General features: G+C 70.1%; 54 protein-coding genes and 3 tRNA genes (1 of these 57 only partly in view). 20 read left to right on the top strand and 37 right to left on the bottom strand.

Going from position 1 to position 55,902, the window contains the following annotated elements; genetic code table 11:
• The 3 genes from E4K62_RS00280 to E4K62_RS00270 all read right to left on the bottom strand — a co-directional run.
• On the bottom strand, positions 1-414 hold the 5' portion of the coding sequence (locus tag E4K62_RS00280) for an ABC transporter permease (protein WP_135062462.1). Its footprint begins 636 nt before the window's first position; the window shows 414 of its 1,050 coding nt (coding positions 1-414); its start codon is at positions 412-414; its stop codon lies off the left edge, out of view.
• Positions 411-2,003: a sugar ABC transporter ATP-binding protein gene (locus tag E4K62_RS00275; RefSeq protein WP_135062460.1), complete on the bottom strand. Its 1,593-nt coding sequence runs from the start codon at positions 2,001-2,003 to the stop codon at positions 411-413. Before E4K62_RS00275 ends, E4K62_RS00280 begins: the two co-directional genes overlap by 4 nt.
• Positions 2,004-2,079: 76 nt before the next feature.
• Positions 2,080-3,051, bottom strand: a complete 972-nt coding sequence (locus E4K62_RS00270) for an ABC transporter substrate-binding protein (RefSeq protein ID WP_135062458.1) — start codon at positions 3,049-3,051, stop codon at positions 2,080-2,082.
• Positions 3,052-3,327: 276 nt separating this feature from the next.
• On the opposite strand from E4K62_RS00270, the gene argG reads away from it, so the two are divergent.
• The 3 genes from argG (at position 3,328) to E4K62_RS00255 (ending at position 7,525) form a co-directional block, all read left to right on the top strand.
• Positions 3,328-4,770, top strand: coding sequence for an argininosuccinate synthase (gene argG / locus E4K62_RS00265; RefSeq protein ID WP_135062457.1), 1,443 nt, complete (start codon positions 3,328-3,330; stop codon positions 4,768-4,770).
• 116 nt (positions 4,771-4,886) lie between these two features.
• Positions 4,887-5,675: a P-loop NTPase family protein gene (locus E4K62_RS00260; RefSeq protein ID WP_135062455.1), complete on the top strand. Its 789-nt coding sequence runs from the start codon at positions 4,887-4,889 to the stop codon at positions 5,673-5,675.
• The gene (locus E4K62_RS00255) at positions 5,672-7,525 is read left to right on the top strand and encodes a YhgE/Pip family protein (protein ID WP_135062453.1); all 1,854 of its coding nucleotides are present in this window, start codon (positions 5,672-5,674) and stop codon (positions 7,523-7,525) included. The genes E4K62_RS00260 and E4K62_RS00255 overlap by 4 nt, the downstream gene beginning before the upstream one ends.
• Positions 7,526-7,535: 10 nt before the next feature.
• Here E4K62_RS00255 and mnhG read toward each other — a convergent pair whose 3' ends face one another.
• From mnhG to E4K62_RS00220, 7 genes are all read right to left on the bottom strand, one after another.
• Positions 7,536-7,937, bottom strand: coding sequence for a monovalent cation/H(+) antiporter subunit G (gene mnhG / locus E4K62_RS00250; RefSeq protein ID WP_135062451.1), 402 nt, complete (start codon positions 7,935-7,937; stop codon positions 7,536-7,538).
• Positions 7,934-8,203, bottom strand: coding sequence for an MrpF/PhaF family protein (locus E4K62_RS00245; RefSeq protein WP_135062449.1), 270 nt, complete (start codon positions 8,201-8,203; stop codon positions 7,934-7,936). Before E4K62_RS00245 ends, mnhG begins: the two co-directional genes overlap by 4 nt.
• A complete protein-coding gene (locus E4K62_RS00240) occupies positions 8,200-8,796 on the bottom strand; it encodes a Na+/H+ antiporter subunit E (RefSeq protein ID WP_135062447.1) in 597 nt (198 codons plus the stop codon). The genes E4K62_RS00245 and E4K62_RS00240 overlap by 4 nt, the downstream gene beginning before the upstream one ends.
• Positions 8,793-10,349: a Na+/H+ antiporter subunit D gene (locus tag E4K62_RS00235; RefSeq protein ID WP_135062444.1), complete on the bottom strand. Its 1,557-nt coding sequence runs from the start codon at positions 10,347-10,349 to the stop codon at positions 8,793-8,795. The genes E4K62_RS00240 and E4K62_RS00235 overlap by 4 nt, the downstream gene beginning before the upstream one ends.
• Complete coding sequence (locus E4K62_RS00230) at positions 10,346-10,891, bottom strand: Na(+)/H(+) antiporter subunit C (protein ID WP_135062442.1); 546 nt, start codon at positions 10,889-10,891, stop codon at positions 10,346-10,348. Before E4K62_RS00230 ends, E4K62_RS00235 begins: the two co-directional genes overlap by 4 nt.
• Entirely contained in the window at positions 10,888-13,827 is a 2,940-nt protein-coding gene (locus tag E4K62_RS00225) for a Na+/H+ antiporter subunit A (protein WP_135062440.1), read from the bottom strand. The genes E4K62_RS00230 and E4K62_RS00225 overlap by 4 nt, the downstream gene beginning before the upstream one ends.
• Positions 13,828-13,965: 138 nt before the next feature.
• The gene (locus tag E4K62_RS00220) at positions 13,966-15,021 is read right to left on the bottom strand and encodes a LacI family DNA-binding transcriptional regulator (protein WP_135062438.1); all 1,056 of its coding nucleotides are present in this window, start codon (positions 15,019-15,021) and stop codon (positions 13,966-13,968) included.
• A 49-nt stretch (positions 15,022-15,070) separates the two neighbouring features.
• On the opposite strand from E4K62_RS00220, the gene E4K62_RS00215 reads away from it, so the two are divergent.
• Entirely contained in the window at positions 15,071-16,345 is a 1,275-nt protein-coding gene (locus E4K62_RS00215; RefSeq protein WP_135062436.1) for an MFS transporter, read from the top strand.
• Between the two features lie 66 nt (positions 16,346-16,411).
• Here the strand turns inward: E4K62_RS00215 and E4K62_RS00210 are convergent, their stop codons facing one another.
• The 6 genes from E4K62_RS00210 to E4K62_RS00185 are packed head-to-tail and all read right to left on the bottom strand — an operon-like array spanning position 16,412 to position 23,031.
• Entirely contained in the window at positions 16,412-17,341 is a 930-nt protein-coding gene (locus E4K62_RS00210) for a sugar ABC transporter substrate-binding protein (RefSeq protein WP_167747676.1), read from the bottom strand.
• A gap of 40 nt (positions 17,342-17,381) precedes the next feature.
• Positions 17,382-18,875 carry a xylulokinase gene (locus E4K62_RS00205; RefSeq protein ID WP_135062432.1) on the bottom strand — a complete coding sequence of 498 codons (1,494 nt, stop codon included), beginning with the start codon at positions 18,873-18,875 and terminating at the stop codon, positions 17,382-17,384.
• A gap of 1 nt (position 18,876) precedes the next feature.
• Positions 18,877-19,860, bottom strand: coding sequence for an ABC transporter permease (locus tag E4K62_RS00200; protein WP_135062430.1), 984 nt, complete (start codon positions 19,858-19,860; stop codon positions 18,877-18,879).
• A complete protein-coding gene (locus E4K62_RS00195; protein ID WP_135062428.1) occupies positions 19,857-21,362 on the bottom strand; it encodes a sugar ABC transporter ATP-binding protein in 1,506 nt (501 codons plus the stop codon). Before E4K62_RS00195 ends, E4K62_RS00200 begins: the two co-directional genes overlap by 4 nt.
• Positions 21,363-21,385: 23 nt before the next feature.
• Positions 21,386-22,228 carry a GntR family transcriptional regulator gene (locus E4K62_RS00190; RefSeq protein WP_135062426.1) on the bottom strand — a complete coding sequence of 281 codons (843 nt, stop codon included), beginning with the start codon at positions 22,226-22,228 and terminating at the stop codon, positions 21,386-21,388.
• The gene (locus tag E4K62_RS00185) at positions 22,225-23,031 is read right to left on the bottom strand and encodes a tryptophan synthase subunit alpha (protein ID WP_135062424.1); all 807 of its coding nucleotides are present in this window, start codon (positions 23,029-23,031) and stop codon (positions 22,225-22,227) included. Before E4K62_RS00185 ends, E4K62_RS00190 begins: the two co-directional genes overlap by 4 nt.
• A gap of 212 nt (positions 23,032-23,243) precedes the next feature.
• On the opposite strand from E4K62_RS00185, the gene nucS reads away from it, so the two are divergent.
• From nucS to E4K62_RS00170, 3 genes are read left to right on the top strand one after another with little or no spacing between them, the layout of a single operon-like run.
• Positions 23,244-23,939, top strand: a complete 696-nt coding sequence (gene nucS, locus E4K62_RS00180; protein ID WP_135062422.1) for an endonuclease NucS — start codon at positions 23,244-23,246, stop codon at positions 23,937-23,939.
• Positions 23,940-23,995: 56 nt separating this feature from the next.
• Positions 23,996-24,679, top strand: coding sequence for an HAD hydrolase-like protein (locus E4K62_RS00175; protein WP_135062420.1), 684 nt, complete (start codon positions 23,996-23,998; stop codon positions 24,677-24,679).
• A 38-nt stretch (positions 24,680-24,717) separates the two neighbouring features.
• Positions 24,718-26,778: a bifunctional lysylphosphatidylglycerol flippase/synthetase MprF gene (locus E4K62_RS00170; protein WP_135062418.1), complete on the top strand. Its 2,061-nt coding sequence runs from the start codon at positions 24,718-24,720 to the stop codon at positions 26,776-26,778.
• 34 nt (positions 26,779-26,812) lie between these two features.
• On the opposite strand, the gene E4K62_RS00165 is transcribed toward E4K62_RS00170, so the two are convergent.
• Positions 26,813-27,019 carry a cold-shock protein gene (locus tag E4K62_RS00165; RefSeq protein ID WP_135062416.1) on the bottom strand — a complete coding sequence of 69 codons (207 nt, stop codon included), beginning with the start codon at positions 27,017-27,019 and terminating at the stop codon, positions 26,813-26,815.
• Positions 27,020-27,315: 296 nt separating this feature from the next.
• Here E4K62_RS00165 and E4K62_RS00160 point away from each other — a divergent pair, with 296 nt between their 5' ends.
• The gene (locus E4K62_RS00160; RefSeq protein ID WP_135062414.1) at positions 27,316-27,765 is read left to right on the top strand and encodes a GNAT family N-acetyltransferase; all 450 of its coding nucleotides are present in this window, start codon (positions 27,316-27,318) and stop codon (positions 27,763-27,765) included.
• Positions 27,766-27,781: 16 nt separating this feature from the next.
• Here the strand turns inward: E4K62_RS00160 and E4K62_RS00155 are convergent, their stop codons facing one another.
• From E4K62_RS00155 to E4K62_RS00140, 4 genes are all read right to left on the bottom strand, one after another.
• Positions 27,782-28,126, bottom strand: coding sequence for a hypothetical protein (locus tag E4K62_RS00155; protein ID WP_135062412.1), 345 nt, complete (start codon positions 28,124-28,126; stop codon positions 27,782-27,784).
• 3 nt (positions 28,127-28,129) lie between these two features.
• Positions 28,130-28,729, bottom strand: coding sequence for a hypothetical protein (locus tag E4K62_RS00150; protein ID WP_135062410.1), 600 nt, complete (start codon positions 28,727-28,729; stop codon positions 28,130-28,132).
• Between the two features lie 123 nt (positions 28,730-28,852).
• Positions 28,853-29,479 (bottom strand): hypothetical protein, encoded by a 627-nt coding sequence (locus tag E4K62_RS00145; RefSeq protein ID WP_135062408.1) that lies wholly within the window; start codon positions 29,477-29,479, stop codon positions 28,853-28,855.
• 229 nt (positions 29,480-29,708) lie between these two features.
• Positions 29,709-29,792 (bottom strand) — tRNA-Leu (locus E4K62_RS00140).
• Positions 29,793-30,198: 406 nt separating this feature from the next.
• Between E4K62_RS00140 and E4K62_RS00135 the strand changes: the two genes are divergently transcribed.
• The 7 genes from E4K62_RS00135 to pknB are packed head-to-tail and all read left to right on the top strand — an operon-like array spanning position 30,199 to position 39,069.
• On the top strand, positions 30,199-30,939 hold the full coding sequence (locus E4K62_RS00135) for an FhaA domain-containing protein (protein WP_135062406.1): 741 nt from the start codon (positions 30,199-30,201) through the stop codon (positions 30,937-30,939).
• Positions 30,936-31,475, top strand: a complete 540-nt coding sequence (locus E4K62_RS00130; RefSeq protein ID WP_135062404.1) for an FHA domain-containing protein FhaB/FipA — start codon at positions 30,936-30,938, stop codon at positions 31,473-31,475. The genes E4K62_RS00135 and E4K62_RS00130 overlap by 4 nt, the downstream gene beginning before the upstream one ends.
• Before the next feature lie 14 nt (positions 31,476-31,489).
• The gene (locus tag E4K62_RS00125) at positions 31,490-32,728 is read left to right on the top strand and encodes a PP2C family protein-serine/threonine phosphatase (RefSeq protein ID WP_135062402.1); all 1,239 of its coding nucleotides are present in this window, start codon (positions 31,490-31,492) and stop codon (positions 32,726-32,728) included.
• Positions 32,728-34,140: an FtsW/RodA/SpoVE family cell cycle protein gene (locus E4K62_RS00120; protein ID WP_135062400.1), complete on the top strand. Its 1,413-nt coding sequence runs from the start codon at positions 32,728-32,730 to the stop codon at positions 34,138-34,140. Before E4K62_RS00125 ends, E4K62_RS00120 begins: the two co-directional genes overlap by 1 nt.
• Entirely contained in the window at positions 34,137-35,591 is a 1,455-nt protein-coding gene (locus tag E4K62_RS00115) for a peptidoglycan D,D-transpeptidase FtsI family protein (protein WP_135062398.1), read from the top strand. Before E4K62_RS00120 ends, E4K62_RS00115 begins: the two co-directional genes overlap by 4 nt.
• Complete coding sequence (locus tag E4K62_RS00110) at positions 35,588-37,333, top strand: serine/threonine-protein kinase (RefSeq protein WP_135062396.1); 1,746 nt, start codon at positions 35,588-35,590, stop codon at positions 37,331-37,333. The genes E4K62_RS00115 and E4K62_RS00110 overlap by 4 nt, the downstream gene beginning before the upstream one ends.
• 35 nt (positions 37,334-37,368) lie before the next feature.
• Complete coding sequence (gene pknB / locus E4K62_RS00105; protein WP_135062394.1) at positions 37,369-39,069, top strand: Stk1 family PASTA domain-containing Ser/Thr kinase; 1,701 nt, start codon at positions 37,369-37,371, stop codon at positions 39,067-39,069.
• Here pknB and E4K62_RS00100 read toward each other — a convergent pair.
• From E4K62_RS00100 to E4K62_RS00095, 3 genes are read right to left on the bottom strand one after another with little or no spacing between them, the layout of a single operon-like run.
• On the bottom strand, positions 39,047-39,706 hold the full coding sequence (locus E4K62_RS00100; RefSeq protein ID WP_135062392.1) for an anthranilate synthase component II: 660 nt from the start codon (positions 39,704-39,706) through the stop codon (positions 39,047-39,049). The genes pknB and E4K62_RS00100 overlap by 23 nt on opposite strands.
• Entirely contained in the window at positions 39,703-39,858 is a 156-nt protein-coding gene (locus tag E4K62_RS18580; RefSeq protein WP_167747675.1) for a hypothetical protein, read from the bottom strand. Before E4K62_RS18580 ends, E4K62_RS00100 begins: the two co-directional genes overlap by 4 nt.
• The gene (locus E4K62_RS00095; RefSeq protein ID WP_374108126.1) at positions 39,858-40,652 is read right to left on the bottom strand and encodes a class E sortase; all 795 of its coding nucleotides are present in this window, start codon (positions 40,650-40,652) and stop codon (positions 39,858-39,860) included. The genes E4K62_RS18580 and E4K62_RS00095 overlap by 1 nt, the downstream gene beginning before the upstream one ends.
• Before the next feature lie 54 nt (positions 40,653-40,706).
• Here E4K62_RS00095 and E4K62_RS00090 point away from each other — a divergent pair, with 54 nt between their 5' ends.
• Positions 40,707-40,946 (top strand): cell division protein CrgA, encoded by a 240-nt coding sequence (locus E4K62_RS00090; protein WP_135062390.1) that lies wholly within the window; start codon positions 40,707-40,709, stop codon positions 40,944-40,946.
• Between the two features lie 60 nt (positions 40,947-41,006).
• On the opposite strand, the gene E4K62_RS00085 is transcribed toward E4K62_RS00090, so the two are convergent.
• On the bottom strand, positions 41,007-41,933 hold the full coding sequence (locus tag E4K62_RS00085; RefSeq protein ID WP_135062388.1) for a rhomboid family intramembrane serine protease: 927 nt from the start codon (positions 41,931-41,933) through the stop codon (positions 41,007-41,009).
• A 16-nt stretch (positions 41,934-41,949) separates the two neighbouring features.
• Positions 41,950-42,507, bottom strand: a complete 558-nt coding sequence (locus E4K62_RS00080; protein WP_135062386.1) for a peptidylprolyl isomerase — start codon at positions 42,505-42,507, stop codon at positions 41,950-41,952.
• 100 nt (positions 42,508-42,607) lie between these two features.
• Here E4K62_RS00080 and E4K62_RS00075 point away from each other — a divergent pair, with 100 nt between their 5' ends.
• Positions 42,608-43,186, top strand: a complete 579-nt coding sequence (locus E4K62_RS00075; protein ID WP_135062384.1) for a DNA helicase — start codon at positions 42,608-42,610, stop codon at positions 43,184-43,186.
• Entirely contained in the window at positions 43,183-43,665 is a 483-nt protein-coding gene (locus tag E4K62_RS00070; protein WP_135062382.1) for an aminoacyl-tRNA deacylase, read from the top strand. Before E4K62_RS00075 ends, E4K62_RS00070 begins: the two co-directional genes overlap by 4 nt.
• Here E4K62_RS00070 and E4K62_RS00065 read toward each other — a convergent pair.
• The gene (locus E4K62_RS00065; RefSeq protein WP_135062380.1) at positions 43,640-44,230 is read right to left on the bottom strand and encodes a TetR/AcrR family transcriptional regulator; all 591 of its coding nucleotides are present in this window, start codon (positions 44,228-44,230) and stop codon (positions 43,640-43,642) included. The two genes, E4K62_RS00070 and E4K62_RS00065, sit on opposite strands and share 26 nt — an antisense overlap.
• A 67-nt stretch (positions 44,231-44,297) precedes the next feature.
• Here E4K62_RS00065 and E4K62_RS00060 point away from each other — a divergent pair, with 67 nt between their 5' ends.
• Positions 44,298-44,702: a VOC family protein gene (locus E4K62_RS00060; protein WP_135062378.1), complete on the top strand. Its 405-nt coding sequence runs from the start codon at positions 44,298-44,300 to the stop codon at positions 44,700-44,702.
• Between the two features lie 27 nt (positions 44,703-44,729).
• Here E4K62_RS00060 and E4K62_RS00055 read toward each other — a convergent pair whose 3' ends face one another.
• Entirely contained in the window at positions 44,730-45,164 is a 435-nt protein-coding gene (locus tag E4K62_RS00055; protein ID WP_135062376.1) for an NUDIX hydrolase, read from the bottom strand.
• Between the two features lie 52 nt (positions 45,165-45,216).
• Here E4K62_RS00055 and E4K62_RS00050 point away from each other — a divergent pair, with 52 nt between their 5' ends.
• A complete protein-coding gene (locus E4K62_RS00050) occupies positions 45,217-45,786 on the top strand; it encodes a TetR/AcrR family transcriptional regulator (RefSeq protein ID WP_167747674.1) in 570 nt (189 codons plus the stop codon).
• A gap of 29 nt (positions 45,787-45,815) precedes the next feature.
• Here E4K62_RS00050 and E4K62_RS00045 read toward each other — a convergent pair.
• The 9 genes from E4K62_RS00045 to dnaA form a co-directional block, all read right to left on the bottom strand.
• Positions 45,816-45,891: transfer RNA gene (locus E4K62_RS00045), tRNA-Ala, on the bottom strand.
• A gap of 13 nt (positions 45,892-45,904) precedes the next feature.
• A tRNA-Ile gene (locus E4K62_RS00040) sits at positions 45,905-45,978 on the bottom strand.
• Between the two features lie 70 nt (positions 45,979-46,048).
• Complete coding sequence (locus tag E4K62_RS00035; RefSeq protein ID WP_135062372.1) at positions 46,049-46,453, bottom strand: DUF3566 domain-containing protein; 405 nt, start codon at positions 46,451-46,453, stop codon at positions 46,049-46,051.
• Positions 46,450-49,047 (bottom strand): DNA gyrase subunit A, encoded by a 2,598-nt coding sequence (gyrA, locus tag E4K62_RS00030; RefSeq protein WP_135062370.1) that lies wholly within the window; start codon positions 49,045-49,047, stop codon positions 46,450-46,452. Before gyrA ends, E4K62_RS00035 begins: the two co-directional genes overlap by 4 nt.
• Positions 49,048-49,074: 27 nt before the next feature.
• Entirely contained in the window at positions 49,075-51,111 is a 2,037-nt protein-coding gene (gene gyrB, locus E4K62_RS00025) for a DNA topoisomerase (ATP-hydrolyzing) subunit B (RefSeq protein WP_135062368.1), read from the bottom strand.
• A gap of 122 nt (positions 51,112-51,233) precedes the next feature.
• A complete protein-coding gene (locus E4K62_RS00020; protein WP_135062366.1) occupies positions 51,234-51,725 on the bottom strand; it encodes a DciA family protein in 492 nt (163 codons plus the stop codon).
• A complete protein-coding gene (recF, locus tag E4K62_RS00015) occupies positions 51,718-52,875 on the bottom strand; it encodes a DNA replication/repair protein RecF (RefSeq protein WP_135062364.1) in 1,158 nt (385 codons plus the stop codon). The genes E4K62_RS00020 and recF overlap by 8 nt, the downstream gene beginning before the upstream one ends.
• Before the next feature lie 51 nt (positions 52,876-52,926).
• Complete coding sequence (gene dnaN / locus E4K62_RS00010) at positions 52,927-54,078, bottom strand: DNA polymerase III subunit beta (RefSeq protein WP_135062362.1); 1,152 nt, start codon at positions 54,076-54,078, stop codon at positions 52,927-52,929.
• Positions 54,079-54,483: 405 nt separating this feature from the next.
• Positions 54,484-55,902, bottom strand: a complete 1,419-nt coding sequence (gene dnaA / locus E4K62_RS00005) for a chromosomal replication initiator protein DnaA (protein WP_135062360.1) — start codon at positions 55,900-55,902, stop codon at positions 54,484-54,486.

Here is a 55,902-nt window from a genome sequence, read left to right as displayed (position 1 = left end):
CGTGGCGATGATCGGCTGGACGCCGACCACCGACACGAGGAAGCCGTTCCACAGCCCGAGCACGAGGGAGACGAGCACGCCCAGGGCGATCGCGGTGAGCACCGTCGCCGGGGATCCCGGGTTGGGCGCGGAGGAGATGAAGGTCAAGGCGACCGCCCCCGACACCGCCATGATCGCGCCGACCGAGAGGTCGATCCCGCGCGTGGCGATGACGAGCGTCATCCCCAGCGCCACCAGCATGAGCGGCGCGCTGTTGCGCAGGATGTCGATGAGCGGACCGTAGAGCTGCCCGTTCTGCACCGTGATGCCGATGAAGGACGGCCGCGCGATAGTGTTCACCACGATCAGGACGGCCAGGGCCGCCACCGGCCATACCAGGCGGTGTCGGAACACACCCGTCAGAGTCGATGTCATGCCGCTGTCTCCGGGCTCTGGCGAGACGGCTCCGTCTCGCGGGATTCGTCGGCGATGACGGCGACGAGATCGTCGACGTCGACCTCCGTGGCGTCCAGTTCGCCGATCTTACGACGGTCGCGCATCACGACGATGCGCTGCGCGATCCGGATGACCTCCTCCAGCTCGGAGGAGATGAACACGACGGCCAGTCCCTCGGCCGACAGCTCGGCGACCTTCTTCTGGATGTCGGCCTTGGCGCCCACGTCGATACCGCGCGTGGGCTCGTCCAGGATGATCAGCTGGGGGGCGGTGGCCAGCCACCGCGCGAGCAGCACCTTCTGCTGGTTCCCGCCGGAGAGGTTGCGCACGAGCGCGTGCGGATCGGCCGGGCGCACTCCCAGCGCCGCGATGTACTCGGAGACGATCGCGTCCTGCTCGGCCCTGCCCATCCTGCGCAGTGCGCCGCGCTTGGCCTGGATGCCCAGGATGACGTTCTCGGCGACGGTGAGATCGGAGATGATGCCCTCGGCCCGCCGATCCTCCGACGAGAACGCGATGCGCCGGTCGATCGCATGCCGCGGCGTCGTGATGCGTGCGGGCAGGCCGCGGACGATGTGCCGGCCGGTGTCCGCGCGGTCGGCACCGTACAGCAGCCGCGCCAGCTCGGTGCGTCCCGAGCCCAGCAGACCCGCGATCCCGACCACTTCGCCGTCGAAGACCTCGACGTCGACGGGCTCGAGGACGCTCTTGCGGCCCACCCCCACCGCGGAGAGCACCGGCACCGCCGAGCGGTCGATCTCCCGCTCCGCCGTGCGGGAGAGCGCCTCGAGCTCATCGAGCTCGCGGCCGATCATCTTCGCGATGAGCTCACCGCGGGGGAGCTCATCGATCAGGTACTCCCCCACGAAGCGCCCATTGCGCAGCACAGTGAGCCGATCGGAGATCTCGTAGACCTGGTCGAGGAAGTGCGTGACGAACAGGATCGCGACCCCGCGGTCGCGAAGGTCGCGCACGACGGCGAAGAGCTGCTCGACTTCGCTGCGGTCCAGGCTCGAGGTGGGTTCGTCGAGCACGAGCACCGACGCATCCGACACCATCGCCCGGCTGATCGCGACCAGCTGCTGGACGGCGATCGAGTGCGTCCCCAGCGTCGAGCGGGTGTCGATGCCCAGGCCGAGGTTGGCGAGGTGGCGCGCTGCCTCCCGGTGGGTCGCCCGCCAATCGATCGCCCCCGCGCGGCGCACCTCGTGGCCGAGCATGACGTTCTCGCCCACGGAGAGGTTGGTGCAGAGGTTGACCTCCTGGTAGACGGTGGAGATCCCCGCCGCCTCGGCGTCTGCCGTGGTGCGGAACACGCGTGCCGCACCACCGATCGTGATCGTGCCGGCGGCGACCGGATACACCCCCGTGAGTGCCTTGATGAGGGTGGACTTGCCGGCGCCGTTCTCGCCCATGAGGGTGTGCACCTCACCGGCGCGAAGCGTGAGGTCCACCCCGTCCAGTGCCTTCACCCCGGGGAACTCGACGGTGATGCCGCGCAGCTCGGCGACGGGTGCGGCGGAGATGTCCCGGTGCTTCCGGGGGCGGACGACGGTGTCGTCGGTCATGCGGGCCTCCTTCCGAGGCGGACCGCCGGGCACCGGGATTCCCGGTCCCGGCGGCCGGGTGTCGGATGCGACGGACTCAGTAGGGACGCGAGTCCAGGACCTCTTTCGCCTGCTCCTGCGTGAAGGACTGGTCCTCGACGATGGTCGCCTTCTCGACCTCCTCGCCGGCGAGCACCTTCTTGACCAGCTCGGCGGCCTGCTCGCCGAGGAGCGGGTTGCACTCCACGATGAAGTTGAACTCGCCGTTGGCCAGTGCGGTCATCCCGTCCTTGACGGCGTCGATCGTGACGATCTGGATGTCCGTGCCGGGGACGAGGCCCGCGGCCTTGATCGCGTCGAGCGCACCCAGGCCCATGTCGTCGTTGTGCGCGAACAGCACGTCGATGTCCGAACCGTACTTCTGCAGGTAGCCCTCCATGACCTTCTTGCCGCCGTCGCGGGTGAAGTCACCGGTCTGCGAGTCCATCACGGTGATGTCGGTGCCCTCGATCGCCGCGTTGAAGCCGGTGGCCCGATCCAGCGCCGCCGACGATCCGGTGGTGCCCTCCAGGACGACCAGGTTCGCGCCCTTGCCGTCGAAGTTCTCCTTCACCCATTCGCCGGCGGTCTTCCCCTCCTGCTCGAAGTCCAGGCCGACCCACGACGCGTACAGATCCTCGCTCGCGCTGACCGTACGGTCCTCCAGGATGACCGGGATCCCGGCGTCCTTGGCCTCGGTGAGCACGTCGTCCCAGCCATCGACCGTGATGGGGGCGATCACGATCGCGTCCACGCCCTGGTTGATGAAGTTGCGGACGGCTGCGATCTGCGCCTCCTGCTTGTTGTCGGCCGCGTTGAACTTCAGATCGAAGCCGTTCTCGGACGAGAAGGCCTCCTTCATCGATTCGGTGTTCGCGGCCCGCCAGCCCGACTCCGAGCCGGTCTGTGCGAAGCCGACCGTGATGACGTCGCCCCCGCCGTCGCCTCCGCCCGCGTTGCCCGCGCATCCGGTCGCGGTCAAGAGGACCGCACTGAGCAGGGCTGCTGCCGCCAGGATCTTCTTCTTCATTCCCAAAACCTCCTCGTTCGGGTCCGGCTCGCAGCCGGGGCGCGGACGCCGCCATGGTGTCTGCTGGCTCGAATGTTAGCCTTCACATTTCGCTCTGCGCCAGCATGTGAGCGGTAACAATCGAGTAACGACCCCTGGCTGAGGGCCTTGCGGGTTGACCCCGCTCGTCCACATCCGCCCGGGATGTGAACCATCACAGCGGTGCTCGTCCCCCGGCAGGCGGAGGACATCGGGCGCGGTTCGTGGCGGAACAGGGCGGAAACTAGAATTGGGCTCATGTCCAAGGTTCTCCAGTCCCTCCCCGTCGGCGAGCGCGTCGGCATCGCCTTCTCGGGAGGGCTCGACACCTCCGTCGCGGTGGCCTGGATGCGCGACAAGGGCGCCGTGCCCTGCACCTACACCGGCGACCTCGGTCAGCCCGACGAGGACGACATCGCCGCCATCCCCGGCCGTGCGCTGCAGTACGGCGCCGAGGTCTCGCGCCTGGTGGACTGCAAGTCGGCGCTCGTCGAGGAGGGCTTCGTCGCCCTCGCCTGTGGCGCGTTCCACATCCGCTCCGGCGGGCGCACCTACTTCAACACCACGCCGCTGGGCCGCGCGGTGACCGGAACCCTGCTCGTGCGCGCCATGAAGGAGGACGGCGTCGACATCTGGGGCGACGGATCCACCTACAAGGGCAACGACATCGAGCGGTTCTACCGCTACGGCCTGCTGGCCAACCCGGCTCTGCGCATCTACAAGCCGTGGCTGGACGCCGACTTCGTCACCGAGCTCGGCGGACGCACCGAGATGAGCCAGTGGCTCGTCGAGCACGGCTTCCCCTACCGCGACAGCGTGGAGAAGGCGTACTCCACCGACGCCAACATCTGGGGCGCCACCCACGAGGCCAAGACCCTGGAGCACCTGGACGTGTCGCTCGAGACCGTCGAGCCGATCATGGGGGTGCGCTTCTGGGATCCCGCCGTCGAGATCGCCACCGAGGACGTGACGGTCACCTTCGACCGCGGGCGCCCCGTCGCGCTGAACGGCGTGGAGTACGCCGACCCGGTCGACCTGGTGTTCGAGGCGAACCGCATCGGCGGGCGTCACGGCCTGGGCATGAGCGACCAGATCGAGAACCGCATCATCGAGGCGAAGTCGCGCGGCATCTACGAGGCGCCCGGCATGGCGCTGCTGTTCATCGCCTACGAGCGCCTCGTCAACGCGATCCTCAACGAGGACTCCCTCGCCACCTATCACGAGCAGGGGCGGCGCCTGGGGCGCCTGATGTACGAGGGACGCTGGCTCGACCCGCAGTCGCTCATGCTGCGCGAATCCATCCAGAAGTGGGTCGGATCCACGATCACGGGCGAGGTCGCCCTGCGCCTGCGCCGCGGGGAGGACTACACGGTGCTGGACACCACGGCCCCCGTCATGTCGTACGGCCCCGACAAGCTGTCGATGGAGCGCGTCGGCGACGCCGCGTTCGGACCCACCGACCGCATCGGCCAGCTCACGATGCGCAACCTCGACATCGCCGACTCGCGCACGCGCCTGGAGCAGTACGCGGGGATGGGGCTCATCGGCGGTCCGACCGCCGAGCTGGTCGGCAGCGTCACGGCCGGCGAGGCCGACGAGATCATCGAGCCGGCCACCCCCCTGGACGCGGCCCGCGAGGCCCTCGCCGAGGCCACCGACGCGGCCGGCGAGGCCGCCGCGTTCGACTCCGGGACCGACTGACGCCTCCGCCGGCGCGTCCGCGCCGGCCACGATCGCTGCACCACCGCACCGGGCCGAAGGGCCCGAGACACGGCCGCGACGCGCAGGTACTCTGCCCCTGACCGGGCGGAGGCCTCATGAGGATCGAACTGCGCGGGGTCAGCCAGGGGCGCAACGGGCGCGCCCTGCCCGAGACGTCCCTGACGTACGAGTCCGCGCGGGCCACGCGTGTGATCGCCGAGACCGAACAGCGGCCGACGGTGCTGGGCCTCCTGGCGTCCGGACGGATGCGGCCGGGCGCCGGCACGGTCCTGATCGACGGCGCGCCGGATGCACGGATGCTGCGCCGGCGGGTGGCCCTCGTGGACGCGCCCGAGATCTCCGAGCCCGAGCCCAACGTGTCGGTGGCGGGCATGGTCGCCGAGGAGCTCATGTTCGCCGGGCGCCCGCCGACGCCGTTCCGGGCCCGGCACTGGCTGGACGAGCAGGGGTTCGGCGACCTCGCCTCCACCCCCGTGGGCGACATCGAGCCGGCGGCACGGATCCGCATCGTGCTCGAGTGCGCCGCCCTGCGACCCGACGTGGAGGGGCTCGTGCTGGTCTCGCCGGATCGGCACGGCGGCGATCCGCGCGCGTGGTGGCGCATCGTCGAGGACTTCGCCGCGCGCGACTACGCGGTGCTGGCCATCGCCGGGGTGCCCGCGCATCTGGTCCTCGGCGACGCCGGCGACCCCCCTCACGAGGCCATTCATGCGGCCGATTCCGAAGCGGGTGAGGCGGGCGGTCACGCGGCCGACCGAGCGGCCGATCCCGTCGCTCCTCCCGCCGAGGCCGACACCCGCCCGCTGCGCCACCGTCGCCGCCCGCGGGGCGGGCGCGCCGCCGATCCTGGTGCCGAACCCGACACGACGGACGGATCATCATGAAGATCCCTCAGATCATCCATGCCGAGCTGCGTCGCCTCGTGTCCACGCCGATGCTGTTCCTCGCGCTCATCGCGCTGCTGTTCGTGCCCATCCTGTACGGCGGGCTGTACCTGTGGGCCAATCAGGACCCGTACGGGAAGCTCGCCGAGATCCCCGCCGCGATCGTCGTCGACGACACCGGCGCGAGCGTCAACGGCGCGGAGCGCAGCTACGGCGACGAGGTCGCTCAGGAGCTGCTGGCGAGCAACACCTTCGACTGGCGCCGCGTCGGGTCGGCGGAGGCGGAACGCGGTCTCGCGTCCGGGCGCTTCGACTTCGTCATCGTGATCCCCGCCGACTTCTCCGCAGCGATCGCCTCCATCTCCTCCTCCGAGCCGAAGAAGGCCGAGATCCAGCTGCGCACCGACGACGCCAACAACTACCTCGCCTCCACGATCGGGTCGCAGGCGGTGGAGCGCATTCAGGCGGACATCGTGACCAAAGTCATCGATGAGGCGGGCCTGACGCTCCTGGCCGACCTGCAGACCATCCGCGTCAAGATCTCGGATGCGGCCACCGGAGCCCAGGAGCTGGTGGACGGGCTGGGCACCGCGCGCTCGGGCGCCGAGCAGCTCGCCGCCGGCGCCGCGAGCCTGGCCGCCGGCACGGCGGAGCTGCGGAATGGTGCCGCGCAGCTGAGCGGCGGGGCGGGTGAGCTGAGCGCCGGCGCCGGGCGCGTGGCGGGCGGTACGGCCGAACTCGACCGGATCGCGGACGAGCTCGGCGCGGTATCCGCGGGGGCCGTCGCGCAGCTGCCCACCGCCCGCAACGACATCGCACAGGCGCTGACGGCCGCGGGAGTGGACCCCGCCGAGACGGCGCGGATCCTCACCGCCCTCGACCCCGTCGGCGAACTGCTCGACGCGGCCAACAGCCGTGTCCAGGGCGCGGTCGGCCGGATCGACGAGCTCAACGCCGGCGCGCAGGAGGTCGCCGCCGGAGCCGCTCAGCTGGCCGAGGGGAGCGCGCGACTGGCCGAGGGGACGGCGTCGGCGGCCGCCGGAGCCGCGGAGCTCAACGACGGCGCAGCCCGGCTCGGGCCCGGTACCGCCGAGCTGCTGGCCGGTGCCACCGAACTGCAGACCGGCCTGGCCGAGGGTGCCGGCCAGATCCCCGAAAGCGACGAGGACACCCGGGTGGCGCAGGCCGCGACGCTGTCCGACCCGGTGTCGGTGTCCACGAGCGACCTGGCCCAGGCGCAGAACTACGGCGCGGGCCTCGCGCCGTTCTTCGCGGCGCTGGCGGGCTGGATCGGCATCTACTCGCTGTTCCTGATCGTCAAGCCGATCTCGCGCCGCGCGGTCACGGCACTGCGCGCCCCCGTGCGGGTGACGCTGGCAGGATGGCTGACCCCGGCGATGTTCGGCGCGGTGCAGATGCTGGGGCTGTTCACCGTGCTCGCCTTCGCGCTGCGGTTCTCCTTCGCCAACCCGCTGCCCACGCTCGGCCTGCTGGTCGCCGCCACCGCGACATACGCCGCGATCGTGCTGGCGCTGAACGTGTGGTTCGGGGAGGTGGGCGAGTTCCTCGGACTGGTTCTGATGGTGGTGCAACTGGTCTCGGCCGGCGGCACGTTCCCGTGGCAGACGCTGCCAGGGCCGCTCGCCGCCGCGCACCACGTCCTGCCCATGTCCTACGTCGTGGACGGGATGCGGCAGCTGATGTACGGCGGCAGCCTCTCGCGGGTGTGGCTCGACCTCGGCGTCCTGGCGATCTGGCTCATCGCCGGGCTCGTGCTGTCGGCGGTGGGCGTAGCGCGCATCACGCGACGGCGCACGCTCGCGGACCTGCAGCCGAGCATCTTCGGCTGACCGCCACGGGTCAGCCGCCGGAGGCGGGCGGGGTCTCCTTCTCGCCGCGCAGCTCGTCGATATACAGGCTCGTGCGGTCGATCGTCTCGTTGCGGTACGCCTGTCGCCCCACCATGTGCGCCGACAGCGGGGCGGTGGCCAGCTGGAACAGCACGACCGGGATGAGGAACGCGACGACCGGCCACGACCGCAGCGACAGCGCGATCGCGAGGCAGATCACGATGAGGCCGAGCACCTGCGGCTTGGTCGCCGCGTGCAGGCGCGCCGGCACGTCGCGGAACCGCAGCACGCCGATGCCGGCGACCAGGCACAGCAGCGCGCCGAAGAGGATGAGGACGAGGGCGATGCCGTCCAGCCACGCCTGGAGCGGGCTGGCGGCGACATCGGTGCCGAGGGCGGCGAAGGCGTTCATCGCTCGGTGTTGTCCTTCCTCGCGACGAACCGCGCGATGGAGACCGACCCGAAGACGCCGACGGCCGCGATGATCAGCATGATCGGGAGGGAGCGCGTGTGCTGGTTGATCGCCATCTCCGCGCCCAGCACGCACAGCACCTCGGTCAGCAGCACGTCGGATGCCACGGCCCGGTCCAGGATCGAGGGGCCGATGACGATGCGCCACAGCGTGAGGATCGCCGCGACGGTGAAGACGACGAAGACCGCGATCAGCACGACGTTCATGCGACGCCTCCCATCGGGGCGGGCGGCGCCGTGCGTCGCGTGTCCGTGGCCGACTCCACCTGGGCCAGCTGCGCGCGCGAGCCGACCGCACGCACGATGCGCCGCTCGAACAGCAGCACCGCGGCGCGCTGCTTCTCGACGTCCTCGTCCGAGCGCACGCCGATCACGTGCAGGTAGAGGATGCGGCGGTCACGGTCGGCCTCCACGATGAGGGAGCCGGGGATGAGGGATGCCGTGACCCCGACGTGGGTCATGATCAGGTCGTCGTCCGTGCGCAAGGGAACGGCGATGATCGCCGCGCCCGGCTGGCGACGGAAGTCCAGGACCTGCGCGGCCACGATGAGCGAGCCCCGCACGACGTCGGTGAGGAAGGTCACGACGAAGACCAGGCCGTACCAGAAGTTCAGCCGCCCCGACAGCTCCACGGGCGGGAGGCGGAACACGCGCGTCACCGCGATCGCGGCGACCAGGCCGGTCAGGAACGACACCACGGTGAACTGTCCCCACAGCAGCATCCACAGCGCGATCAGCCACACGAAGAACGGCAGCTGCCGCCACAGCAGGTGCAGGAGGGTGCGGGCGTCGTGCTTCATTCCTCCACCCCCTGCTCGACCTGGACGACGGAGATGGGCTGCAGCAGCGTCTCGCCCACGCGCGCGCACACGGCGTAGAGCGGGCCGGCGAAGACCGTCAGCGCGATCGTGACGACCACCATCCCGGCCGTCGCGGCGGTCATGATGCGCGGGATGACGCGCCGTTCGGTCTGGATGCCGGCGGCGGGGGCCGATCCCAGGTAGTCGATGCGGGCCTCGGTCTCGGCCGAGTCCTCCTCTTCGCGCCAGAACGCGAGGTTCCAGGCGCGCATGAGCGCGTACAGCGTCAGGAGCGAGGTCACGATGCCGCCCACGATCAGCACGATCATGATGGGCGAGCCGACCTCGGCCGCCGCGTCGAACAGGCCGTACTTGCCGATGAAGCCCGAGAAGGGCGGCAGCCCGCCGAGGTTGATCGCGGGGATGAAGTACAGCACCGCGATGACGGGGGCTGCGCGCATGAGGCCCCGCACGCGCAGGATTGACGTGCTCCCCGCGCGCCGCTCGATGAGCCCGATCGCCAGGAAGAGCGTCGTCTGCACGACGATGTGGTGCACGGTGTAGTAGATCGTCGCGCCGATCGCGGCCGGCGTGGCGATCGCGAGCCCGAAGACCATGTAGCCGATGTGGCTGACGAGCGTGAACGACAGGATGCGTTTGAGCTCGGCCTGTGCGAGGGCGCCGAGCACGCCGACGATCATGGTGGCCAGCGCCACGATCATGAGCATGAAGTTGACGTCGCTGTCACGGAAGATCTGCGTCTCGGTGCGGATCAGGGCGTACACGCCGACCTTGGTCAGCAGGCCCGCGAACACCGCCGTGACGGGGGCCGGCGCCGTCGGGTAGGAGTCGGGCAGCCAGAACGACAGGGGGAAGACGGCCGCCTTGATGCTGAAGGCCAGCAGCAGCATGAGGTGCAGGACGAGCTGCACATCCGGCGGCAGTTCGCCCATGCGATCCGACAGCTGCGCCATGTTCACGGTGCCCAGCGCGCCGTAGATCATCGCGATGGCGGCCAGGAACAGGATGGAGGACACCAGCGACACCACGATGTAGACGACGCCCGTGCGGATGCGCGACTCCGTGCTTCCCAGCGTGATGAGCACGTACGAGGCCACGAGCAGGATCTCGAAGCCGACGTAGAGGTTGAACAGGTCGCCGGCGATGAAGGCGGTGAAGATGCCCGCCGACAGGATCAGGTACGAGGGGTGGAAGATCGACACCGGGGTGTCGTCGTCTCCGTCGGCTGCGCCCTGGCCGACCGAGAACAGCAGCACCGCCAGCAGCACGACGCTGGAGATGACGACGAGGAGGGCGGCGAGGCGGTCCACGTACAGCACGATCCCCAGCGGGATCGGCCAGCCGCCGACCGACACGGCGAGGGGCTGGTCGGAGGCGTCCACGGCGAACAGCAGCACGAGGGCGATCGCGAGCGTCGCGCTCAGGGTCGTCACCGACACCGCCACCTGGGTCTTGCGGTGGCGTCCGGCGATGAGCGCCATCCCGGCCCCCAGCAGCGGCAGGGTGACCAGCAGCGGAACCAGCGTGCTCATCGGTCGTCACCGTCCTCGTCCGCACGGGTGCGGCGGTAGGGCCGGTCGGCGGGGGCGTCATCGCGGATGGCGGTCACGTCGTCGCTGCGCAGCAGGCGGATGGGGGCGGCCTCGGTTCCCACGAAGTCGGTGGTGGCGTCGTCGTCCTCCTCCTCGACCTCGACGTCCATGGCGTCTTCGTCGCTGGGGCGCTCCCGGATGGCGACGTCCTCGGCGTCGTCCTGCACGGTGTCGGCCTGGCCGAGCTGCCACGAGCGGTAGATGAGGGCGAGCAGGAACGCCGACACGGCGAAGGTGATGACGATGGCCGTGAGGGTCAGGGCCTGCGGGAGCGGGTCGGACACCGCATCCGCGTCGTCGGAGGCGCCGTAGAACGGCGCCGCGCCCGGGTCGCCCATGACGATCAGCAGCAGCAGGTTGGCGGCGTTGCCCAGCAGCAGGAAGCCGATGAGCACGCGCGTGAGGCTGCGTTCGAGCATCGCGTACACGCCGCCCGCGAAGAGCACGGCCATGATCACGATGAGCACCAGCGACGCGGTCATCCGGCCACCGCCTCGCGGTCGCGCAGCTCCTGGCTCTGGCGGTCGACCTCGGCGCCGAGGCTGCGGAGCACATCGAGCACGAGCCCGATCACGACGAGGTAGACCCCGACGTCGAAGATCGTGGAGGTGACGAACTCGACATGCCCGATGACGGGGAGCGTGGTCTCGATGAAGGCACTCGTCAGCGGCGCCTCGCCGAAGAACAGCGGCACCACGGCGCACGCCGCCGCCAGGGTCATGCCGGCCCCCAGCAGACGGCCGGCGTCGGCGGGGGCGGCGGCACCGAGCTCGTAGCGCCCGCCCGCGACGTACCGCATGACCAGTGCCATCCCCGCCACCAGGCCGCCGGCGAACCCGCCGCCGGGCAGGTTGTGACCGGCGAACAGCAGGTACAGCGACACGATGATGATCGAGTGGAACAGGACGCGCACGATCACCTCGAGCACGATCGAGCGGTTCTCCGGGCGCACCTTCTGACCGCCCAGCAGCCACGTCTGCGGCTGGTGGCGCGTGTCCGGCGTCGGCGCGCGCGGGCCTTCGGACGTCTCCACGAGCGGCGAGCGCACGCGACGGCGCAGGCGCGGCAGCGGTGCGGTGAAATCGGACAGCGTGTCGGCGCGGTGGGTGACGAAGACGAGTGACGCGACGCCGGTGGCGGCGAGGATCAGGACCGACAGCTCCCCCATGGTGTCCCAGCCGCGCAGGTCGACGAGGGCGACGTTGACGACGTTCTGCCCGTGCCCGATCTCATAGGCCAGCATCGGCCACGAGTCCGAGATCGGCCGCTCCACGCGGGCGCTGGTGGCGACGATCGCCACGAGCGCCATCGTCACCCCGACCGCGGTCGCGAGCACCGCGCGCGCGATAGGCCACACCGAGGCGTTGTGCTCGCCCATGCGGGCCGGGATGCGCCGCAGCACGAGGGCGAAGGCGACGAGGGTGACCGTCTCGACGAGGATCTGCGTGAGGGCGAGGTCGGGCGCCCCGCTGGTGGCGAAGAGCACGACCATGCCGAGGCCCGTGACCGAGACGAGCACGACGCCGGTGTAGCGCTTCCGGGCGTTGACGGCCAGGAGCCCCGCGGCGATCATCACGGGTGCCACGGCGAGCTGCACCGGCGTCTGCCACGCGGCCAGGTCGGCACGCCATTCCGGCGCGGACAGCAGCGCCGTCCCCTCGGCCGCGACGAAGACGACGAAGATCGTCCCCACGTACACGGGAAGCGATCCGCGCTGGGTGAGCGAGGTGGTGAACACCGCCAGACGGGCGATCGCACGGATGGTGGCGTTGTAGACGTCGGTGGCCGTGAACGGCAGCATCCGCATCGTGGCGAAGCGACCCTGGCGTGCAGTGAGCAGGAAGACCCCGACACCCAGCACGATCGTCCCGAGCGAGATCCACAGGGCCGGTTCGAATCCGTGCCACAGCGCGAGGTGAGGCGTGCTCTCCGGTGCCGGAATCCCAGGGCTGGCGGGGGCCGCGGTGCGGGCGTACGGCTGCAGCACGGCGTCCAGCCACGGCGTGGCGATGCCTGCGACGACGGTCAGAGCGGACAGGACCACCGGCGCCCCCAGGAAGCCCAGCGGCGGGTCGGGCCACTCGGTGCGCTCGCGGCGCGCGCCGGCGGCATCGCGCTTGGTGGCGAACGCGCCCCACAGGAAGCGCAGCCCGTAGGCGGCCGTCAGGATCGAGCCGGCGATCACGCCCAGCAGCGCCACGAGCGCCCATGCGCCGCCGTGCAGCGTCTCCTCGAGGAGCGCGGCGAGCACCCCCTCCTTGGCGACGAAGCCGATCGTCGGGAGAACTCCGGCCATGCACGCTACCGCGATGACGGAGAAGGTCGCCAGCACGGGAGCCTGGCGGCCTACGCCGCTGAGCTCGCCGATGTCACGCGTGTTGAGCTGACGGTCGATGACGCCGACGACCAGGAACAGCGACGACTTGAACAGCGCGTGCGAGAGCAGCAGCGCGAGCCCGGCCAGCGCGGCCTCCTGCGTGCCGTAGCCCAGCACGACGGTGAGGAAGCCCAGCTGGCTGACCGTGCCGAAGGCGAGCACGCGTTTGAGGTCGCTCTCGCGCAGGGCCTGGAACCCGCCCAGGAGCATCGTGAAGACGCCGAGGGCGATGACGATGGGGCGCCACGGCGCGGCGAACGCGAACACGGGGGCGAAGCGGGCGATGAGGTAGATGCCCGCCTTCACCATGGCCGCCGCGTGCAGGTACGCGCTGACGGGTGTGGGGGCGGCCATCGCACCGGGCAGCCAGAAGTGGAAGGGGAAGATCGCCGACTTGCTCAGCGCCCCCACCAGCACCAGCACCAGCGCGGCATCCACCGTTGCCCCGGTGGGGGCCATCTCCAGGATCGCGGACAGACTCGTCGTGCCCGTCTCCACGACCAGCAGCACCACACCCACGAGCATGACGAGCCCGCCGATCGTGGTGACCAGGAGCGCCTGCAGGGCCGCGCGGCGGCTGGCGCCGCGCGCGTGGTAGTACCCGATGAGCAGGTACGACAGGATGCTCGTGATCTCCCAGAACATCACCAGCAGCACGATGTCGTCGGTGAGGACGAGGCCGTACATGGCGCCGGCGAAGGCCAGCAGCACGGCGGAGAACAGCCCGACTCCCTGCGTCTTGCCGCGGAAGTACCACCGGCAGTAGAACATCACCAGCGCGCCGACGCCCGTCACGATGAGCGCGAGCAGCCAGCCGAGGGTGTCCATCCGCATCGAGATCTCGATGCCCAGGGCCGGGATCCACTCGTATGTCTCGAACGGAATGTCTCCGCGCATGACGGCGGCCGTGGACATCGCCGCGTGCACGAAGGCGCCGACCGGAAGCAGCGCGGCGACGTAGAAGGCGCGGGCGCCCAAGAGTTTCACGAGCCACGGCAGCAGCAGCGGGACCAGGAAGAACGCGCCAAGGAGCGGCAGCACTGCGCCCTCCTCGGGTTCGACGGGCCGGGGCCCGGGGCTCTCGGGGTGTCCTGACCATTCTACGTTGCGCCCGCAGCCGCCCGGTCCGGCGGGCACTCCGTCCCGGTCCGGACGCCGCCCGTGTACGCCCTGCTCGCCTCAGCCTGCCGGCGCGGGCCCCGTGGTGTTCCCGGCGCGGAACGTGCACGTCAGCCGCAGGCTCTCCGCCGGCGACCCGGCCAGCATGGCTGCCACCGCGGAACCGGCGGCGCGGCCCTTCTCGGCCGCGGGCTGCACCGCCGTGGTGAGCTCGTACGGCGAGAGTCCGTCGACGACGACGCCGTCGAACCCGGTGACGCTGAGGTCGTGCGGAACGCGGAGGCCGGCCTCCTCAGCGGCGCGCACGACGCCCGCAGCGAGCAGGTCGCTCTGGGCGAGAATCGCGGTGGGGCGCGCGGCCGGGTCGGCCAGCAGCATCCGCCCGGCCGCCAGCCCCTCGTCGATGAGGCTGGCCCCGGCCGCGTAGGCCGGAGCCTCCGGGTACACCTCGCGGGCTCCGGCGAGGCGGTCGGCGGCGACGTCGACCTGGATCTCCGCCTCCGCTGCGGCATCCAGCCACCCCGGCGGGCGACCCGCCGCCGTCGGCAGCGTCAGGATCGCGACGTCGCGGTGCCCGAGCCCGGCCAGGTGGGCGGCGAGCTCACGCTGCGCCTCGCGGTTGTCGAGCCTGATCTGCGGAACCCCGTCGCCGCCGTCGCCCTCGATCACCACGACCGGCACGTCCCGGGCGCGCAGCACCTGGAGCGAATCCCGCATACGCGCGTTGCAGCCCACCAGCACCGCGGCATCCAGGGGTGTCGTCAGCAGCGACGGCCCGGCCGCCTCCTCGCCGGTGTCCTGCAGCAGGAGCAGGCCCGCGCCCACGCCGGCGAGACCTTCGGCCAGGCCGTCCATCTGGAGCCGGGTGACCGGGTCGGAGAAGACCGCCCCCAGGCGCGCGCCGACGACGACCCCGACGATGCCCGAGCTCCCGCGCCGCAGCGACGCGGCACGCGGGTCGGGGCCGGTGTACCCGAGGCGCTGGGCGGCGTCGATGACGCGCCGTCGCGTCGGATCGGTGACCGGCGCCCGTCCGCTGAAGACCACCGATGCGGTGGAGGGCGACACGCCGGCGGCGCGCGCGACGTCGGCGATGGTGGCTCGGCGCGCGCTCATATCGCGATCGTACCCTCCGCTCGTCGAATCGATTCGGTAGCCTGATCGCATGAACGACGCCCTCACCCGCTCCCAGCTCGTGCGCTGGCGAACGGCGACCTTCGCCATCTTCCTGGCCAGCGGCCTGAGCATCGCCACGTGGGCCTCTCGCGTTCCGGCGATCAAGTCGGGCCTGGAGATCGACAACATCGCGGTCGGCCTGCTCCTTCTCGGGGCCGGTATCGCCTCGATCATCGGGCTGTCGGTGGCACCGATGGTCATGGCCAGGGCGGGCGCGCGGCGCGGGATGCTGGCAGCCCTCGTGATCGTCGGCATCGGCGTCGCCACGATCGGAATCGGCACCGACCTGCTGTCCTCCTACCCCGTGGTGCTGCTGGGCCTCGCGCTCTTCGGATTCGGCAACGGCGCCGTCGACGTCATGATGAACGTCGAAGGGGCCGCGATCGAGAAGACCAGCGGCCGCACGCTGCTGCCGCTGTTCCACGCCTTCTTCAGCTTCGGCACCGTGATCGGCGCGGGACTGGGGGTGGTGGCGGCCGCGCTGGGGATCACCGTGCTGGCCCACACGGGCCTCATGGGCGGGGTGATCGTGCTCGTCGCGCTGGTCAGCGTCGCCGGCGTCCCCGCGCGGGAGAGCGCGGAGGCGGCTGCCGCGCCGGCGGGACGGCCGCCGTTGCGCGAGCGCTTCCTCGTCGCCATCAGCGCCTGGCGGGAGCCGCGCACGTACGCGCTGGGGGTCATCATGCTCGGCATGGCGTTCGCCGAGGGCGGGGCCAACGACTGGCTGCCGCTCGCGGTGGTCGAGGACCACGGGGCCGATGAGGCGTTCGGTGCGGCGGCACTGACCGTCTTCTCGGTCGCCATGACGGTGGTCCGCGTCCTGGGCGGCCCGCTCGTGGACCGGGTGGGACGGGTCGCGGTGCTGCGCACCCTTTCCTTCACGGCCGCGGCGGGCCTGCTGCTGTTCATCTTCGCCCCCAACCTCCCGCTGGTCTTCATCGGGGCCGCGCTGTGGGGCGCGGGTGCATCACTCGGGTTCCCGCTCGGGATGTCGGCGGCCGCGGACGACCCGGCGAAGGCCCCCGCCCGAGTGAGTGCCGCCGCGACGATCGGTTACGTCGCGTTCCTGTGCGGTCCGCCGATCCTCGGCTTCATCAGCGAGAACGTCGGCCTGCTGAACACGCTCCTGGTGATCGTCGTGCTGATCGTGCTGTCGGGCCTGTTCTCCTCCGCCGCACGGCCGTTGGCGGTGGCCTCCGCCGACGCTGACGCCGCCCCCGCCGCGGCGGCGGATCCGCCCCGCTCCCCCGCGTCCGAGCGCTGACGCCACGACCGGATGCAGCGATGCCCCGGCCGTCGGGCCGGGGCATCGTCGTGCACGGTGCTGCCGTCAGGGCTGGGTGACCAGCGTCCCCGGCAGCTCGTACTGACCCTGTTCCGGCTCGGCGCCCTCCTCGACGAAGTCGCCGATGAGGTCTGCCACCTGGAGGACGATCGCGGCCCAGTCCTGCTTGACGGTCGCCACGAACGGTCCGCCCTTCTCGATCTCGGCGAGCGCGAAGTCCTGACCGTCGACCCCGACCACCGGGATGTCGCTGACCCCGGCCGCCTGCAGCGCCTGCACGGCGCCGAGGGCCGGCTCGTCCCAGCCGCCCCAGATGCCGGTGACGTCGCCGCCGCGGGCGGAGATGACGTCCTGGACCGAGGTGCGGGCGTCATCCACGGGACCGGGCACGTTGACGTGCTTCTCCTCGACGATCTCGATGCCGGCGGCCTCGAACGCCTCGCGGGCACCCTCCGCCCGCGCGCGCACGCCGGGGTGCGGGTCGTGGGTGAGCATGACCACCGACCCCGTGCCGCCCATCGCCTCGATGAGGGCGCCGGCGCTCTGCTGGCCGAGGTCGACGTTGTCGCTCGTGACGTTGGCCGCGATGCCGTCGGCGGCGCCCGCGTCGATCGCGAACACCGGGATGTCCGCATCGGCGGCAGCCTTCAGGCCGAGCGAGATCTGCGTCGGGTCGCCGGTGCCGAGAACGATGGCGTCGGGCTGCTGGGCGGCAGCATCCTGGAACGCGCTGTTGAGCTTGTTCATGTCGCCGGCGGTGTCCACGACCGACACGGTCCAGCCGCGCTCCTCGCCCTCGGCGGTGAAGAGGTCGATGGCCTCCTTGGTGGCGGCATTGGCGAGGTAGGGGGTGACGACCGTGACGGTGACTCCGTCGCCGCCGTCGCCGGCCTCCGCACCACCGGCGCACGCGGTCAGTCCGAGCCCGGCGACGGCGGTCACGGTCAGAGCCGCGAGGGTTCTGTTCAACTTCATTGTCTTCCCTTTCATGGATGAGGACGGTGTGCGAGTGGGATCACTCGTCGTACGGCGCCTGCGGCGGCATGCCGGCCAGCGCGTGGAAGGTTCCGGCCAGAGCCGGATAGAGCTCACGGTGGGTGGCCAGCAGACGCGCGTAGGCACTGCGCGCCGGGCCGGGGTGCGTCTCCTCCGCCTCGGCTCCGGGTCCCAGCAGCGGACGGATGCCGCCGCCCAGGCCCGCCGCGTCGGCGGCCGCGCGCGCCGCCGACACGCAACCGGGGTCCTCCGCGTCGCCCGTGACGATCGTCGCGTCGAAGACGTCGGCGAGGATCTGCCGCCACGCGGGCGAGGAGGCCGCGCCGCCGACGGCGGGGATGCGGGTCTGGCGAATCTGCATCGCCTCGGCCGCGTGCCGCAGGCCCATCGCGACACCCGTGAGGACGGCGAGGTAGTGGTCGACGGCGTCCGTGGCATCGGTGACGCCCACGAACGCACCGCGGAAGTGCCCGTCGCGCACAGGCGTGCGCTCTCCGGCCAGTCCGGGCAGGCACAGCGGCCGGGCGGAGAGGTCGCCGACGCGCTCCGCGACGGCAGCCTCCACGTCGGCGAAGTCGCTGCGCGGGAAGAACGTGCGCCGCGCCCACGCGGCAGCCGATCCGGCCGACTGCACCGCGCCGATGCGCAGGCGATGGTTCCACCCGGGCAGGACGAGGGAATGGATGGGCGAGGGCTCGGCCGGCGCACCCGCGGTCACGCCCGCCAGCCAGCCGGTGGTGCCGAGGTACAGGTAGGCGTCGCCGGGTGCGGAACCGACGAGCCCGTCGGTGGCCGAGCCGGCATCGCCGGGAGCGACCACGACGGGGATGCCCGCGCGGACGCCGAGTTCGGCCGCCGCCGTCGGCGACACGGTCCCCGCCGCCGCGTCGCCGGGGACCGCCCCCACGAGGACGGGGAAGCGGTCGGCGGGTGCGCCGGCGGCCGAGATCGCGTCGACCAGCCACGTGCGCGCGTCGATGTCGAGCAGGCCCGTCGTGGACGCGGTCATCACGTCGCACGTGGCCCGGCCGCCCGCGCGCCAGGCCAGGTAGCCGGCCGCACCGAAGAACAGCTGCGTCGCCTCGGCCAGCACGCGCGGTTCGTGCTCGGCGAGCCACGCGAGCTTCGCGGCGACGTTCGTGAGGTCCTGATGGTTGCCGGTGCGCCGCTCCCACTCCGGGATGCTCGCGCGCAGCCGCTCATGCTGCGCGCCGGCGCGCGTGTCGGAGTACAGCAGCGCGGGGCGCAGCGACCGGCCGCCGGCGCCGACCACGATGAGGTCCTGCATCTGCCCGGTGACGCCCAGGGCGTCGATGCGGTCGGCCACCCCGGTGTCGGCGAGCGCACGGCACGCCGCATCCCACCAGTCCTCCGGCCGCTGCTCGACGATGCCGCCGGGGCCATGGACGGTGTCGTACGACGCGGTGGCCCGCGCGATCACCGTCCCCTCGGACGTCAGCACGGCGAGCTTGACGCTCGACGTGCCGATATCCAGGCCCGCGATGAGCGTCATGTCAGCGCCGCTTCCTGCTGAGACGGCTCAGGCTCACGGCCAGGACGATGATCACGCCGGTGAGCACCTGCTGCACGTAGCTGTTGACCTGCAGGATGTTCAGGCCGTTGTTGAGCACGCCGACGATGCCCAGGCCCACGACGGTGCCGCCGACGGTGGGCTGGCCCGCCCGCGACAGGGTGATGCCCAGGAAGACGGCGGCGATCGAGGACAGCATGAGCGGGTCGGCCGCCGTGGGGTGACCCGACGCGAGCCGCGCGGTGAGCACGATGCCCGCGAGAGCCGCGCCGAAGCCCGCCACGACGAAGGCGGAGAAGCGCACGAGCTTGGTGTTCACGCCCGACAGGCGTGCCGCCTCCGCGTTGCCGCCCACGGCGTACCAGCTGCGCCCGAGGACGGTCTTCGACAGCGCGAACCACACCAGCAGCACCAGGATGATCGCGACGATGACGGGAACGGGGACCGGGCCCACGCGGCCCTGGCCGAGCCACACGAAGCCCTCGGGGAGGCCGAAGACGGTGGCGCCGTTGGACAGCAGCAGCGCCAGGCCCGTGAAGGAGGTCATCGTCGCGAGGGTCGCGATGAACGCCGAGAGGCCGAGGTAGGCCACCAGGAATCCGTTGATCGCACCGGCGGCGAGCCCCGTGAGCAGGCCGAGCCCGACGGCCAGCAGCGGATCCATCCCGCCCACCAGGAGCTGCGCCGTGATGACGCCGACGAGGCTCGCGAGCGATCCGACCGACAGGTCGAAGTCGCCCACGACCATGACGACCGTCTGCACGGCGGCGATCATGGCGAGGATTGCGAGCTGCTCGAGGATGTTGGTGAAGTTCACCGGGGTGAGGAACACCTGCGGCTTGAGCACCGCGAACAGCACGATGAGGGCGAGCAGGCCGAGCAGGGTCCCGTAGGAGGCCAGGCGCGCCGGCAGCGCTGCACCGCGCGTGCCGGCGGCGGGCGCCTGCGGAGTGGTCGTGGACATCATTCGGACTTCCTGTAGCAGAGGTGGAGGATGGATTCTTCGGTGGATGCGGCGGGGTCGGCGACGCCGGTGAGCCGGCCCTCGTGCAGCACGGCGATCTCGTCGGCCAGCCCCAGCAGCTCGGGGATCTCGCTGGAGACGACCACGACGGCGACGCCCTCGTCCGCCAGGCGCCGGATGAGCTGGTAGATCTCCGCCTTCGTGCCGATGTCGATGCCGCGCGTCGGCTCGTCCAGGAGCAGCACGCGGGGCCGCCGCTGGAGGTATTTGGCGAGGACGACCTTCTGCTGGTTGCCGCCGGACAGCTCCTCCACCGGCTGGCCCACCGATGTCGTCTTGATCTGCAGGTCGGTGCGGCCGCGCTCGGCCGCTTCTCGCTCGCGCCGGGCGGATGCCACGCCCGCCACGCTCAGCGCCCGCAGGTTGCCGAGGGCGATGTTGGCCTGGATCGAGTGCGTCATGACGAGCCCCTGGCTGCGGCGCTCCTCCGGGACGTAGGCGATGCCCGCATCCATCGACCGCGCCAGTCCCAGGCGGGTCACGTCGTCGCCGTCCAGGAGCACGCGTCCGGTCTGCGCGCGCTCGGCACCGGCGATGATCTTCAGCAGCTCGCTGCGCCCGGCCCCGGCCAGGCCCGCGATGCCCAGCACGCGGCCGGAGCGCGCCTGCAGGCTGACCCCGCGGAGGGTATAGCCGCCGAGGTCGTCCACCGCGAGCAGCACCGGACCGGCGGTACCGGCCCGGGCGGGGTAGACCTGGCCGTGCTCGCGCCCGATCATGGCCGACACCACGTCGTCGGTGTGGGTCTGGGCGATCGGCTTGGTCCACACGTGCCGGCCGTTGCGCATCACGGTGGCGGTGTCGGCGAGGGCGAACACCTCCTCGAGGCGGTGCGAGACGTAGAGGATGGCCGTCCCGGCGTCGCGGAGGGCACGGAGCACGACGAACAGCTGCTCGGTCTCGGTGTCGGTGAGCGCCGCGGTCGGCTCGTCCAGGATCAGCACGCGCGCATCCCGCGCGAGCGCCCGGGCGAGGGCGATCATGGTCTGCTGCACCGCGGACAGCTCCCCCACCGGCACGTTCAGCGGCAGCGCCTGGCCGAGGCGTTCCAGGAGCGCACGGGCGTCGCGGTCGAGCCTGCGGCGGTCGACGATCCCGGGGATGCCGCGTCGGCGCGTGCCGAGGAAGATGTTCTCCGCCGCCCCCAGGGTCGGCACGAGCGTGAGCTCCTGTGGCAGGGCGACGACCCCGCGCGCCTGTCCGTCGGGCACCGAGCGCAGGGCGGCCGGTACCCCGTCGAGCACGACCTCGCCGCCGCTCGGGGCGATCACGCCGGCGAGCATCTTGATGAGTGTGGACTTCCCTGCGCCGTTCTCGCCGAGGAGCGCGTGGATGCTGCCGGCGTGGAACTCCAGCGACAGGTCCGAGACGACGCGGACGGGGCCGTAGTCCTTGCTGAGGCCGCGCGTGGCGAGCACGGGTGCGGCCGTGAGGGTGGTGGTCATGCTCTTCCTGTTCCCGGCGGTCGTCAGCGACCGCCGCGTACGAACGGCGTGGATTCGTCGGCGATGATGGGGGCGTCGCTGGAGAGCACGAGCTCCAGGCCCGGCTCGTCGGCGCGGCGCTCGGCGGAGACCACCACGCTGTCGCCGGCGGTGAGGGCGCGGTCATCCACCACCGCGACCCCGTCTGCGCTCAGCGTCAGGCGGGCCGACAGCAGCGCCGCCTCCCCTTCCGCGCGGTGCAGCAGCCCGGCCGACTCGGCGTCGAGGTTCGTCGCCTGCACGGTCTCGGTCGCCCGGTCGATCCGGATGCCGAGGTCGGTGGAGAGCACGTCGTACAGCGAGCGCGTCTCCAGCGTCGCCACCTCGATCCCCGCGGCGACGGCGGGCGAGAGCAGCGAGGTCTGGAGGATGAGGGGCTCGCCGTCGACGTAACGCAGCCGCACGAGCTCGAACGCCTCCCGCGTGGGCAGCGCCATCCGCCGCTGTTCCAGGGGCGACACCTCGATCGCGGCGTACCCGAGCACCTCGGTGCGCAGCGTCCGCCCGGACGCGGCGATCTGAGCCGCGAAGCTCGCCAGCGGGCCCATCTCCAGGCGATACGGGCGGCTGCGCACGTACGTGCCCTTGCCCTGCTCGGTGCTGAGCAGGCCCTGGTCGGTGAGGGTCTGCACGGCCTGACGCACGGTCATGACCGTGACACCGAAGCTCTCGGCCAGTTCCTTCTGGGAGGGCAGGGTCTCGCCGGCGGTGAGCTCCTCCTCGGTGATCGCCAGCGCCACGGCCCGGGCGATCGCGAGGTACTTGGGCAGGCCGTCGTTGCGGCTGAAGGAGATCCGCTGCGGGCTCCACGGGGTCCGCTCGCTCATGCGCGCACCTCGTCCCGGCGCACGAGGATGGGCGCGACCTCGTCGACGATCGCCGCCACCTCCTCCGGACCCTCGTTGGCGGCGGCGACCAGGCGCGTGCCGATGATCGCGCCGTCCGCGCCGGCGATCATGAGTCGCTGCACCTCTTCGTAGCCACGCACGCCGAAGCCGACGCACACCCCGTACGGGCGCTGGCCGAACGCCTCCGCCAGCTCACCGAGGCGCTCGGCGGCCTTGGCCGCATTGAAGCGGCCGCCGGTCTGGCCCTCGGCGGACTGCAGGTAGATGAAGGGGTCGGGGAACACCCCCGACGAGAGCAGCGCGAGGTCCTCCTGCAGGTGCAGGAAGACCACCGGCTCGATGCCCCGCTCACGCGCCAGGGCGCCGATCCGGAGCTGCTCGGCGACCGGATGCTGCGGCAACAGCACGCCGTCGATGTCGGCGGCGGCGAGCGCGTCGAGGAACTCCTCGGCGGGGAGGCGCTCCAGCGTGCGGGCGTACGCGAGGGCGATGATCGAATCCCCCGGGTCGCGGCGGCTGGAGGCGGCCAGCTCGAGCGCCTCCGCGATCGAGCCGAGGTGGTGCGAGGCCTGCAGGGCGGCGGCCTGGATGAGGGGTCCGTCCAGCGCGGGTGCCGGCCCGGGCATGCTCACTTCCAGCGCGTCCAACCCGGCCTCGAACGCGGCACCGGCGGCCCGGCGGAAGCGGTCGGGGTCGGGATAGCCGGCGGGCAGGAAGCCCATCAGCATGCCGCGGCGCTCGGCGCGTGCCTGCGCCAGCCGGTGTCTCAGGCGGTTGGCCACGGATGCTCCTCATCGAACTCTTCTAGATGACTAGAACACAGTAGGGGTCTGTCCCGTCGCGCAGCAAACCGGCGGCGCCGCTCCGCCTCCGGCCCCTGCCTCCGCCTTCAGCCAGCGCGCCGCGAAGGTGCATCAACCCGGCGAGAGTGCACCGGATCCGGTGCACCCTCGCCGAGGTGATGCACTCTCGGCGCGGCGGTTAGGCTCGACGGGTGCGTCTCGTCATCGCCCGCTGCTCCGTCCACTACACCGGACGGCTCAACGCGCACCTGCCCCTGGCCACCCGCCTGCTCGTGCACAAGGGCGACGGCAGCCTCCTCGTGCACTCCGACGGCGGATCGTACAAGCCGCTGAACTGGATGAGCCCGCCCTGCACGCTCACGGCCGAGGAGCCGGATGCGGCCGACCTCGAGGACGGCGTCACCCAGCGCTGGCGCGTCACCCACGCCAAGTCCGGCGATGCGCTGCTCGTGCGCATCCACGAGATCCTGCACGACACCTCGCACGACCTCGGCGTGGACCCCGGCCTGGTCAAGGACGGCGTGGAGGCTGACCTGCAGCGCCTGCTCGCCGAACAGGTCGCCCTCGTCGGCGACGGCCTGACCCTCGTGCGCCGCGAGTACCCGACCGCCATCGGCCCGGTCGACCTCCTGCTGCGCGACCCGGCCGGGGGGACCATCGCCGTGGAGGTCAAGCGCCGCGGCGACATCGACGGCGTCGAGCAGCTCACGCGCTACCTCGAGCTGCTCGGACGCGATCCGCACCTCGCCCCCGTCACCGGCGTCTTCGCCGCTCAGGAGATCAAGCCGCAGGCCCGCGTGCTGGCCACCGACCGCGGCATCCGCTGTCTCACGCTCGACTACGCCGAGATGAAGGGGATCGAATCCGGCGCCCCCCGCCTGTTCTGACCTGCGCCGGTCACCCCAGGACGCCGGCACCCGAGACCGCCGATAGCGTGGAGGGCATGCCCACGCGCTCACCCTGGTCGTGCATCCTCTGGGATGTGGACGGCACCATCGTCGACGCCTCGGAGGGAATCCTCCGGCGCCTGACCACCACCCTCGAGCACTTCGGGCTGCAGCCGCCCACGCGCGGCGAGCTGGCGCACTGGATCGGACCGCCGATGTTCGAGTCGTTCCAGACGAACGTCGGGATGACCCCCGAGCAGTCCACCGAGGCGGTGACGTTCTACCGCGGACTCAACAAAGCAGAGGGATACACCTCCAGCGCCAAGCTCTTCCCCGGCGTGGCGGACGTGATCGCCGCACTGGGCGCCGCCGGCGTCCCGCAGGCCACGGCCAGCTCCAAGCCCGAGGTGCAGGTCTCCGCCCTCATGGACCACTTCGGGCTCACGCAGTACTTCACCGCCGTGGTGGGTGCCACACCGGATGAGCGCACACTGAGCGCGAAATCCGACATCGTCGCCGAGGCGCTGCGGCGCCTGTCCGCGGCCGGCGTGGACATCAGCCGGCCCGTTCTCGTCGGCGACCGCCACCACGACGTCGAAGGCGCCGCCGAGCACGGCGTACCCGTCATCTTCGTCCGCTGGGGATTCAGCTGGCCGCACGAGGCCGACGGCGCCCAGGCCGCGGTCGACGACGCCGACGAACTGGCCCGGCTGCTCCTGCTTCCCGACTCCCCCGCATAGCCGGGTCCGCTCGTCCGCCCCGGCCGTAGGGTGGGCGCATGGGCGAGCAGCCGAAGTGGGCCGGCCGCATCCGGCAACTCGCCGGGCGCATCCCCGCCACGCTCGCGCTCGTGGCCGTCGTCACCGCCGGCGGTGTCGTGACGCAGGGGCTGTGGTCGCCCCTCATCGACTCCCCGCTGTGGGAGAGCATCGCCTACGGCGTGCCCGCTCTGGAGGCGGGCCGGTGGTGGACGCCGCTGACGGGCTCGTTCTTCCTCGCCCGCCCGTGGGTGTACGCCGTCGCCCTCACCGGATTCGCGGGCATGGCGTATCTGGAGTACCGGCGCGGATCGCGGGTCGCGCTGACCTACTTCGTGGTCGGCCAGCTGTTCGCGGTCCTCGGCACCATGCTGCTCCTGTGGCTGTGTGCGATGCTGACGTGGCCGTGGGCGCAGGAGCAGGCGGCCGCCCTGGATGCGGGGCCCTCGGGTGGCACGATGGCCTGCATCGCCGCGGCGGTCAGCCTGTTCGCCCCGCCGTGGCGCCTGCGCGCGTGGGTCGCCCTGGTGGCGATCGTCCTCCTCATGGTGCTGTTCTCCGGCTCGCTCGCCGACCTCGAGCATCTCCTCGGCGTGGCCCTCGTCCTGGCCGTGGACCGGTCGCTGCGTCCCCAGCGGGTGACCGTGCGCGAGCAGCGCCTCATCGCCTTCGTCCTCATGCTGGGTCTGGGCGCGATCCAGATCGTGACGCTCCTCGTTCCCACCGACGGCCCCTTCGGCCGCACGGCGCCCCTCGCGACCTCATGGGTGGATGTCGTCGTCGACGTCGTGGTGGTCGTCGGGGTGGCCCACGGGATGCGGCGGGGCCGGCGCTGGGCGTGGGTGGTCAGCGTCGTGCTGACCTCCGTCAACGTGCTGTTCGGGGTGGCGCTGATGATCCTGATCTCCGCCCTCGGCGTCGACACGGTGGAAGCGGCCATCGACTCGGACGTGAGCGTGGCGCTGGCGACCTCGGTGCTGGCAGCGGTGACGCTCGGCTATCTCGTCGAGGTCCGCGGCGCGTTCCGCGCGCGGCGCAGGGCGCACATCGGCCAGGGTGCGCGTCCGACCACCGACGAGGTGAAGGACGAGATCCGCCGCCACGGCGGCGGGACGCTGTCGTGGATGACGACGTGGGACGGCAACCAGTACGCCCGGGCCGCGGGCGGGATCGTCGCATATCAGCGCAGGGCAGGAGTCGCGCTGGCTCTGGCGGATCCGGTCGGGCCCGCCGCATCCCGTGCCGACGCGGTGAGGGTGTTCATCCGCGACGCCGAGCGCGCGGGGCTCGTCCCATGCTTCTTCAGTGCCGGAGAAGCCACCCGCGCCGCCGTGCCGCGGGGGTGGCGGAGCTTCGTCGTGGCCGACGATGCGATCGTCGACCTGCCCGGCCTCCGGTTCAGGGGCAAGGCATGGGGCGATGTGCGGACGGCGCTGAACCGTGCGGGGCGGGAGGGGATGAAGTTCCGGATGACGCGCCTGCGCGACGAGCCGTGGGGCATCCAGCAGCAGCTGCGGGCCATCTCGGAGAGCTGGGTGGCCGAGAAGGGGCTGCCCGAGATGGGATTCACCCTGGGGACGCTGCAGGAGGCGGGCGACCCGGAGGTGCGCGTCGCTCTCGCCGTTTCGGCGGTGGGCGATGTCGACGGCTTCCTCTCCTGGTTGCCGGTGTACGGCGAGGGGCGCGTGCGCGGCTGGACGCTCGACCTCATGCGCCGTCGCCAGGGCGGATTCGGCCCGGTGATGGAGTACCTCATCGGCTCGTCCGCCGCTCTGTTCGCGGAGGAGGGGGCGGAGATCATGTCGCTGTCGGGGGCGCCGCTCACGCATCCGCCCGGTTCCGGCGCGATCGCGGAGGTGACCACGTGGGTCGCGGGTCTGATCGAGCCGGTGTACGGCTTCGCGTCGCTGCACCGCTTCAAGCAGAAGTTCCAGCCGCGCTACGAGCAGATGTATCTGCTCTATCGGGACGAGGCCGACCTCACCCGCATCGCCGCGGCGCTCACGCGCGCGTATCTGCCCACCGCGACGCTGCGGCAGTTCGCCGACGCCGGGCGCGAGCTCGTGCGTGGCGCACACTGAACCCGACCACCCGTAACGGCGGTCGCTTCAGCGATCAGATCGGGCGGATGTTCTCCGCCTGCAGGCCCTTGGGGCCCTGTGCGATCTCGAATTCGACGCGCTGATTCTCCTCGAGCGAGCGGTATCCCGACGCCTCGATCGCCGTGTAGTGGGCGAACACATCCGCGCCGCCCTCATCGGGCGCGATGAAACCGAACCCCTTCTCCGAGTTGAACCACTTGACCGTGCCCTGGGTGCTCATTGCATGCCGTTCTGTTCTTTCCGGCGCCCTCATGCGCCGTGGGTCTCCCACGCTAACGCTCGCGGGCGCCCGCGTCACGGGGTGGTGACAGAAACGTTGCACGCGGGCGGAGGCGGCGAAGCCGTTAACCATACGACGCCCGGGCCGAGCCAGAAGCTCAAAGCCCGGGCGTCGACGGATCCCCCCGGATAGGCCGCGCAGAGCGCGGCTGCCCTCACTCTACTGACATCACCCCGGCCAACGCGATAGCCGGAGGCAAACTCGTGTCGACGTCTTTGTCTTCGTAGGGTGTCGGCGTGGCCCACATCGATCTGCGCGACCTCGACGACGACGATCTGGACGCCGTGGGCGCAGTTCTGATCGATCCGGACGAGGTCGCTCCTGCCGGTGTGGGCGCCGCCGATCGGGACGGGATCGATGAGTGGGTGGCCCGGCAGCGGCAGGATCCGGACGCCTGGATCAAGGTCGTGACCGAGAGTGGCGCCTTCGCCGGAGCAGCGGCCGCGTACACCGTCGACGGCGAGCGCGAAGTGGCGTGGTGGATCGCCCCGCACGCGCGCGGGCGAGAAGTGGGCGGCCATGCCGTACGTCTGCTCGCGACCCTGGAGCCGGAGCGGCCGCTGTACGCGCGGGTGCCCGCATCCGAGTCGCCGCCGGAGGCCATGCTCGAGCGGATCGGGTTCACCCCGGCGACGCCATCCGCCGACGGCGCCCTCCGCTACGTCCTGCCTCCGACGCTCGAGTAGGCCTCACCGACGGCGATCAGTGGCCCGGCGGCTTCGTCTCATCCGCCGGCGGCAGGCGCAGCGGGTCGGGTCGGAATGACTCGTCGATCTGGGCGGACTGGGCCGGCTCCCTGTGCGGGTGCGTCGCGGCCGAGCGTCCGAGGTACGCATCGGAGTAGGGGTCCGACGCGACGAGGTCGGCCTCCGACGGCCGACGACGCCCGCGGATCGACAGCGCACCGATCGCAGCCAGCCACGCGACCCCGCCCACGACGTATCCCCACAGCGGAACCCGCCACACGAACGCGATCGAGGCCCAGTAGGCGGCGAAACCGCCCACCACGACGACGGCGATCGCGACCCGCCGCCACGTGGTTGCCATGGTTCACGGTACGGCCTGGTGAAGTGCGGCGGAGATCCTCGCCGCGACCTCATCCACGTACTTGTTGGACGGGCCCGACAGCGAACGGAAACCAGTCCGGGCGAGTTCCAACTCGATGACCGAACCATCGGGTGAGCGAAGGGTCAGCGAGGGCAGGGCGATCAACGGCGACAGGAAATGCTCGCGCTGCACCGTCACGGCACCCGGAATGGTGACGGACTCGGGAGGCCCACCATCGGCAGTCCGGATCTCGGGGGTCCCGTTCGTCATCTGTATCCAACCTTCGCCGATACGGTGTTCGCGGCCCGTTGACGCGTCGAACGCGTATCCCCGGGTGAACAGACAGACGACCTGAGCGCCGCGGGCATCGGCTTGCCGTGCAAGACCGCGGTGGCTGGTCGCCATCATCAGGGCGAGAGCGGCCGGCAGCGGAATCGCCAATCCTACCCATCCGACGACAGCCCCCGGAGAAGCCCCTAGGCGTGCGTTCACGATGGCCCCGGCGACGGACACGCCGACGATTATCGCAGCCACGAACGCGGCCGTTCCGATTTTCCCCCGCGCGCGGGAAAGCTGCAGAGGCGGGGTGGAATCATCAGTCATGGCACAACTGCTCTCGACGATGACGAAGCACCGACCGGCAGGTCGATGTCCCGTCGATGATGCCGTAGAGGGGAGCGGTTTGTCACTGTCGGCGGCCTTCAGGAACGCCGTAGCGTTGCAGTATCAACGCGAGAAGCCGTCGGCGGGGCGGGATGACGGCAGAGCGTCGATCCGGTCGGCCAGCGCACGCAGACGGCTTCTGCCGTAGGGGAACATGCTGCGGATCCCGTACCGGGTCGGGACGGCCTCGAGCACGCTTCCGTCCGAGAACCACACCGCCAGCTGCGTGTCCGTCAGCACACCGCCCAGCACATGCACCTCGGCGACGCCGGTGAGGTCGCCGGCTGGCACGACTCGCACCTCGCCCGCGTCGCGGATCCAGACCTTCAGAGAGTCCTCTCCCAGCCACAACCATCCGCCGCTGGCGCGGTGATCGAGCTGCGCGATCAGATTCTTCGGCCCCAACTGTTTCGAGATCGCGGCAGCCGACAGAAGATAAACCCTTCCGCCGTCTCGTTCCACCTGCGCTTCGGCTGCATCCTTCAGCCCGCGGTGGCGGAGGACGACCACCGAGAGAACGATCGCCACGATCAGGAATCCGAACGGGAGCATGATCCACCGCGGTTGGGCCGGTTCACCGGCTGCTAGGGGCGCAAACGCGATGCCGAACGAAAGGAAACCGGTGATCACGAACCCACACACGTAAAGGGCGCCCATGAACCGGAACTGCGGCGGCAGGACCGACGCCACGGCTCTGACGGACTGGGGCATCGACTCTCCCGGAAGTTCAAACCAACGACTTGCGCGGCGAGCTCGCCCGCAAGTGCATTATGTTGCGAACGCAACTTCCCATGCCGGAACGGTCCACCAGCGCGGAAGCGGAAACAAAAGAACCCGGCCGGAGCATCTCGCTCTCGCCGGGTCTTTCTCTGTATGTCGAAGCACATGGGCCCTGTATTTCACATACAAGGCCCCGCTGTGCGCGAGGGGGGAGTTGAACCCCCACGCCCTTTCGGGCACTGGCACCTGAAGCCAGCGCGTCTGCCTATTCCGCCACTCGCGCGAGGCGCGGAACGGATCCGCGCACTCAACTTCCCGAGGATATCACGGCCCACGCCCGCCACCGCAAAGCGCTCCCCCGGTCCACCGTTCAGAACTCAGGAGATCGCGCCACATCCGCCCCCCATAACCCCGGAAAACGTCAGATCCTCCTGAGTTCTGAACGGGGCAGCCCGCGCAAGAGGAGCGAGGCCAACGGCCAGCCGGCGGAAGCGGGTCCGGCGGCACCACCGTTCAGAACTCAGGAGATTCCGCCACATCCGACCCCCACCACCCCGGAAACCCCCGGATTCTCCTGAGTTCTGAACGGCGAAGCGGATGCGGCGGGCGAGCCGGAGAGCGGCGTCCATGGCCTCCCCAGCCGCCCTGACTACGATGTACCCACCGGTCTGCCTGCCTGAAGGAGTCTCGTGGGACTACTCGACAGTTTCGAGAAGGGTCTCGAACGCGCTGTCAACAGCGCCTTCGCGAAGACCTTCCGCAGCGGCATCCAGCCCGTGGAGATCGCTTCCGCCCTGCGCAGCGAACTCGACAAGAAGGCCGCGGTGGTCAGCCGCGACCGCATCCTGGCCCCCAACACCTTCACGGTGCGCCTCTCCCCCACCGACGACGAACGGATGGCGCAGCTCGGCGCCGCGCTCGGCGATGAGCTCGACACCCTCGTGAAAGCGCACGCCCGCACGCAGGGCTATTCGTTCGCCGGGCCGGTGGGCATCTCCCTCACGCGAGACGAGTCGCTCTCCACCGGCACGCTCCGCGTGGACTCGGAAACGGCCGCCGGCACGGTGTCGTGGCGCGGGGTGGTGGACATCGACGGGCAGCGGCATCCGCTCGTGAAGGCACGCACCGTGATCGGGCGCGGCAGCGACGCCGACATCACGATCCCGGATGCGGGCACCAGCCGCCGGCACGTGGAGATCCTGTGGGACGGCGAGCGCGCCATGGTGCGCGACCTGAAGTCCACCAACGGCACGCAGCTGAACGGCCAGAAGATCTCCGAAGCCCCGCTGCCCCCCGATTCCACCGTCACGATCGGCCGCACCGACATCGTCTTCCGCGTGGTCCCGCAGGCGGCGCCGGCCCGTCCGCGCAGCGCCGACGCGGACGCGACGCGTGCGTTCGGCCTGCCCGAGAGGGGTCCCTCCGCGTGAGCGAACTCACCCTCCTGCTGCTGCGCATCGGATTCCTGCTGCTGCTGTGGTTCTTCGTCTTCGCCGTCGTCTACTCGCTGCGCGCCGATCTGTTCGGCGTCAAGGTGCGGAAACTCCCCGAGCCCGCCCCGGCAGCGGCAGCGGCCGCCACCGCGGGGCCGGCGGGCGTCACCGAGCCGGTGGGACGTCCCGCGCCGGCCTCGAAGGCGAGGGATGCTGCGCCCGGGGGTGCCGCGACGACCAGCACCGTCTCCCGCATCGTCATCACGAGCGGACCGAAGGCCGGTGTCGAGCTGCCCCTGGGCAACGAGCCGCTCACGATCGGCCGGTCCAGCGAGTCGGCCCTCGTCATCCGCGACGACTACACCTCCAGCCACCACGCGCGCCTCGTGCTGTGGGGCGACAAGTGGATGATCCAGGACCTGGATTCCACCAACGGCACGTTCCATGACGGCACCCGCGTGGCCGCTCCCGTCCCGGTGAAGATCGGTGCGCCCATCAAGGTCGGCGCGACGACCTTCGAGCTGCGGAAGTAAGCACCGGATCCTCCATGGTCTTCCAGGGCTCGAGCGCCGCCATCTCACACACCGGCAAGGTGCGCTCCAACAACCAGGACTCCGGCTACGCCGGGTCGAACCTGTTCGTCGTGGCCGACGGCATGGGCGGCCACGCGGGCGGAGATGTCGCCTCGAGCCTCGCGATCGCCCGGCTCGCGCTCCTCGACCAGCCGTTCTCCTCCACCGCCGAAGCAGAGCTGGCGTTGCGCGACTCGATCGCCGACACCGCGACCGAGCTGATCGAGACCGTCGGCCGCCGCCCTGAGCTGGCCGGTATGGGCACGACCGTCAGCGCGCTGGTCATGGTCGACGACTACGCCGTCATCGCCCACATCGGCGACTCCCGCATCTACCTCTACCGCGAGGGCGCGCTCACTCAGATCACGACCGACCACACGTTCGTCCAGCGCCTCGTGGACTCCGGCCGCATCACGCCCGAGGAGGCGCGCTACCACCCGCGCCGCTCGGTGCTCATGCGCGTGCTGGGCGACATGGACCCCGACCCCGAGGTCGACACGTTCATCATGCCGACGCAGCCGGGAGACCGGTGGCTGCTGTGCTCCGACGGTCTGTCGGGAGTGCTGGATGATGCGCACACGGCCAAGGCGCTGAGCCAGGGCCTCGCCCCCGGTCGCACCGCCGACCTGCTGCTCAAGCACGCTCTGGACGGCGGCGCCCCCGACAACGTCACGATCGTGATCGTCGACGTCGGCGGCCAGCATCCGGTGTTCCTGGGCACACCCTCGATCGTCGGCTCGGCGTCGAACCCCATCGGCGTGGAGGTGCCCGCCGCCCGCCCCGGGCGCAGCAGCTGGCTGCACCCGAACCGTCAGGCCGCCAACGAGCCGACGCACTTCGAGCCGGATGCGGAGTTCCTCGAGGAGCTCATCGAGGAGGACCGTCGACGGGCGCGGCGGCGCCGCATCGGGTGGATCGTCGGATTCGTCCTGGTGCTGGCCGCCATCGCCGCCGCACTGGCCGTCGGCTACAACTGGACGCAGACCCGCTACTACATCGGCGCCGACGACGACACCGTGGTCGTGTACCGCGGCGTCCAGCAGTCGATCGGCCCCATCCCCCTGTCCACCCCGCACGAAGACACCGGCATCGCCCTGGCGGATCTGCCCGACTTCGAACGCGCCACCGTCGAGCGCACGATCTCGGCGCGCTCACTGTCCGACGCGGAGCTGATCGTGGATCGCCTGCGCGAGATGGCGGGAGCGGAGAACTGATGGCCGCCGGCACGCCTCTTGCCCGCCCGTCCGCTCCGGCCGACGGCGTGAGCACCGATACCGCCGTCGTGCGGGCGCTCAAGCTCCTGCGCGTCCCGCAGACCCAGCGCAACCGCGAGCTGGCGCTGCTGCTGTTCGCCCTCGTGCTCAACCTCGCCGCCGTGACGCTGGTCGATCTGGGCACCGGCCGCACGCCCGGCACCGATGTCGCCCTGTACGGCGCGCTCCCCGCCGCCCTCGCCCTCGCACTGCACGTCGTCCTGCGGCTGCGCGCGCGCGACGCCGACCCGTTCGTGCTCCCGATCGCGACGCTCCTGACGGGCCTGGGGATCGCCGAGATCTACCGCATCGACATCGCGCGCGACCACCTGGGGTGGGATGCCTCGTCGACGCGGCAGCTCGCGTGGTCGGCGCTCGCGATCGGCGGCGCGATGGCCCTGGTGCTCCTGCTGCGCAACTACCGTGTGCTGTTCCGCTACACGTATCTGTTCGGCCTGGCCGGCGTCCTGCTGCTCCTGCTGCCCTTCGTCCCGGGCCTGGGCACCAACCAGAATGCCGACGTGTGGGTCTCGGTCGGCGGCCTGTTCCAGTTCCAGCCGGGCGAGCTCGCGAAGATCTCGCTGGCGATCTTCTTCGCCGGCTACCTCGTGCGCACGCGCGAAAGCCTCACCTCCGTCGGCACCCGGTTCCTGTGGATGACGTGGCCGCGCGCGCGGGAGCTCGGCCCGCTGCTGGTCATCTGGCTGATCTCCCTCGGCATCATCGTGCTCCAGCGCGACCTCGGTACCGGACTGCTGCTGTTCGGCATGTTCGTGGCGATGCTGTACGTGGCCACCGGCAAGACGAGCTGGGTGCTCATCGGCGTCGTCCTCGCCGGCGGCGGCGCGTTCCTGGCCTCACGCGTGCTGCCCTACGTGGGCGCGCGCTTCTCGAACTGGCTGGATGCGTTCAACCCCGACCTCATCAACGGCAGCAGCTACCAGCTCGTGCAGGGCATCTTCGGCCTCGCCCAGGGCGGACTGATCGGCACGGGCCTGGGTCAGGGGCGGCCGTACCTGACGCCGCTGTCGCAGAGCGACTACATCCTGCCGAGCCTGGGCGAAGAGCTGGGGCTCGTGGGGGTCTTCGCGATCCTGTGCCTGTACATGGTGTTCGCCAGCCGCGGCGTGCGGATCGGCCTGGCCGGACAGGACGACTTCGGCAAGCTCCTGGCCACGGGGCTGTCGTTCACTATCGCGCTGCAGGTGTTCATCATGGTCGGCGGCGTCACGCGGCTGATCCCCCTGACCGGCCTGACCACACCGTTCCTCACCGCGGGAGGATCCTCGCTCATCTCCAACTGGCTCATCGTCGCGCTCCTCCTGCGCATCTCCGACGCCGTGCGCAGCCGACCCCGGGTGGTGATCGGATGACCAAGGAACTCCGCCGCCTCAGCATCCTCATGCTGGTGATGTTCCTCGCCCTGTTCGGGTCGACCAGCGTCATCCAGGTCGTGCAGGCCGACGACCTGGCCCGCAACCCGGCCAACACCCGGGCACTGTACGACTCCTATGAGATCCAGCGCGGATCGATCATCGCCGGCGGCACGGCCATCGCATCGTCCGTGCCCTCCGACGACGTCTACAGCTGGCAGCGCGTGTATGTCGATGCCGACATGTGGGCCCCCGTGACCGGATACATCAACCCTGTACTGGGCTCTGCACGCGGGCTCGAGCAGGCCATGACGCAGGCCCTCAGCGGCACCGCGGACTCGCAGTTCCTCTCCCGGCTCGACCGGATCGTGACCGGTCAGCCGCCGCGCGGATCCAACGTGGAGACCTCCCTGGACCCGGTGGTCCAGCGCGCCGCCTTCGACGCCCTCGCCGGGCTGCAGGGTGCCGTCATCGCCATCGAGCCCGACACCGGGCGCGTGCTGGCGATGGCCACGAGCCCCAGCTACGACACGAACGCGCTCGCCTCCCACGACACCGAAGCGGTCGAGGCGGCGTACCAGGCGCTCCTGGACGACCCCGCCGATCCCCTCGCCGACCGCGCGATCGCCGGAGACCTCAACCCGCCGGGTTCGACGTTCAAGCTCGTCGTCGTCTCCGCCGCGCTGGCGTCGGGGGACTACACGCCCGATTCGACGCTGCCCAACCCGGCTCTGTACCAGCTGCCCCAGTCATCCCGCACCGTGCGTAACGCCGGCGGCGGCACGTGCGGTCCGGGCGAAGAGGTCACGATCGCCACCGCCCTGCGCCTCAGCTGCAACATCCCCATGGCCGAGCTGGCGGTGCGCCTGGGGGACGACGCGATCCGCGAGGAGGCGGAGAAGTACGGTTTCAACCGCGCCTTCGAGTTGCCGCTCACCTCGACGCCCTCGTCCTACCCCAGCGGACTGGATGACGCGCAGACCGCGCTGACGGGCTTCGGTCAGGGCCAGGTCATCGCGACGCCGCTGCAGATGGCGATGGTGTCGGCGGGCGTGGCCAACGGCGGGGTCGTGATGAACCCGCGGATGGTGGACGCCGTCATCGGCCCCGATCTGACGGTGCAGGAGACCTTCGACAGCACCGAGTACGGCCGTGCCCTCGAGGAGACGCTCGCGGACGAGCTGGCGGGCATGATGGTCGCCAATGTCCGTGAGGGTGCGGCCTCCGGTGCAAGAATAGACGGGGTCGAGGTGGCCGGTAAGACGGGCACCGCGGAGAACGGCGACCGCCCTTACACGCTCTGGTTCACCGGCTTCGCGCCGGCGGATGACCCGCAGGTCGCCGTGGCGGTTGTGGTCGAAGCCGGCGGAGGACAAGGACAGTCGGGCAGCGGAGACACCATCGCCGCTCCCATCGCGAAGAAGGTCATGGAGGCGGTGCTGGGTAGATGAGACCGACACAGGGTGTGACCTTCGGCGGACGCTACGAACTCGAGTCGCGAGTCGCGATCGGGGGGATGGGCGAGGTCTGGGAGGCGACCGATCACGTCATCGGACGGACGGTCGCGATCAAGATCCTCAAGGACGAGTACATGGGCGATCCGGGCTTCCTGGAGCGCTTCCGCGCCGAGGCCCGCCACGCCGCGCTGGTCAACCACGAGGGCATCGCGAGCGTCTTCGACTACGGCGAGGAGAACGGCAGCGCGTTCCTGGTGATGGAGCTCGTCCCGGGCGAGGCGCTCTCCACGATCCTCGAGCGCGAGGGCACGCTGCCCACCGACAAGACGCTCGACATCGTCGCGCAGACGGCCGCCGCCCTGCAGGCCGCCCATGCCGCCGGTCTCGTCCACCGTGACATCAAGCCGGGCAACCTGCTGATCACGCCCGACGGACGGGTCAAGATCACCGACTTCGGCATTGCGCGCATCGCCGACCAGGTCCCGCTCACCGCGACCGGTCAGGTCATGGGAACGGTGCAGTACCTCTCGCCGGAGCAGGCGTCGGGGCATCCCGCGTCGCCGGCCACCGACATCTACTCGCTCGGCATCGTCGCGTACGAATGCCTCGCCGGCAAGCGCCCGTTCACCGGGGAGTCGCAGGTCGCGATCGCGATGGCGCAGATCAACGAGCAGCCGCCACCGCTTCCGCCCACCGTCCCCGAGCCGGTGCAGCGACTGGTCATGGCCATGATCGCCAAGAAGCCGGAGGAGCGGCCCGCCTCGGCCGCCGCTGTCTCCCGCGCGGCGTCAGCGCTGCGCCGAGGCGACCTCACCGCCGCGATCGCGGCCGTCCCCGCGGTCGGCGGGGCTGCCGCTGCCGACGACGTCACCCAGCTGCTCACGGCCGGCGGTGACACCGCGGCCGCCACGCGCCTCCTCCCCTCCCCGACCCTGGCGACCACCACGCCGGCTCCGGAAGAGGATGCGGCGGAGAAGAAGCGCAAGCGCAGCCCGTGGACGTGGCCGCTCATCGCCCTCATCGCCCTGCTCGTGCTCGTGCTCGGCGGCACGCTCATCGCGTTCTTCGTGAACCAGGGCGACCCCGCCCCGGAGAGCTCCACCACCTCGAGCACGCCCCGGACACCGACGCCGAGAGACACGCCCACACCGGAACCCACGACCGCGACCGTGAACCTCGACTCGCTCGGGCTCATCGGCATGAGCTGCGACGCCGCCATCCAGGCCGCCAACGACGCGGGTCTGCGGGCCAGCCGGGCCGACGGCTCCGCGGCGCCCAGCGCGGAACAGGTCGGCACGGTCGAATCCACCGATCCCGCGCGCGGAAACCTCGATGAGGGCCAGGCGCTGACGGTGACGTGCTTCGTCGAACAGACGCAGATCCCCAGCCCCGGGAACGGGCCCACCGTGACCCCGAACCCCGCGCCCTCGGGCGGGACGGCGACGGTGTCGTGGGACGGGTTCACGTGCCCGAGCGGCACCGGCACCCTGAGCGGCTACACCGTGACCATCACGGGAGCGATCTTCGCCGCCGACGGCACGACCCAGCGCAGCTTCGGCGCCGGTGAGCAGTCCGCCGACATCCAGGTGCCCGCCACCGGGAACATCACCGCCAGCTACGTCGCCCTGTGCAGCGGGCAGGGCGGGCAGCGCGAGTCGGGACCTTCGCCCACGTCGCAGGTCTCGATCGCCGCGGCCCCGACCCCGGACCCTTCGCCGACGACCGACGGGGAATAAACTAGCCTCTTGTTCCACCACCTGGGGAGTGCACCGTGACGACCGAGACACGCGTGCTGTCCGGCCGCTACCGCATCGATGAGCTCATCGGGCGAGGCGGCATGGCCAGCGTGTACCGCGGGTACGACGTCACCCTCGGCCGGGCGGTGGCGATCAAGATCCTCCGACGGGAACTGGCGGAGGATGCTGCGTTCCGCACCCGCTTCCGGCTGGAGGCCCAGGCCGCCTCGCGCATGGCGCACCCCGCGATCGTGCGCGTCTTCGACGCGGGCGAGGATTCCGAGGTCGGCACCGACGGCGCCCAGCACCCGGTGCCCTACATCGTCATGGAGCTCGTCCACGGCAAGCTGCTGAAGGACGTCATCTCCGAGGGTCCGGTCTCCGTCGACGACGCGCGGCGCTACGTCGACGGCATCCTGGAGGCGCTGGAGTTCTCCCACCGCGCCGGTGTGGTGCACCGCGACATCAAGCCCGGCAACGTCATGGTCACCGATGCCGGTCAGGTGAAGGTGATGGACTTCGGCATCGCCCGTGCCGTGTCTGATTCCTCCTCGACGGTCGCCGAGACCACGACCATCCTCGGCACGGCGTCGTACTTCTCCCCCGAGCAGGCCAAGGGCGAACCCGTCGACGCCCGCGCCGACCTGTACTCCACCGGCGTCGTGCTCTACGAGCTGCTCACCGGCCGTCCTCCCTTCCGGGGCGAGTCGCCGGTCGCGGTGGCCTACCAGCACGTCAGCGAAGCGCCCGTGCCGCCGTCGGAGATCACCGACACGGTCCCGCGCGCACTGGATGCCGTCGTGCTGCGCGCATTGGCGAAGGATCCGTTCCAGCGGTTCCCGGATGCGGCGAGCTTCCGTGCCGCGCTGGATGCCACCGTCGACGGCAAGGAGCCCAGCAAGAAGCAGCTGGGCGCCCTGACGAGCGAGCTCTACGGACCCAACCCGCGGCACGCGGCGGAGACGGCACGGTCGCTGCGGCAGCTGAGCACCGACACCACCATGCGTCGCACGCAGTCCGGCCCCCCGGTGGCGTGGATCTGGGCCGGAGTCGCCCTGCTGGCCGTGCTGCTGGTCTCGGTGCTGATCTGGACCATGTCGATCCGCCCGGCCACCGAGGTGCCCGGCAACGCGCGCATCGTGCCCGATGTGTCGGATGTCGCGTGGGACCGCGCCGAGGAACTGCTGCTCGCCGAAGACCTCGTGCCGATCCGCGTCGACGAATCCAGCGCGACGGTCGCCGAGGGCAACGTCATCCGCACCGACCCGGCCGCCGGCATCTCGGTGGCGCGGCGGAACGAAGTGACGGTCTACGTCTCCCGCGGCGAGGAGACGGCGACCGTGCCGACCCTCGCCGGGCTCCCCGAGGAGTCGGCCCGGCAGGCGATCACCGACGCCGGCCTGACCGTGGGCGCGATCCGTCAGCGCAACGACCCGAGCGCGGCGGGCGGGACGGTGCTCGAGACGGATCAGCCCGAGGGCGCCACCGTGCCGCTGGGGACCACGGTGAACCTCGTCGTGGCCACCGGCCGCGTCGTGATCGTCGATTACGCCGGCTACACCCTGGACGCCGCGACCCGCGAGCTGCAGAGCCCCGAGATCCAGCTGACCGTCGTCACGGAGGAAGACCCGGCGTGCCCGGCGGCGGCGACCCCGACGGTGTCGCGTCAGTCGATCGGACCGGGTGAGGTGCCGATCCATTCGGAGATCGTCCTCACGGTGTGCACGGGGCCGTGACCGCCCCTCGCGGGTGCAGCCGGCGCCCGCGTTCCTCGGCTTCGGCGAGGCCTGCCGAGGCCAGCCAATTGCCCAGGAGCCGGTGACCGCCCTCGGTGAGGATGCTCTCGGGATGGAACTGCACGCCCTGGATCGGCGCGCTGCGGTGGGCGACGCCCATGATCACACCCGACTCCGTGACCGCCGTGACCGCCAGTTCCGGCGGCAGCGACTCGGGGACGATCGTGAGGGAGTGGTACCGCGTGGCGACCATGGGGCGGGCAAGGCCCCGGAAGAGGCCGGTGGCGTCGTGTTCGACGAGCGAGGTCAGGCCGTGCATGAGTTCGGGTGCGTGGCCCACGGTGGCGCCGAAGGCGACGCCGATGGCCTGGTGTCCGAGACACACCCCGAGCAGGGGCACATCGCGCTCCGCGGCCGCGCGGACGATGTCGATCGACGCGCCGGCGTGTTCCGGGTCGCCCGGTCCGGGGGAGACGAGCACCGCGTCCGCGTGCGACACGACGGATGCCGCGTCGTGCGGGTCGACCGCGTCGGCCTCGATCAGCTCCACGTCCGCACCCAATTGCCGGATGTAGCCGGCGAGGGTGTGCACGAAGCTGTCATGGTTGTCCACCACGACCACGCGGAAGCCACTCACTGGACGGTGACGTCTTGCGGGTTGACGAACTGGCTCACCCACGGGAACACCCACGTGAACAGCCCGTACACGATGGCGGTCGCAAGGATCAGCAGGATCAGCACGCGCACCCACCACGGCCCGGGGAGCACCCGCCACAGTGCGGCGTACATCAGCTCGCCGCCTCGGTCAGCGCGGGCGGCACCGCGTCGCCGGTGCGGGGCATGAAGGATTCGAACAGGCCGTAGCCCACGATCCGCTCCGCCATGGAATTCATCGGACTGCAGCTGGTCAAAGTGATGTACCGCTCCCCCGCCGGGACCTCGGGCCGCTGCGGGACATCCAGCAGCACGTCCACCGCATCGGGTGTGACGTACTCCAGCGTACGGAAGCGGTAGGTGTACCAGCCCTCTTTCGTCTCGACGACGATCGGGTCGCCCACACGCAGCTCGGCGATGCGGTTGAAGGGCTTGCCGAAAGTCGTCCGGTGCGCGGCGAGGGCGAAGTTGCCGACCTCCCCGGGCATCGCCGTGTCGGGGTAGTGACCGATGCCGATGGGGTCGAGGGTCCGGGGGCGGCTCACACCCCCGGCGATCGGCATGGCGTAGTCCGCGCCGAAGCGCGGGATGTGCATGACTCCGAAGATCTCGGCATCCGCGGGCTGCGGCAGGATCACCGGCTCAACCGCAGCGGGCTCGGTGGGAGCATCCGTCTCCTCGGGCGCCGGCTCCTCGGTGGGAACCACCGGGGCGACCTCCTGCTGCCACTGCTCGGACAGCTCGACGCCGGCCCGGTTCTTCTCCGCCGCGTAGATCACGTCGCCGATCCACAGCTGCCACGCGACGTAGAGGAGCACCACGACACCGATGGTGATGAGCACCTCGCCGAGGACCCCGACGAGAGAGACGCGTCGCCGCGGCCGTGCACGTCGTGCACGCCGGGTCACCACCGTCTCGCTCGCCATCACGGTTGCGATCTTAGAGCCGCAGGCTATGCGGCAGCTGCCAGCTAGACTGTCGGCATGGCACGAACTGGCAACGGCGACGACCCGATCGCCGAGCGCAGCGAAGGTGCTGCGGCACCCAACCCGGTTTGGTTCAAGCCGGTCATGCTGGGCCTCATGGTGATCGGCTTGATCTGGGTGCTCGTCTTCTACCTGAGCGGAACCAATCTTCCGATCCCGGGCATCGGCGCGTGGAACCTCGCGATCGGCTTCGGCATCGCGTTCATCGGCTTCCTGATGACCACCCGCTGGCGCTAATTACACGCGTGTGATTTTGTCCCCATGTGTGGATAGACCTGTGGATAACCGCCGGTCCCCTCACGTGTAGAGAACCGGCGGAAGGGCGAGGAGCCCGACCAGCACTCCCGTCAGCGCGATGAGCAGACCCACCCTCAGCCGCGCCTGTCGCGCCGCGCGGGTGCGTGCGTAGATCAGCCCGACGGCGGCTCCCACGATGAGCCCGCCCAGGTGCGACTGCCACGAGATCTGGATGGCCGAAAGCGCCCCCGCGAAGGATCCGGTTCCGGCCGCGGAGAGAAGCGCCAGCACGAACGGCAGCGCGAAGTTCACGCCGATCAGGATCGCGATCACGCGGATATTCGCGCCCAGATGCCGCCCGATCACCAGCAGGGCGCCGAACAGACCGAAGATCGCCCCGGAGGCTCCCACCACGGGCACGTTCGGTGCCAGCAGCGCGACGGCGACGGATCCCCCCGCTGCGCTGAGCACGTACAGCAGGAGGAATCGTGCGGCGCCCAGGAGCGGCTCGAGGCTCCGGCCGATGAACCACAGCGCGAGCATGTTCAGACCCACGTGCCAGAACCCGCTGTGGACCAGGGCGACCGTCAGCACGCGCCACGGCTGGAAGACACCGCTGACCTGTGGATAGATCGCGGGCGCGTAGAACGACAGGTACCCCTCGATGACCCGTCCGATCCCCGGGATCAGGGTCACGACGAACACCAGCGCTGTCACGGCGATGATGGCGTACGTCACCGTGGGGCGCCCGCTCACGGCGGTCATCGCCGCCGGGCGCGACCAGCGCCGCTCGGCCTTGCGCTGCGCCGGCGTCGCCGCCGCGCGCTGCTCGGCGAGGCACTCCGGGCAGATGACCCCGACGGCGGCCTGCGTCTGGCACTCCGGGCAGATCGTGCGCAGGCACCGCTGGCACAGGACGAAACTCTGCCGGTCGGGATGCCGGTAGCAGAAGTTGTCGCGGTTGCGGTGGAACTCGTCCGTGGTCACCGCCGGGATCCTCGGCTCAGACCGGGACGACGTCGATCGAGCTGATGACCACCGGCTCGATCGGGCGGTCGCCCGCCGCCGTGGGCACGGCCGCGATGGCGTCGACGACGGCCTTGGAGGCGTCGTCGGCGACCTCGCCGAAGATCGTGTGCTTGCCCTGCAGCCACGGGGTCGGGTCGGTGGTGATGAAGAACTGCGAGCCGTTGGTGCCCTCGAGCTGGCCCGTGATGGCGTTGCGGCGCATCCCGGCGTTGGCCATCGCCAGCTTGTACGGGGCGTTGAAGTCCAGTTCAGGGCTGATCTCGTCGTTGAAGTTGTAGCCCGGTCCGCCCACGCCCTGGCCGAGCGGGTCGCCGCCCTGGATCATGAAGCCGGGGATGATGCGGTGGAAGATGACGTCGGAGTACAGCGGTCCCTCGCCCGGCTGGCCGGTGGCGGGATGCGTCCACGCCTGTGATCCATCGGAGAGTCCGATGAAGTTCTGCACGGTGCGGGGAGCCTGATCCCCGAAGAGGTTGACGACGATGTCGCCGTGGTTGGTGTGGATGGTGGCGACGGCGCTGTGGGAAGGCATGGGTACATTCTCGCAGAGTTATCTGCAAGCCCCTCCGTCCGTCGGAGGCCGCGTCTGGCAAGATGGGCGGATACGTCCCATCGATCGGGAGGGCACAACCGTGAGCGTCAGCCGCAAGCGTAAGAAAGAACTCCGCAAGCTCCAGGAGCAGGCGACCAAGCTCTGGGAATCGCAGCAGGTGCTGCTGAATCAGAGCGCGAACGTCGCCCGCGAGGCCGGGCGCCAGATCGGCAACTACGGCCGTGAGCAGGTGGTCCCCGTCGTACAGCAGAGCTACGGCAAGTACGCCGCTCCCTACGTGGACAAGAGCGTGCAGCTGTCGCGTCACCTGCTGACCGACAAGGTCGTCCCCACCGCGGGTGCGGTCGTCGGGTCCGCCATGTCGGTGTGGGATGCCGCGCACGACACCCGCGCACGTCTGGCCTCGGGCCGCGGCCTGGCCCTGCCGGACGCGAAGACCTACGCGAAGAAGGCCGACAAGTACGGCAAGAAGGCCACCAAGGCGCTGTCCGCGAAGTTCGCCGAGCCGAAGCGCTCGGGCATGGGCGCCGGCGGGGTCATCGCGATCCTTCTCGGGATCGCCGCTGCGGCCGGCGTCGTCTACGCCGCCTGGCAGACCCTGCGCGCCGACGACGAGCTCTGGGTCGCCGACGACCCGCTGCGCGCGCCTGACGCGTGAGCGATGACTCCACCTCGAGGGTCCGTGACGCGGCTGCCGCGCGCGGCCTCGAGGTGGAGTTGGTTCGGCGGCCCGCCGCATCCAGCCTCGCCGACGCAGCGGCCCTTCTGGGCCTGACGCCCGCCGACATCGTCAAGACGCTCGTGGTCAAACGGGCCGACGACACGTATCTGTTCGCGCTCGTGCCCGGCGACCGGGCAATCTCCTGGCCGAAGCTGCGGGCGGTGGTCGGAGTCAACCGGCTCCAGCTCCCCGACGCGGAGCGGGCGCTGGCAGCGACGGGGTACGCCCGCGGAACGATCGTCCCGATCGGCAGCACCACCGACTGGCCGGTGTATGCCGATGAGAGCATCCGAGGTCGACGCATCGCGATGGGGGCGGGCGCGCACGGCTACAGCCTGTTCGTCGACGCCGATGCGCTTATCGCCGCCTACGACGCCACGGTCGCCGACATCACCGTGGCGGCGCCGGCGAGCTGATCACCGCGTCGATCAGCCGGTCCAGCGACCGGTGGAGCGCTGCGCGCGCCTCCACATCGCCGCCGCGTTCCATGAGCCACAGCGCGCCCTCGTTCATCGCGCCGGAGAGCAGCTGCGTGAGCGCCTCCACGTCACTCGCCGGGGCCACCAGGGCGACCGCCTCACGCAGCTCGGCGACGGATGCCGCGGCATCCAGTCCGCGCCACTCCGACCATCCGAGCACGGCGGGCGCCTCGACCAGAAGGAGGCGGGCCGCGGTGTCGGTGGTGATGCTGTCGACGAACGCGTGGCATCCCGCACGCAGCTGCTCCGCCGGCTCGGTCTCGCCATCGGCGCGGCGAACGATCGCCGCCGCAACGCGCTCGTGCCCCGCCCGGGCCGCGGCCCGCAGGAGGCCGCGCTTGTCGGCGTAGTGGTGGTACACCGCGCCCCGGGTCACCCCTGCAGCGCGGGCGATGTCGTCGACGGAGGCCTCGGCATACCCTTCGGCGGTGAACCGCTCGAGGGCCGCGTCGAGGATGCGCTCGGCGGTGCGGGCCGCGTCGGCGGCAGATGCGCGTGGCATCCCCTTACTTTACGTGCACATCGCATGTATCCTCTTTTACGTTCACAATGTACGTAAAGGAGTCACCATGGCACTGACCGCTTTCTACCCCGTCGTTCAGACCGCCGAGCCCCGGGAGGCGGCGGACTTCTTCATCCGGAGTTTCGGATTCGAGGAGACCTTCGGAGCCGACTGGTACGTGAGTCTGCGACACGGTCCGCACGAGGTCGCCTTCCTCCAGGCCGACCACCCGACGATCCCCGCCGGGCACCGCGGGGCGGCGTCGGGGCTGTTGCTGAACGTGGAGGTCGACGACGCTGCGGGGGAGTACCGCCGCCTGGCCGAAGCCGGCGAGGTCGAGATGCGACTGGACCTGCGCGATGAGCCGTTCGGACAGCGGCATTTCATCTTCGAAGGTCCCGGCGGAGTCCTCGTCGACGTCATCGAGGAGATTCCTCCGGCACCGGAGTACGCCGCCGGCTTCGCGAGCTGATCCCTCCGCCCGGATCCGTCCCCGGCGTCAGGGCCGATCCCGCAGCCCGGCCATCCGCAGCCCGATGTCGACGAGTTTCACGCGCGGGAGCGCCTCGATCTGTTCGAGCGAGAACCACTCGGCCTTGTCGGTGGATCCGCCGACCTCGTCGCGCAGCCGTCCGCCGGTGATGTGGGCGCGGTAGACGATCCGCAGTGCCTGAAGCGGCCCCGCGGCATCGCTGGTGAGGCGATCGGTGGCGGGGATCACGCGGGAGTGGATGCCTAGCAGCTCGTCCAGGACCACCCGGAAGCCGGTCTCCTCCAGCACTTCCCGGCGCGCGGCGTGTTCCGGGTCTTCGCCGGGCTCCAATCCTCCTCCCGGCAGGGTCCAGGCGGAGTGGCGGCCTTCGTTCCAGTGCGCGAGCAGCACCCGACCTTCCGCATCCGCGACGATGGCGTACGCGGCGACCCTCATGTCCATGAATCCACACCCTACCCATCCGGTTGTCGCCGGGCGCTCTTATCATGGGGCCATGACGGCGGCGCGAAGCAGCGAGGCCGAGCGGCTCCTGACCCTGGCCGCCGAGCACATGCTCACGCACGGCGTGAGTCAGCTCTCGCTGTCGCAGTTGGCGCGGGCCATCGGCTCGAACAACCGGATGCTGCTGTACTACTTCGAGTCGAAGGACGCCCTGTTCGCCGCCGCGCTGCGACGCGCGTACGAGGGCATGCCCGCCGAGCGGACGCTGCTCGCGCATCTGCAGCGCCCGGGAGACATCAGGACGCAGCTGGGGGAGGCGTGGCGCATGCTGCGGGCGCCGGAGAACGTCCCCTACATCCGCCTGTTCTTCGAGGCGTTCGGAACTGCCGTGCGAGACCCCGACGGAAACCGCAGTCAGCTGACCGACATCGCCGCGGTGTGGCCCGGCGAGGTCCAGCGAGCGTTCGTGGTGCACGGATACGCCGAGGCCGATGCCGAGGCCGCCGCATCCCGGCTCCTGGCGCTGTGGCGCGGATTGCAGTTCGCCCTGCTGGAGGGCGTCGACACCGATACCCTCGACGACGCGCACGATCGTGCGGTGGCCGCGCTGTTCCCGGACTGACGCCGCTGGAGGGCTCCGGGGGTGGGGAGTGGTGGAGCCTAGCGGATTCGAACCGCTGACATCCTGCTTGCAAAGCAGGCGCTCTACCAACTGAGCTAAGGCCCCGGGGCGTTGAAAGTGGGGCTACCAGGACTTGAACCTGGGACCTCTTCATTATCAGTGAAGCGCTCTAACCGCCTGAGCTATAGCCCCGAATCGCGCTGACGCGCATGTCGTCAACCTCGTCGACTTTACCCGACGCGCGAGGTTTTTCCGAATCGGATCAGTTCGACGTGAAGCCGACGAGGAGTCCCCCGGTGACCTTCACCGCGAGGTTGTAGATGCCGGCGACCACGGCGCCCAGCACCGTCACGACGATGAGGTTCAGGATCGCGACGATCGCCGCGAACGCCATCACCTGTGGCAGCCCCACGAACGCCTCCAGCGACACGCCGCCGTCGGAGAAGCTCGTGAAGAACTCATCCACCCGGTCGATGAGCCCGGTGGTCTTCACGACCATGTAGATGAGGAAGAACGACACCACGGTGACGATCGCCAGGGCGACGGCGGCCAGGAACGAGAGCTTGACCGCCGACCAGAAGTCCACATAGACCAGCCGCAGGCGCACCTGCTTGGCACCGGTCTTGTGGGTGGACTTCTTGGCGAGCTTGTCGGCTACCGTGCTCATGCGTCAGTACTCTCCTCGGTGGTCTCGGCGGAGGCTTCGGATGCGGCCGCATCGACGGCGGGCGCATCGGCCACGGGCTCGGAATCCTGGGCCAGGGCGGTCATGCTCCGCTCGCTGTTGCGGGCGATCGCGATGATGCGATCGTCTCCACCGGCGCGGGCGAAAACGACTCCCATGGTGTCACGTCCCTTGGCAGGCACCTCGGCCACGGCAGAGCGTACCACCTTGCCGCTGGCAAGAACCACAAGCACCTCGTCGTCCTCCGACACCATGAGACCACCGGCGAGATCGCCGCGATCATCGCTCAGGCGGGCGACCTTGATGCCCAAACCGCCGCGGCTCTGGGTCCGGTACTGGTCCACCGCAGTGCGCTTGGCGTAGCCGCCCTCGGTGACGACGAAGACGTAGCCGTCCTCGGAGACGACCGATGCCGACAGGAGGCTGTCATCCCCACGGAAGGACATGCCCTTCACACCCTCGGTGGCCCGGCCCATCGGCCGCAGCGACTCGTCGGTGGCGGTGAAGCGCAACGACATGCCGTGGCGGCTGATGAGCATGATGTCATCGCCCTCGTCCACGAGGAGGGCGCTCACGAGCTCGTCGCCCTCGCGGAGGCGGATCGCGATGACGCCGCCCTGACGGTTCGTGTCGTACTCCGACAGGCGCGTCTTCTTCACCAGGCCACCGCGCGTGGCCAGGGTGAGGTAGGTGGCCACTTCGTAATCGCGGATGTCGAGGATCTGCGCGATCTCCTCCTCCGGCTGCAGGGCGAGCAGGTTGGCGACGTGCTGGCCCTTCGCGTCGCGCCCGGCCTCGGGCACTTCGTACGCCTTGGCGCGGTACACGCGGCCCTTGTTCGTGAAGAACAGCAGCCAGTGGTGCGTCGTGGTGACGAAGAAGTGCTCCACGACGTCGTCGGCGCGCAGCTGCGCGCCCTTCACACCGCGTCCGCCGCGGTGCTGCGACCGGTAGTTGTCGCTGCGTGTGCGCTTGATGTACCCGTCGCGGGTGACGGTGACCACCATCTCCTCTTCGGGGATGAGGTCTTCGATGCTCATGTCGCCGTCGTAGCCCGGCACGATCTCGGTGCGGCGGTCGTCGCCGAACTTCTCCACGATGACGCTCAGTTCGTCGCGGATGATCGAGCGCTGGCGAAGCTCGTCGGCGAGGATGTCGTTGTAGTCCGCGATGCGCGCCTCGAGCTCGGTGGCCTGGTCGACGATCTTCTGCCGCTCCAGCGCCGCGAGACGTCGCAGCTGCATGTCGAGGATCGCCTGCGCCTGATCGTCGTCGACGTCGAGCAGGGTCTTGAGGCCCTCACGCGCCTCCTCCACGGTGGGGGAGCGGCGGATGAGCGCGATGACCTCATCGAGCGCGTCGAGCGCCTTGAGGTAGCCGCGCAGGATGTGCATGCGCTTCTCGGCCTCGCGGAGCCGGTACCGCGTGCGGCGGACGATGACCTCGACCTGGTGCTCGATCCACAACGAGATGAAGCCGTCCAGCGGCAGCGTGCGCGGCACGCCGTCCACGATCGCCAGCATGTTGGCGCCGAAGTTCTCCTGCAGCTGCGTGTGCTTGTACAGGTTGTTCAGCACGACCTTGGCGACGGCATCCCGCTTGAGCACGATGACCAGGCGCTGTCCGGTGCGCCCGGAGGACTCGTCGCGGATGTCGGCGATACCGGTGATCTTGCCGTCGCGCGCGAGGTCGCTGATCTTCACCGCGACGTTGTCGGGGTTGACCTGGTACGGCAGTTCGGTGATGACCAGGCACGTGCGGCCCTGGACCTCTTCGACGTTGACGACGGCGCGCATCGTGATCGAGCCGCGGCCGGTGCGGTAGGCGTCCTTGATGCCGCGGGTGCCGAGGATCTGCGCGGCGGTGGGGAAGTCGGGCCCGGGGATGCGCGCCATGAGGGCTTCGAGCAGCTCTTCGCGCGTGGCATCCGGGTGATCCAGCGCCCACACGGCGCCGGCGGCGACTTCGCGGAGGTTGTGCGGCGGGATGTTCGTGGCCATGCCGACGGCGATGCCGACCGACCCGTTCACCAAGAGGTTCGGGAAGCGGGCGGGCAGGACCGTGGGCTCCTGCGTCTGACCGTCGTAGTTGTCCTGGAAGTCGACGGTCTCCTCTTCGATGTCGCGCACCATCTCCAGCGCGAGGGGAGCCATCTTCGTCTCGGTGTACCGGGGGGCGGCGGCGCCCTGGTTTCCGGGGGAGCCGAAGTTGCCCTGTCCCAGCGCGAGCGGGTAGCGCAGCGACCACGGCTGCACGAGGCGCACGAGGGCGTCGTAGATCGGGGCATCACCGTGCGGGTGGTAGTGACCCATCACCTCGCCGACGACACGGGCGCACTTGGAGAACGACTTGTCGGGGCGGAATCCACCGTCGTACATGCCGTAGATCACGCGGCGGTGCACGGGCTTGAGCCCGTCGCGCACGTCGGGGAGCGCGCGACCCACGATGACGCTCATCGCGTAGTCGAGGTAGCTGCGCTGCATCTCCAGCTGCAGGTCGACCTGGTCGATCTTGCCGTGCTCGTGGATGGGCTCGGGGCGGGGCTCGCCCGCGCCGGTCGAAGCGTCGTCAGACATGTCTTCTCAGTTCTTCGTCGGTGAGGCTCAGATGTCGAGGAAGCGCACGTCTTTGGCGTTGCGCTGGATGAACCCGCGGCGGGATTCCACGTCTTCGCCCATCAGCACGGAGAAGATCTCATCCGCCGAGGCGGCGTCATCGATCGTCACCTGCCGGAGCGTGCGGGTCTGCGGGTCCATGGTGGTCTCCCACAGTTCGTGGTCGTTCATCTCGCCCAGACCCTTGTACCGCTGGATGGCGTTGTCCTTCGGGATGCGCTTGCCCTCGGCCTGCCCGGCCACCAGCAGCGCGTCGCGCTCCCGGTCGCTGTAGGCGTATTCGTGCGCGTGGTTGGACCACTTGATGCGGTACAGCGGGGGCTGCGCGAGGTAGACGAACCCGGCCTCGATGAGCCCGCGCATGTAGCGGAACAGCAGCGTCAGCAGCAGCGTCGTGATGTGCTGACCGTCGACGTCGGCATCGGCCATCAGGACGATCTTGTGGTACCGCGCCTTCTGGATGTCGAAGTCCTCGCCGATGCCGGTGCCGAAGGCCTGGATCATCGCCTGGACTTCCTTGTTGCCCAGGGCACGGTCCAGCCGCGCACGCTCGACGTTGAGGATCTTGCCGCGCAGCGCCAGGATCGCCTGCGTGTGCGGGTCGCGTCCCTGTACGGCCGAGCCGCCGGCGGAGTCACCCTCCACCAGGAAGATCTCGCTGATCGAGGGGTCCTTGCTCGTGCAGTCCTTGAGCTTGTCGGGCATCGCGGCCGACTCGAACACGCTCTTTCGACGCGCGGTCTCGCGGGCCTTGCGCGCGGCCAAGCGGGCGGTGGCGGCGTCGATGGCCTTGCGGATGATGTTCTTCGCCTGCACCGGGTTGCGGTCGAACCAGTCGCCGAGCTGGTCGCCGACCACCTTCTGGACGTACGCCTTGGCCTCGGTGTTGCCAAGCTTCGTCTTGGTCTGACCCTCGAACTGCGGCTCCGACAGCTTGACCGACAGGACGGCTGTCAGCCCTTCACGCACGTCCTCACCCGTGAGGTTGTCGTCCTTCTCCTTGAGCAGGTTGTTGGCCCGCGCGTACCGGTTGACCAGCGTGGTCAGCGCGGCGCGGAATCCCTCTTCGTGGGTGCCGCCCTCGTGGGTGTTGATCGTGTTGGCGAACGTGAAGACGTTCTCGCTGTAACTCGTCGTCCACTGCATCGCCATCTCGAGCGCGATCTTGCGGTTGTTGTCCTCCGACTCGAAGTCGATGATGACGTCGTTGACGACCTCCGAGCGACGCACCTTGTTGAGGTACTCGACGTAGTCGACGAGTCCGCGCTCGTACAGGAAGCTGTCGTGCGGCTGGTGGGGGATCTCCTCACCGGTCTCGCTCGCCTCGACCGAGACCGCCTGCGGCCGCTCGTCACTCAGGTCGATGCGCAGTCCCTTGTTGAGGAAGGCCATCTGCTGGAATCGCGTGCGGAGCGTCTCGTAGTCGAAGTCGACCGTGTCGAAGATGCTCTCATCGGGCCAGAACGTGATGGTCGTGCCCGTCTCGTCGCTGGCCTCGCCCTTCTCCAGTGGCGCCACCGGCACGCCGCCGTCGCGGAACGACTGCCGCCACACGTGTCCCTGTCGCCGGACCTCGACCTCCAGACGAGAGGAGAGGGCGTTGACGACGGAGGAACCCACGCCGTGGAGCCCTCCGGAGACGGCATACCCGCCGCCGCCGAACTTTCCGCCGGCGTGCAGCACGGTCAGGACGACCTCGACGGTCGACTTCTTCTCCGTGCGGTGCATGTCTACCGGGATGCCTCGACCGTTGTCGACCACGCGCACCGCGCCGTCGGGCAGGATCGTCACGCCGATCGTGTCGCAGTACCCGGCGAGGGCCTCATCCACCGAGTTGTCCACGATCTCGTAGACCAGGTGGTGCAGACCGCGCTCGCCCGTCGAACCGATGTACATGCCCGGGCGCTTGCGCACCGCCTCGAGGCCTTCGAGCACCTGGATCTCGTCGGCGCCGTACTCGTGCGTGTTCTTGGTGGGAGCGGAAGCGGCTTCTTCGGGAACGTTAGCGGGGTTCTCGGACGTCATAAGTTCGCGCGCTCCATACAGGTCGGCAGATGTTCGTCCAGTCTACCAACCCGGAGCTCCCCTCCGATGCGTGTGCGGCGCTGTGGCGCGTTGAAATCCGCCCGGACAGCCCAGAACGTGGTTCAGCCGTAGGTATCGCGAGGACCACGGCCTGGAATGGCTCTGGGACCCCATTTCCAGGAGGGGACGTCCGGTCCGATGAAGCGGATCGCGTCGACCCCCGCCTCGGGGAAGCGCCGCATGATCTCCGACAGCACCTGCGCACGCATGAGCTGCAGCTGCTTCGCCCACGCCGTGGAGTCGGCCTGCACAGTGAGGAGGCCCGCATCCAGCGCGACCGGGCGGGTGTGCTGCGCGGTCTCGGTACCGGCCACCTCCTCCCACGTCCGGGCGATGTCCGCGCGTGCGAGCTGCGGCTCCCACCCGGCATCCCGCGTCAGGGTGTCGAGGACGTCACCGACGCCGTGCGGATCGCGCCCGCCCATGAAGGGCTGGTTCTCATCGGCCACGGGGCGGGGCCCGCGCCGGCGGCGGTACTTCGAGGGCTCCAGCCCGCGCAGGCGCAGATAGGTCGCGAGGGTCTCGGGAACCTCGGGTGCTCCCTTGTCAGGCATCCGCTTCCTCCAGGATGCGGCCGGCCTCGACCCGCACCACGTGGGCACGGAGGCCGTCGGGCACGTCCTCCTCCACGGCGGAGGTGACGATCACCTGCTCGTAGCCGCCCGCCAGCTCCGCCAGCCGCGCGCGTCTGCCCGCGTCCAGCTCGGCGAAGACGTCGTCGAGGATGAGCACAGGGTCACCGAGCCGGGACTCGGCGCGCAGCAGTTCGGCCGATGCGAGCCGCAGGGCGAGGGCGACGGACCAGGATTCGCCGTGCGACGCGTACCCGCGGACGGGCAGGCCCCGCACCCGCAGGACGAGGTCGTCGCGGTGTGGGCCCACCAGATTCAGCCCGCGTTCCAGCTCCGCCGCGCGCCGGGCGGCCAGCGCCGCGCGGAACTGCTCTGCGATGGAGGCGGGGTCGGCCGCATCCGAGGACGCCGAATCGCCTTCCTCGGGGTCGCCGCCGCGCACCGACAGCGCCCACTCCAGCCGGGGCTCGTGGTCGGCGCCGGCGATGGCGGTGTAGGCAGCCGCGACCGGCTCGGACAGGTCGGCCGCAAGGGCCAGGCGCGCCTGGATCACTTCTGTGCCGAGGGCGACGAGTTTGTCATCCCACACGTCGAGGGTGGACAGCGCGTCGCCGCGGATGCCGCGCGCCCGCGCCGATTTCAACAGCGCGCCTCGCTGGCGCAGCACACGGTCGTAATCGGCCAGCACCCCGGCCAACCGCGGTGTGCGCTGGATGAGCAGCGCGTCGGCGAAGCGACGACGAGCGGAGGGATCACCCCGCACGATCTGGAGGTCTTCAGGGGCGAACAGCACGACCTGCGCATACCGCGGCAACTCGGCGGTGCGCACGGCGGAGCCGTTCACGCGCGCCTTGTTGGATCCGGTGCGGTTCAGCTGGAGCTCCAGCAGCACGCGCCGGTCGCCATGGGCCAGCCGCGCACGCACGATCGCGGCCTCCGCCCCGTCGCGGACCATCGGTGCGTCGGAGGACACGCGGTGCGAGCCCAGAGTCGCGAGATAGGCGACGGCTTCGACGAGATTGGTCTTGCCCTGCCCGTTGCGGCCCACGAAGACATTCGGACCGGGGTGCAGCGAGAGGTCGGCGACCGCGTAATTACGGAAGTCGACGAGCCCGAGCTGCTCCACGATCATGCGACCACCCTAATTCCGACGTGCGACGCCGCGGACCTCGCGGCTCGAGCGTCAGCGCAGGAGGAGATTGGGCTGCAGCAGGTACTTGAACGACTCCGCGCCGCCCTTGTCGACCGAGGTCTGCGGGGTGATCAGCACGGGGCTGAGCTTGTTGGCGTTCTCGCTCGAGGTGAAGGTCACCCGGGTGAACTCGCTCTTGACCGCGCCGAGCGATTCCAGCAGGTACTGCGGGTTCAAACCCAGCGTCACGTCCTCACCCAGGAGCGTCGCGTCGACCGACTCCGTGGCTCGCGCCTGCTCGGTGCCCGAGGCATCCATCGACACGGAGTCGCCTGCGAACGTGAACCGCAGCGGGGCGGACCGGTCCAGCACGAGCGACACGCGGCGCACAGCTTCGGCGAGCTCTGCGGTGTTGACCACCGCGTGATGCTCCGTCTGAGCGGGGAAGAGGCGCCGTACGGGTGGGAAATTGCCCTTGATCAGCAGAGAAGTGACCGTCTTGTTGCCCGCGGTGAACGCGATGATCTCGCGGTCACCCGATCCGGAGAAGGCGATGGCGATATCGCCGCCGTGCGCGAAGGTCTTCCCGACCTCCTGCAGGGTACGGGCCGGGACCAGAGCGGTGATCGGCTCGTCGCCGGCGGCGGAGCCGCCGTCCCACGGGATCTCACGGAGAGCGACGCGGTACCGGTCGGTGGCCACGAGGCTCAGCGTGGTTCCGGTGACTTCGAGCTGCACGCCGGTCAGGACGGGGGTGACGTCATCGCGGGAGGCGGCGAAGGCGACCTGGGCGATCGCGGTGGCGAAATCCTCGGCCGGGACGAGGCCCGACTGCCCGCTCACTTCGGGGATCGCGGGGTATTCCTGAACCGGCATGGACGCGAGCGTGAAGCGCGCCGAGCCGCAGGACAGCAGGATGCCCCCGTCTTCGTCGACGGTGATCTGGATCGGCGCGTTGGGCAGGCGGCTGGCGATCTCGGAGAGGAGGCGTCCGTGCACGAGGATCGTGCCGGGTTCGTCCACCGTCGCCTCGATGGTCGTACGTGCCGAGGCTTCGTAGTCGAACGCGGCGAGGGAGAGCCCGCCTTCGCCGGCTTCGATCAGAACGCCGGCAAGGATCGGCTGCGGATTGCGCTGCGGAAGGAGCTTGACGACGAACGACACGGCTTCGCTGAACACATCGCGATTGACGTGAAACTTCACGGGTGCTCCCTCGGCTTCGTCTGGCGTACCCATGCTAGTGCCCGAGTCGTGTCTTCCCGGAAGCACCGTTCTCACCGTCAAGGTGATCGGGTGTATTTCCTCGAAGGGATTTCTCTTCATCTTGTTAACAGCTGTGGAAACTGTGGATAGATCGCGCGATGCCAGGTGGGACATGGGAACTACACGCGTGTGAGATGTGGGACGCCTGCGGAACGGCTTCGGAGAACGTCGTGTAATCACATCCGTGTAATTCCGCGTCCTCCACAGCGAAGAGGAAATCGACTCACATGGCCCAGGCGTGTCATCCACGGTTATCCACAGGTTATCCACACTGTGCAGAACTGCATGATGAAGGCACCGCAGAGCGGTGTCAAGAAGGCCCGGCTGCCGGGCGCGTCGCGTGGTTCAGCGAGAGCGGCCGAGCTGGGTGGTGATCTCGGAGACCTGGTTGTAGATCGAGCGGCGCTCCTTCATGAGGTCGCTGATCTTCTTGTAGGCGTACATCACGGTGGTGTGATCGCGGTTGCCGAACAGCTGCCCGATCTTGGGCAGCGACAGGCTCGTGCGCTCGCGACACAGGTACATCGCGATCTGGCGGGCCGTCGCCACCGCTTGGGAGCGGCTGGACCCGTAGAGGTCGTCGACGGAGAGTTTGAAGTACTGAGCCGTCGCCGTGATGATGTCCGTCGGTGACACCACGTTGGCGTCGTCCTGATCGATGATGTCGCGCAGCACGGTCTGAGCCAGCGACATGTCGAGGTTCGAGCGGTTGAGGCTCGCGAACGCGGAGACGCGGATGAGGGCGCCCTCCAGTTCGCGGATGTTCGAGGACACGACGCTCGCGATGTACTCCAGCACCTCGTCGGGGATCTGGAGTCGCTCGCTCTGCGCCTTCTTGCGGAGGATCGCGATGCGCGTCTCAAGGTCGGGCGCCTGCACGTCGGTGATGAGACCCCACTCGAACCGGCTGCGCATGCGGTCTTCGAACCCGGTCAGGAGCTTGGGGGCCACGTCGCTGGTGATCACGACCTGTTTGTCGTGGTCATGCAACGTGTTGAAGGTGTGGAAGAACGCCTCCTGTGTCTCCGCGCGCCCCTGCAGGAACTGGATGTCGTCGATGAGCAGGATGTCGACGTCGCGATACCGGGCTTGGAAGGCCGAGCCGCGGTTGTTGACGATGGAGTTGATGAAGTCGTTCGTGAACTCCTCGCTGGAGACGTACCGCACGCGGATGCCGGCGTACATGCTCACGGCATAGTCGCCGATCGCGTGGAGGAGATGGGTCTTGCCCAGGCCCGAGTCGCCGTAGATGAACAGCGGGTTGTAAGCCTTCGCCGGTGCTTCGGCGACGGCCACCGCGGCCGCGTGCGAAAACCGGTTCGACTGGCCGATGACGAAGTTGTCGAACGTGTACTTCGGGTTCAGTCGCGTGTCGCTGCGCGACGCCGGGGATGCGGCCTCGCCGGCATCGTCGGGCGCAGGGCGGGAGACGGCGGGCGGCGGCGGTGCCGAGGACTGCACGGAGATGGGTGCGGTCAGGTGGGCGTCGATGAGGTCCGGATTCACGGCGACACGGAACGAGGTGGCCGGCTCCGGAGCATCCACCTTGGTGAGGGCCTCGAGGAGAGGAAGACGGAGGCGCTTGTTGATCTGCGCCGCGGTGAGGTCGTTGGGAACGTCGAGGTACAGCACTCCGGCGTACACGCCGCTCGGGACCACGAGGTGCAGGAATCCCTGGAGCTGGGGCGTCACCCGGTCATCGGCGAGGAGGAGTGCGAGCACCGCCGACCAGATGGGGACGTCCGATGCATCGCTGTCTGACAT

Origin of the sequence: Microbacterium wangchenii (assembly GCF_004564355.1) — a bacterium.
Lineage (GTDB): Bacteria > Actinomycetota > Actinomycetes > Actinomycetales > Microbacteriaceae > Microbacterium > Microbacterium wangchenii.
Note: the sequence above shows the minus strand (reverse complement) of the source record. Positions and strands in the feature narration are given on the sequence as shown.

What these genes read in the sequence shown, in the direction of transcription:
- E4K62_RS00165 (WP_135062416.1), bottom strand. Translation starts at nt 27,019, where the DNA reads ATGAGCACCCAGGGCACGGTCAAGTGGTTCAACTCGGAGAAGGGGTTC.
- E4K62_RS00170 (WP_135062418.1), top strand. Translation starts at nt 24,718, where the DNA reads ATGGGCGAGCAGCCGAAGTGGGCCGGCCGCATCCGGCAACTCGCCGGG.
- E4K62_RS00055 (WP_135062376.1), bottom strand. Translation starts at nt 45,164, where the DNA reads ATGGACATGAGGGTCGCCGCGTACGCCATCGTCGCGGATGCGGAAGGT.
- recF (WP_135062364.1), bottom strand. Translation starts at nt 52,875, where the DNA reads ATGATCGTGGAGCAGCTCGGGCTCGTCGACTTCCGTAATTACGCGGTC.
- E4K62_RS00050 (WP_167747674.1), top strand. Translation starts at nt 45,217, where the DNA reads ATGACGGCGGCGCGAAGCAGCGAGGCCGAGCGGCTCCTGACCCTGGCC.
- dnaA (WP_135062360.1), bottom strand. Translation starts at nt 55,902, where the DNA reads ATGTCAGACAGCGATGCATCGGACGTCCCCATCTGGTCGGCGGTGCTC.
- E4K62_RS00155 (WP_135062412.1), bottom strand. Translation starts at nt 28,126, where the DNA reads ATGGCAACCACGTGGCGGCGGGTCGCGATCGCCGTCGTCGTGGTGGGC.
- E4K62_RS00255 (WP_135062453.1), top strand. Translation starts at nt 5,672, where the DNA reads ATGAAGATCCCTCAGATCATCCATGCCGAGCTGCGTCGCCTCGTGTCC.
- E4K62_RS00150 (WP_135062410.1), bottom strand. Translation starts at nt 28,729, where the DNA reads ATGACTGATGATTCCACCCCGCCTCTGCAGCTTTCCCGCGCGCGGGGG.
- E4K62_RS00195 (WP_135062428.1), bottom strand. Translation starts at nt 21,362, where the DNA reads ATGACCACCACCCTCACGGCCGCACCCGTGCTCGCCACGCGCGGCCTC.
- E4K62_RS00210 (WP_167747676.1), bottom strand. Translation starts at nt 17,341, where the DNA reads ATGAAGTTGAACAGAACCCTCGCGGCTCTGACCGTGACCGCCGTCGCC.
- E4K62_RS00215 (WP_135062436.1), top strand. Translation starts at nt 15,071, where the DNA reads ATGAACGACGCCCTCACCCGCTCCCAGCTCGTGCGCTGGCGAACGGCG.
- E4K62_RS00020 (WP_135062366.1), bottom strand. Translation starts at nt 51,725, where the DNA reads ATGCCTGACAAGGGAGCACCCGAGGTTCCCGAGACCCTCGCGACCTAT.
- E4K62_RS00220 (WP_135062438.1), bottom strand. Translation starts at nt 15,021, where the DNA reads ATGAGCGCGCGCCGAGCCACCATCGCCGACGTCGCGCGCGCCGCCGGC.
- E4K62_RS00260 (WP_135062455.1), top strand. Translation starts at nt 4,887, where the DNA reads ATGAGGATCGAACTGCGCGGGGTCAGCCAGGGGCGCAACGGGCGCGCC.
- E4K62_RS00205 (WP_135062432.1), bottom strand. Translation starts at nt 18,875, where the DNA reads ATGACGCTCATCGCGGGCCTGGATATCGGCACGTCGAGCGTCAAGCTC.
- mnhG (WP_135062451.1), bottom strand. Translation starts at nt 7,937, where the DNA reads ATGAACGCCTTCGCCGCCCTCGGCACCGATGTCGCCGCCAGCCCGCTC.
- E4K62_RS00270 (WP_135062458.1), bottom strand. Translation starts at nt 3,051, where the DNA reads ATGAAGAAGAAGATCCTGGCGGCAGCAGCCCTGCTCAGTGCGGTCCTC.
- E4K62_RS00275 (WP_135062460.1), bottom strand. Translation starts at nt 2,003, where the DNA reads ATGACCGACGACACCGTCGTCCGCCCCCGGAAGCACCGGGACATCTCC.
- E4K62_RS00110 (WP_135062396.1), top strand. Translation starts at nt 35,588, where the DNA reads ATGAGACCGACACAGGGTGTGACCTTCGGCGGACGCTACGAACTCGAG.
- E4K62_RS00080 (WP_135062386.1), bottom strand. Translation starts at nt 42,507, where the DNA reads ATGCCTTCCCACAGCGCCGTCGCCACCATCCACACCAACCACGGCGAC.
- E4K62_RS00090 (WP_135062390.1), top strand. Translation starts at nt 40,707, where the DNA reads ATGGCACGAACTGGCAACGGCGACGACCCGATCGCCGAGCGCAGCGAA.
- E4K62_RS00190 (WP_135062426.1), bottom strand. Translation starts at nt 22,228, where the DNA reads ATGAGCGAGCGGACCCCGTGGAGCCCGCAGCGGATCTCCTTCAGCCGC.
- E4K62_RS00120 (WP_135062400.1), top strand. Translation starts at nt 32,728, where the DNA reads ATGGCCGCCGGCACGCCTCTTGCCCGCCCGTCCGCTCCGGCCGACGGC.
- E4K62_RS00035 (WP_135062372.1), bottom strand. Translation starts at nt 46,453, where the DNA reads ATGAGCACGGTAGCCGACAAGCTCGCCAAGAAGTCCACCCACAAGACC.
- E4K62_RS00175 (WP_135062420.1), top strand. Translation starts at nt 23,996, where the DNA reads ATGCCCACGCGCTCACCCTGGTCGTGCATCCTCTGGGATGTGGACGGC.
- E4K62_RS00240 (WP_135062447.1), bottom strand. Translation starts at nt 8,796, where the DNA reads ATGAAGCACGACGCCCGCACCCTCCTGCACCTGCTGTGGCGGCAGCTG.
- E4K62_RS00065 (WP_135062380.1), bottom strand. Translation starts at nt 44,230, where the DNA reads ATGCCACGCGCATCTGCCGCCGACGCGGCCCGCACCGCCGAGCGCATC.
- E4K62_RS00125 (WP_135062402.1), top strand. Translation starts at nt 31,490, where the DNA reads ATGGTCTTCCAGGGCTCGAGCGCCGCCATCTCACACACCGGCAAGGTG.
- E4K62_RS18580 (WP_167747675.1), bottom strand. Translation starts at nt 39,858, where the DNA reads ATGTACGCCGCACTGTGGCGGGTGCTCCCCGGGCCGTGGTGGGTGCGC.
- gyrA (WP_135062370.1), bottom strand. Translation starts at nt 49,047, where the DNA reads ATGTCTGACGACGCTTCGACCGGCGCGGGCGAGCCCCGCCCCGAGCCC.
- E4K62_RS00245 (WP_135062449.1), bottom strand. Translation starts at nt 8,203, where the DNA reads ATGAACGTCGTGCTGATCGCGGTCTTCGTCGTCTTCACCGTCGCGGCG.
- E4K62_RS00230 (WP_135062442.1), bottom strand. Translation starts at nt 10,891, where the DNA reads ATGACCGCGTCGCTGGTGCTCATCGTGATCATGGCCGTGCTCTTCGCG.
- E4K62_RS00235 (WP_135062444.1), bottom strand. Translation starts at nt 10,349, where the DNA reads ATGAGCACGCTGGTTCCGCTGCTGGTCACCCTGCCGCTGCTGGGGGCC.
- E4K62_RS00200 (WP_135062430.1), bottom strand. Translation starts at nt 19,860, where the DNA reads ATGATGTCCACGACCACTCCGCAGGCGCCCGCCGCCGGCACGCGCGGT.
- argG (WP_135062457.1), top strand. Translation starts at nt 3,328, where the DNA reads ATGTCCAAGGTTCTCCAGTCCCTCCCCGTCGGCGAGCGCGTCGGCATC.
- E4K62_RS00060 (WP_135062378.1), top strand. Translation starts at nt 44,298, where the DNA reads ATGGCACTGACCGCTTTCTACCCCGTCGTTCAGACCGCCGAGCCCCGG.
- gyrB (WP_135062368.1), bottom strand. Translation starts at nt 51,111, where the DNA reads ATGACGTCCGAGAACCCCGCTAACGTTCCCGAAGAAGCCGCTTCCGCT.
- E4K62_RS00115 (WP_135062398.1), top strand. Translation starts at nt 34,137, where the DNA reads ATGACCAAGGAACTCCGCCGCCTCAGCATCCTCATGCTGGTGATGTTC.